The following is a 55,602-nucleotide window of genomic DNA, read 5'->3' on the forward strand; positions in this document are numbered from 1 at the left end:
GTCAACCTCTAATTTCACATTTCTGTCATATCGGTCAAAACAGCCCGAAAACACAAAGGCCGACCTCAAGAGGTCGGCCTTCTGCCCTTCTACTTACAAGCTAGGGAATGCGAATTGCGAAGCTTCATGGCTTGCCCGTTGTGGCCAGCGCTGGGTAATAGCCTTGCGACGCGTATAGAACCGCACGCCATCCGGGCCATAAGCATGCAGATCGCCGAACAGCGAACGCTTCCAGCCGCCAAAGCTGTGATACGCCACTGGCACCGGCAACGGTACGTTGACGCCGACCATACCCACTTCGATCTCATCGCAGAACAACCGCGCCGCTTCCCCATCACGGGTAAAGATGCAGGTGCCATTGCCATACTCGTGATCATTGATCAGTTGCATCGCCTCTTCCAGGCTGTTGACCCGGACGACGCACAGCACCGGCCCGAAGATCTCTTCTTTATAGATGCGCATCTCTGGCGTGACGTTATCGAACAAGCAGCCACCCAGGAAGAAGCCGTCCTCATGACCGGCCACGCTCAGACCACGACCGTCCACCACCAGCTTCGCACCGGCGGTTACGCCGTCTTCAACATAACCGCTGACCTTGTCCCGCGCCTGACCGGTGACCAGAGGCCCCATGTCCAGGCCACAAGTTGTACCAGCGCCGATTTTCAGTGCCTTGATCTGCGGTGTCAGTTTGGCCACCAACGCATCCGCCACCTGGTCACCGACACACACGGCCACCGAAATCGCCATGCAGCGCTCACCGCACGAACCGTAAGCGGCGCCCATCAACGCGCTGACCGCGTTATCCAGATCCGCATCCGGCATCAATACCGCATGGTTCTTCGCCCCGCCCAGCGCCTGGACGCGTTTGCCGCGCTTGGTGCCTTCGGCGTAGATGTATTCGGCAATCGGCGTCGAACCGACGAAGCTCAACGCTTTGACTTCCGGCGCTTCAATCAGTGCGTCCACTGCGGCCTTGTCGCCATGCACCACACTCAGCACGCCTTTCGGCAGGCCGGCTTCCAGTAACAATTGAGCGATCAGCAGCGTGGAGCTTGGATCGCGCTCGGACGGCTTGAGGATAAAGCAGTTGCCACAGACGATCGCCAACGGATACATCCACAGCGGCACCATGGCCGGGAAGTTGAACGGGGTAATGCCGGCCACTACGCCCAATGGCTGGAATTCCGACCAGGCATCGATGTTCGGCCCGACATTACGGCTGTACTCACCCTTGAGGATTTCTGGTGCCGCGCACGCGAACTCGACGTTCTCGATCCCGCGCTTCAATTCACCGGCAGCATCTTCCAGGGTCTTGCCGTGTTCTTCGCTGATCAGTTGTGCGATGCGGGATTCGTTCTGTTCCAGCAGTTGCTTGAAACGGAACATCACCTGAGCGCGCTTGGCCGCTGGCGTATTGCGCCAGGCCGGGAACGCAGCCTTGGCCGAGTCGATGGCTTTCTGAATGGTTTCGCGGCTGGCCAACGGCAGCTTGTGGATAACCTGGCCGGTGGACGGGTTGAACACATCGGCCGTGCGACCGTCTTCGGTCACCAGTTCGCCATTGATCAAATGCGGGATGAGGCTCATGCGGGGCTCCTGAAATTGTCCACAGGCGTCCTTTGAAAGGACGCCTTTATATAGAAGAGGGAATCAGTCGATCTTGTTCAGCACTTCGCCGACTGCATCGAACAGACGATCAAGGTCCTGCGGCTTGCTGTTGAAGGTTGGGCCGAACTGCAGGGTGTCGCCGCCGAAGCGCACGTAGAACCCGGCTTTCCACAGCGCCATGCCAGCTTCGAACGGACGCACGATGGCATCGCCGTCGCGAGGTGCAATCTGGATCGCACCGGCTAACCCGTAGTTGCGAATGTCGATGACGTTCTTGCTGCCCTTCACACCGTGCAGTGCGTTTTCGAAATGCGGTGCGACTTCGGCCACGCTCTGCACCAGGTTTTCCTTTTGCAGCAGGTCGAGTGCCGCCAGGCCTGCGGCGCAAGCCACCGGGTGCGCGGAATAGGTGTAGCCGTGCGGGAATTCCACCGCGTACTCAGGCGTCGCCTGGTTCATGAAGGTCTGGTAGATCTCGGAGCTGGCAATCACCGCGCCCATCGGGATCGCGCCGTTGGTGACTTGCTTGGCAATACACATCAGGTCCGGAGTGACACCAAAGCTGTCGGCACCGAACATCGAACCGGTACGACCGAAACCGGTGATCACTTCGTCGAACACCAGCAGGATGTTGTGCTGATCGCAGATCTCGCGCAGACGTTTGAGGTAACCCTGCGGCGGAACCAGCACGCCAGCGGAGCCGGCCAATGGCTCGACGAATACCGCTGCGATGTTCGAGGCATCGTGCAGTTCGATCAACTTGAGCAATTCATCCGCCAGCGCGATACCACCCTGCTCCGGCATGCCACGAGTGAAAGCATTGCTCGCCAACAAGGTGTGCGGCAGATGATCGACATCCATCATCGCCTGACCGAACAGTTTGCGGTTGCCGTTCACGCCGCCGAGGCTGGTGCCGGCGATGTTCACGCCGTGATAACCACGAGCGCGGCCGATCATCTTGGTCTTGGTCGCCTGGCCTTTCAGGCGCCAGTAGGCACGCACCATTTTCACCGCGGTATCTGCACATTCGGAACCCGAATCGGTGAAGAACACGTGATTCAGATTGCCCGGGGTCAGGTCGGTGATTTTCTCGGCCAACTGGAACGACAGCGGGTGACCGTACTGGAAGCCCGGCGAGTAATCGAGAGTGCCCAATTGCTTGGCCACCGCCTCCTGGATTTCCTTGCGGGTGTGCCCGGCGCCGCAGGTCCACAGACCCGAGAGCGAATCGTAGACCTTGCGGCCCTTGTCGTCTGTCAGCCAACTGCCCTCGGCCGCCACGATCAGGCGCGGGTCGCGCTGGAAATTGCGGTTCGCGGTGTAGGGCATCCAGTGAGCGTCAAGCTTGAGCTGGCTGGCCAGGGAAGTCGGGGCGTTTTCAGGCACGTTCATGGGCAAAACCTCGCAGGGCAAAATAAGCGGCGTGGAGATCAAAAGCGTTCTTGCAGCTAAATTGCCACGGGGATAAAGTCGGTGAAATCCAACTTTTCTAACCTTCAGTCAGGCCCTGACTAAACTATGAGTACCCGTCGCCCCGATCCGCTGGCGCAAGTCAGCGACTTTGATATCCGCCTGCTGCGGATTTTTCGCAGCGTGGTGGAGTGCGGCGGTTTCTCCGCGGCGGAATCGGTGCTGGGTATCGGTCGCTCGGCCATCAGCCAGCAAATGAGCGATCTGGAGCAACGCCTGGGGCTGCGCCTGTGCCAGCGAGGTCGCGCGGGGTTTTCCCTGACCGAAGAAGGCCGTGAGGTCTACCAATCTGCGTTGCAGCTATTAAGTGCGCTGGAAAGTTTCCGCACCGAGGTCAACGGCCTGCACCAACACTTGCGCGGCGAATTAACCATCGGCCTGACCGACAACCTGGTCACCCTGCCCCACATGCGCATCACCCACGCCCTGGCCCAATTGAAGGAACGCGGCCCCGACGTGCAGATCCAGATCCGCATGATTGCGCCCAATGAAGTCGAACAAGGCGTGCTCGACGGTCGCTTGCATGTCGGCGTGGTGCCGCAAGCCAGCGCGTTGTCGGGGCTGGAGTATCAGCCGCTCTACAGCGAACGCTCGCTGCTGTATTGCGCGGTCGGCCATCCGCTGTTCTATGTCGACGACAAACAACTGGATGATGAGCGCCTCAACAGCCAGGACGCCATCGCCCCGACCTTCCGTTTGCCCGCCGAGATTCAGGCCCATTACCAGGCGCTCAATTGCACCGCCAGTGCGTCGGATCGCGAGGGCATGGCCTTTCTGATCCTGACCGGGCGCTACATTGGTTACCTGCCGGATCACTACGCCAGCCTCTGGGTGCAGCAAGGCCGTTTGCGTGCACTGAAACCCAAGGCACGTTTTTATGACCTGAGCCTGGCATCGGTTACACGCAAGGGCCGTCGCCCGCATCTGGTTCTGGAGAGTTTTTTGGAGAGTCTGGCGGCGACTCGCTGAAAGCTTGTGGGAGCGGTACCCAAGGTTTTATCGCCATAGGACTTGTCTGAGGCCCGTGGGTGCGCTATCAACGCATCTGGTTGCACCCATCTACCTGTTCGGAAGTGCCTATGACCTTTGAAGTCCCAGCCCACGGCGGCAAACCCGCCGGCCGCATTCGTCAGAAGAACGAAGAGACCATCATCAAAGCCGCCGAAGACGAGTTCGCCCGTCACGGGTTCAAAGGCACCAGCATGAACACCATCGCGCAAAAAGCCGGGTTGCCCAAAGCGAATCTGCATTACTACTTCACCAACAAACTCGGTTTGTACGTGGCGGTGCTGAGTAACATTCTTGAGTTGTGGGACAGCACTTTCAATACCCTGACCGTCGAGGACGATCCGGCAGAAGCATTGACCCGATACATTCGCGCAAAAATGGAGTTCTCCCGGCGCCAGCCACAAGCTTCGCGGGTCTTCGCCATGGAGGTCATCAGCGGCGGTGATTGCCTGACTGAGCATTTCAACCAGGACTACCGCACCTGGTTTCAAGGTCGGGCCGCGGTGTTCCAGGCGTGGATCGACGCCGGCAAAATGGACCCGATCGACCCGGTGCACCTGATTTTCCTGCTGTGGGGCAGCACCCAGCATTACGCCGACTTTGCCACGCAGATCTGCCGTGTCACCGGGCGCACCAAGTTGACCAAGCAAGACATGGAAGACGCCGGCAGCAACCTGATTCGCATCATTCTCAAAGGCTGCGGCCTGACGCCGGCTATTTAAGACACCCATGCCTTTTACCCTCAGCGGTTTTTGCGAATACCGCGAAGAGATTCGCAAAAGCCGCTTCATCGCCCTCGCCGCGCCAATCACCAGCGCAGCCGATGCCCAGGCGTTCATCGAGCAACACAGTGATTTGAACGCCTCGCACAATTGCTGGGCCTGGAAGCTCGGCGATCAATACCGCAGCACTGACGATGGCGAACCCGGTGGCACCGCTGGCCGGCCGATCCTTGCTGCGATTGAAGCGCAGGATTGCGATCAGGTCGCGGTCGTGGTGATCCGCTGGTATGGCGGCATCCAGTTGGGCACCGGCGGCCTCGCCCGAGCGTATGGCGGCAGTGCCAACAAATGCCTGCAAGGGGCTCCGAAAGTCGAGTTGATCAGTCGGGTGCCGGTCAGTTGTGCCTGTGCATTTGGCGAGTTGGCGTTGGTGAAGCTTCGGGTCGCGGAGCTGGGTGGTTTGGTGGTGGAGGAAACCTTCACGGCCAATGGTGTGGAACTGCAATTGGCGATTGGCGACGGGCAGATAAGTACGCTGCAAACGCAGCTGGCGGACTTAAGTCGCGGGCGTATTTTGTTGCAGCGTTAAGATCAAAAGATCGCAACCTTCGGCAGCTCTACGCGCCTATGGGCGCTGCGATCTTTTGGGGCACCCCGATTTTCTTTGCTCTCGACACTTGCCCACATCTGCTGTGCACCCGGCTGTGGATAACCTGAGCACATTCTGCTGTAACCCTTCTGTCATGCGGCTTTGCGGGCTTTGCTCATTTTTCGTCCAACTCGCCATCCGCGACGTTTATTCCACGTAAAAACAATCAGTTAGAGTGGTTTATCGCCATTAGAAGAAAGCCCCTCGGTGCTTATGCCCACACGGTCGGCTTGCGCACAGATACTGTGGAACAAGCTGTGGATAACCCGTTCATGGCTGGCGCAGCCCCATGCCTGACAATGCCTGCAGCTTATTGCTCGTTTTTTGACCAATTGATCGCGCGCAAAACCGGAGCCTGATCCAAAACCTTGCCCTCAAGTGGTGCCTCTCCAGGAGTTGGTAGAGGTCGAGGCAGCGTCCGCAACGGCTGCGCCAACAGGCTTTTGCCGATTTCCTGACTCAATGGCCAGGAAATTGCTTTATCCACAGGCATATCCTTTTGCGACCCGAGCCTGTCATGTCCAACCCTGCGCCTCCCCCCGATCAAACACCCCGCCTGCAATTGCGCAGAATCAGCAAACGTTACCCCGGTTGCCTGGCCAACGATGCCATCGACTTGAGCATTGCGCCCGGTGAAATCCACGCCCTGCTCGGCGAAAACGGTGCGGGCAAAAGTACCCTGATGAAGATCATCTACGGCGTCACACACGCCGACTCAGGGGAGATGATCTGGCAGGGCCAGCGCGTGACCATGCGCAATCCGGCCCAGGCCCGCAGCCTCGGGATCGGCATGGTGTTCCAGCATTTCTCGCTGTTCGAAACCCTGAGCGTGGCGCAGAACATCGCCTTGGCGATGGGCGCTGCGGCGGGTACGCCGAAGCAGCTTGAACCGAAAATCCGCGAGGTGTCCCAACGCTATGGCATGGCGCTGGAACCGGAGCGACTGGTCCACAGCCTGTCCATCGGCGAGCGTCAGCGGGTGGAAATCATTCGCTGCCTGATGCAGGACATCCGCCTGCTGATTCTCGATGAACCGACGTCGGTACTGACCCCGCAAGAGGCCGACGAATTGTTCATCACGTTGCGCCGACTGGCCGCCGAGGGCTGCAGCATTCTGTTCATCAGCCACAAGCTCGGCGAAGTGCGCGCGCTGTGCCACAGCGCCACGGTGTTGCGCGGCGGACGAGTGGCCGGGCATTGCGTGCCGGCCGAGTGTTCGGACCGGCAACTGGCGCAGTTGATGGTCGGTGAAGCCGCTGAGCTGATTACTGACTATCCGAAGGTCAGGGGGGCTGACGCGTTTCTGAACGTGACTGGATTGTCCTGGCACAACCCGGACCCGTTCGGCTGCTCGCTCAAGGACATTGATCTCGAGGTGCGCAGCGGTGAAATCGTCGGTATCGCCGGGGTGGCCGGCAATGGCCAGGATGAGTTGCTGGCCTTGCTCAGCGGTGAAGAACAGCTACCGAGGAATGACGGCGCTACGATCTGTTTCGCCGGGCAACCGGTGGCGCACCTGCGGCCGGATGCACGACGCAAACTCGGCCTGGCCTTCGTCCCCGCCGAGCGTCTGGGGCATGGCGCGGTACCGGAACTGAGCCTGGCGGATAACGCCCTGCTCACCGCATTTCAACAAGGGCTGGTCAGCAATGGATTGATCCAGCGCAGCAAAGTCGAGGCACTGGCCGAAGACATCATCCGCCGCTTCGGGGTCAAGACACCCGATGCCCAGGCACCGGCTCGCAGCCTGTCTGGTGGCAACTTGCAGAAATTCATCCTCGGCCGGGAAATCCTGCAGCAGCCAAGACTGTTGGTGGCCGCGCACCCGACCTGGGGCGTGGACGTCGGCGCCGCCGCGACCATTCACCGAGCGCTGATCGCCTTGCGCGACGCTGGCGCGGCGATCCTGGTGATCTCCGAAGACCTCGACGAACTGTTCCAGATCAGCGATCGCCTCGGCGCCCTGTGCGGCGGCCGGTTGTCGGCACTGCAAGCCACCGTCGACACCCGTCTGATCGATGTCGGCGGCTGGATGGCCGGCCAGTTCGATGCCCCCCAATCACCTGCACCCGTAACGCTTTAACGGAGTTTCACATGCTGCTTTCTCTCGAACCCCGTGGCCAGCAATCGCGCCTGATGTTGTGGTGCTCGCCGTTGCTGGCGGCTGTGTTGACCCTGGGCTGTGGCTCATTGTTGTTTATCGCGCTGGGCCACGACCCGTTGCTGACCTTGCACACCTTGCTGATTGCACCGATCAGCGACCTGTACGGGGTCTCTGAGTTGTTGGTCAAAGCATTGCCGATTCTGCTCTGTGCATTGGGCCTGGCAGTGGCGTATCAGGCACGGATCTGGAACATCGGCGCCGAAGGTCAGTTGCTGCTCGGCGCCTTGGCCGGCAGTGCATTGGCGGTGAACATCATCGACCTGCAAAGCCGTTGGGCGCTGGTGTTGATCCTGCTCACCGGCACCCTGGCCGGTGCCGCATGGGCTGGGCTGACGGCATGGTTGCGCACACGCTTCAACGCCAATGAAATCCTCACCAGCATCATGCTCAATTACATCGCGTTGAACCTGCTGCTGTTCTGCGTTCACGGGCCGCTGAAGGACCCCGCCGGGTTCAACTTTCCGGAGTCGGCGATGTTTGGCGATGCCAGTCGTTTGCCGTTGTTGATGGAGGACGGTCGGGTCCATGCGGGCGTGTATTTCGCCTTGCTCGCGCTGGTTGCGGTGTGGGTGTTGTTGCAGAAGAGCTTTGTCGGTTTCCAGATCAAAGTGCTCGGGCTGGACAAGCGCGCGGCGGGTTTTGTCGGCTTTCGCGAGAAGCGGCTGATCTGGCTGGCGCTGTTGATCAGCGGTGGCCTGGCGGGGCTGGCCGGGGTTTGCGAAGTCACCGGGCCCATCGGCCAACTGGTGCCGCAGGTTTCGCCGGGTTATGGCTATGCGGCGATCACCGTGGCGTTTCTCGGGCGGCTGAATCCCATCGGCATTCTGTTTTCCAGCCTGTTGATGGCGCTGCTGTACATCGGTGGCGAAAGCGCGCAGATGAGCATGAACCTGCCGCAAGCCATCACTCAATTGTTCCAGGGGATGATGTTGTTTTTCCTGCTGGCCAGTGACGTGCTGATTCTCTACCGACCACGTTTGAACCTGCGCTGGGTACGGCGCACCTCGACCACCGCCGTACAAGCAGGAGCCTTGTGATGGATATCGATCTGCTGAGCAATATTTTCTATGCCATGGTTCGCTGTGGCACACCGCTGTTGTTGGTGGCGTTGGGCGAGTTGATCTGCGAGAAGAGCGGCGTCCTCAATCTTGGGCAGGAAGGCATGATGCTGTTTGGGGCGGTGGTCGGTTTTATCGTCGCCCTGAACAGCGGCAACCTCTGGCTCGGCGTGTTGCTGGCGATGTTCGCCGGGATGTTGCTGTCGTCGCTGTTCGCCCTGGTAGCGCTGGTGTTCAACGCCAACCAGGTGGCGACAGGGTTGGCATTGACGATCTTCGGCGTGGGCCTGTCGACCTTCGTTGGCGCTGCGTGGGTCGGCAAACCGTTGGCGGGTTTCGAGCCGCTGGCGATTCCTTATCTGAGTGAAATTCCGCTGATCGGGCGGATGCTGTTTGCCCAGGACCTGCTGGTGTATCTGTCGTTTGCCCTGTTTGCGCTGGTGGCCTGGGTGATTGTGAGAAGTCGCGTCGGGTTGATTATTCAGGCGGTCGGCGAAAGCCCGGACGCCGCCAGTGCAATGGGCTTGCCGGTGTTGCGCGTGCGTACGCTGGCGGTGCTGTTTGGCGGGGCGATGGCGGGGTTGGCTGGGGCATATTTGTCCCTGGCCTATACGCCGATGTGGGCGGAGAACATGAGCGCCGGTCGCGGCTGGATTGCCCTGGCGCTGGTGGTGTTTGCCAGTTGGCGAGTGTGGCGGTTGCTGCTTGGAGCTTATCTGTTCGGTCTCGCCAGCATCCTGCATTTGGTGGCGCAGGGCTTGGGGCTGGCGATTGCGTCGAGTCTGCTGGCAATGCTGCCGTATGTCGCGACCATAGTGGTGTTAGTGCTGCTGTCCCGGGATGCCGTGCGCACACGATTGTATGCGCCGGTGTCGTTGGGGCAGCCGTGGCGGGCGGGGCATTAAATGGTGGCCCGTGAAGGCGTCCGAACAGGCAACGCTTGGGCCACACCCCACATCAGTTCAAAGAACAGGAAAATCACCAATAGCGAACTCGCCCCATGGGCCAGCGCATAAGCCTGCCAGGCCGAAAACAGAAACCTCCCCACCGCGTCATATCGCCCAAACACCGGCTGCGGATCGCGAATCCGCAGCACGGCCCATACGCACACAATCGAGCCCAACAGATTCGCCATCAACATGTGCACCGGCTCGAACGGCGGTAGCTCGCCGGGCAGATTGAAAGTCTGACTCAGGTTTAACAGCACGCCATGCAACGCCGCAAAACTCCACGGCGTGGCAAATGCCGCCGTGACGATCAGGTCGTACCACCCGCTGCCACGCACCAGTTGACGATATTGCGTTGAAGTCCACATTGGCATTGCTCCATACATTCAGGGAGCAACAAGGCTAAAGCCTGGAGTATGCTCCAGGGTCAAGCCCTCTCAAGACATCAAGGAAGCCATTCATGTCCACGGCAAAAACCGCACTCATCATCGGCGCCTCCCGGGGACTGGGCCTCGGTCTGGTGAAAACCCTGCTGGCCGACGGCTGGCAAGTCACCGCCACCGTGCGCAACCCACAGGGTGCCGAAGCCTTGCAGGCGTTGGGCAAGGTACGGATCGAAAAACTCGACATGGACGACCAGCAAGCGGTCATCGCCCTCAGCCAACAGCTCAAGGGCGAGGTGTTTGACCTGTTGTTCGTGAATGCCGGGGTCAAGGGGCCGGAGGTCCAGACGCCGGGTGGCGCGACCCTGGCCGAGGTCGGTCAACTGTTCTTCACCAACGCCGTGGCGCCGATCAACCTGGCCCAGCGTTTCGTCGCGCAAATTCGTGAAGGCAGCGGCGTGCTGGCGTTCATGAGTTCGGTGCTGGGCAGCGTGACCATGCCCGACGCGCCGGAGCTGGCGCTGTACAAGGCCAGCAAAGCGGCGCTGAACTCGATGACCAACAGCTTCGTCACGCAATTGGGCGAACAGAAACTCACCGTGCTGTCGCTGCACCCGGGCTGGGTGAAGACCGACATGGGTGGCGAAGGTGCCGACATCGATGTGGAAACCAGCACCCGCGGGCTGATCGATCAGGTGAATGTGTATGCCGGCAAGGGCGGGCATCATTTTGTGAACTACCGGGGTGAAACCATTCCCTGGTAATCGGGTGTTGGATTTGACGCCTTCGCGGGCAAGCCTCGCTCCTACAGGTCCGACGCATGACTCTGTAGGAGCGAGGCTTGCCCGCGAAGCTTTTTTGAGTGAAACTCCGCACCTCGCCCCCCGCGGCGACCCTGGATCAGCAGACAGGGCAACACTGAGCTGGCAACCCTGAACCCCACTTTCAGAGGAGCCGGCCACTATGCCTGCGACCCGTACCTGGTTAAAAAATCCCCTCGCCATTTTCACGGCCAACGCGCTCGATGCCCGTGGCGGTCTGGTGCTGCAAGACGGTTTGATCGTCGAAGTGCTCGGCGTCGGCCAGCAACCGTCAGCACCCTGTGGACAAGTCTTTGATGCCCGCGAACATGTGATCTTGCCGGGGCTGATCAACACCCATCACCACTTCTATCAAACCCTGACCCGCGCCTGGGCGCCGGTGGTCAATCAGCCGTTGTTCCCGTGGTTGAAAACCCTCTATCCGGTCTGGGCCCGGCTCACGCCGGAAAAACTCGCCCTCGCCACCAAAGTCGCCTTGGCCGAGTTGCTGCTGTCTGGCTGCACCACTGCGGCCGATCACCATTACCTGTTTCCGGAAGGCCTGGAAAATGCGATCGATGTGCAGGTCGAGAGTGTCCGCGAACTGGGCATGCGCGCCATGCTCACTCGCGGTTCAATGAGCCTTGGTGAAAAAGACGGGGGGCTGCCGCCGCAGCAAACTGTCCAGGAAGGCGAAGTGATTCTCGCCGACAGCCAACGCTTGATTGCCGAGTACCACGAACGGGGTGACGGCGCGCAAATCCAGATCGCTTTGGCGCCCTGCTCGCCATTTTCAGTAACCCCGCAAATCATGTCTGCCAGCGCCGAACTGGCAAACACCCTCGACGTGCGCCTGCACACTCACCTGGCCGAAACCCTGGATGAAGAAGACTTCTGTCTGCAACGCTTCGGCCTGCGTACCGTGGATTATCTGGACAGCGTCGGCTGGCTCGGCCCACGCACCTGGCTGGCCCACGGCATTCATTTCAACCCCGACGAAATCGCCCGCCTCGGCGCGGCCGGCACCGGTATTTGCCATTGCCCGAGTTCGAACATGCGCCTGGCTTCAGGGATTTGCCCAACCATCGAGTTGACCGACGCTGGCGCGTTGCTGGGCCTGGGCGTGGACGGTTCGGCGTCCAACGACGCCTCGAACATGATGCTCGAAACCCGACAGGCGCTGTACATCCAGCGCCTGCGTTATGGCGCGCAGAAGATCACCCCGGAACGCGTATTGGGCTGGGCCACCAAGGGTTCGGCGCAGTTGCTCGGGCGCAGCGACATCGGCGAACTGGCGGTGGGCAAGCAAGCGGATCTGGCGCTGTTCAAACTGGATGAACTGCGCTTCTCTGGCAGCCATGATCCGGTGTCGGCGCTGCTGCTGTGCGGCGCGGACCGGGCAGACCGGGTGATGATCGGCGGCAAGTGGCGGGTGATCGATGGGCAAGTCGAGGGGCTGGATCTGAAAGGGTTGATCGCCGATCACAGCCAGGCGGCTCGGCAGTTGATCGCCGGCACCTGACACACTCCCCCGCTCCCACAGCTTTGTGTGAGCTGTCCGCACCAGCGGATGGCATGAGTTGGAGCCTCTGCACCGGGTTGGCTCCGGTGATGTATTGAACATCAAAAGATCGCAGTCTTCGGCAGCGCCTACAGAGGCGTGAGGTATCGAAGGCTGCGATCTTTTTATTTTGTTGTCCTGTTGGTCAGCAATTTGCATTGACCCGGTACACCTCACAACAAAATGGAGTTCCAGTTCATGCACAAACGTCCGTTGAAGCAGCTGCTTTGCGCTGTCGCCGCAGCCATCGGTCTGAGCGCCAGCCTGACCGCCAGTGCTGCCGCCCCGCTGAAAGTCGGCTTCGTCTATATCGGCCCGATCGGTGATCACGGCTGGACGTATCAGCATGAACAGGGACGCAAGGCACTGGCGGAGAAGTTCGGTGACCAGATCACCACCAACTACGTGGAGAACGTCGCCGAAGGCGCCGATGCCGAGCGGGTGATCCGCAACATGGCCAAGGACCAGTACGACCTGATCTTCACCACGTCTTTCGGCTATATGAACCCGACCCTGAAAGTTGCCAAGCAATTTCCCAAGGTGACCTTCGAACACGCCACCGGCTACAAGCAGGACAAGAACCTCGGCACTTACCTGGCACGCACTTACGAGGGCCGCTACGTCGGCGGTTTCCTTGCGGCGAAGATGACCAAGACCAAGAAAATCGGCTACGTCGCTTCCTTCCCGATTCCAGAAGTGATCCGCGACATCAACGCCATCCAGCTGGCCCTGAACAAGTACAACCCGGGCACCGAGATCAAAGTGGTGTGGGTCAATTCCTGGTTCGATCCGGGCAAGGAAGCCGACGCCGCCAATGCGCTGATCGATCAGGGCGTGGACGTGGTGTTCCAGCACACCGACAGCCCGGCACCGATCCAGGCGGCAGAACGGCGTGGCGTGTATGCAGTCGGTTATGCATCGGACATGGCGCACTTCGGGCCGAAAGCGGTGTTGACGTCTATCGTCAACGACTGGGGGCCGCACTACATTCAGGCGACCCAAAGTGTGCTCGACCATGCATGGAAATCCCAGGATTACTGGGGCGGTTTGCAGGAAGGCACGGTTGAGCTGCCAATCAGCGACCTGGTGCCGGCCGCAGTGAAAACCGAAGCCGAGCAGATCATTGCCGACATCAAGAGCGGCGCGTTGCATCCGTTCACCGGGCCGATCAAGGATCAGGCCGGCGTGGAGAAAATCCCGGCGGGCGTGAGCGCGACCAATGCACAACTGGCGTCGATGAACTACTACGTGGAAGGCATGAAGGCCGAGATGCCGAAGTGATTTTTTACCCGTGACACCGCCAAGATCGCAGCCTGCGGCAGCGCCTACATGGATTGACTTACACCTGTAGGAGCTGTCGAGCGAAGCGAGGCTGCGATCTTTTGGCCCCAGCATAAAACCTCGCCTGGAACACTTCATGAACCAACTCCCGATCATCGACATCGCCCCGCTCTACAGCGATGACGCTCAAGCCTGGCAATCGGTCGCCACAGACATCGACCGCGCCTGCCGCGAATGGGGCTTTTTCTATATCAAGGGCCACCCGATCGCCCCGTCGCGCATCGAGGCCGTGCTCGAACATGCCCAACGCTTCTTCGCCCTGCCCGCCGCCGAAAAACTCAAGATCGACATCACCCGGACCCGCCACCACCGCGGCTATGGCGCCATCGCCACCGAACAACTCGACCCGAGCAAACCCAGCGATCTGAAAGAAACCTTCGACATGGGCCTGCACCTGCCAGCCGATCATCCGGAGGTGCTGGCGGACAAACCCTTGCGCGGACCCAACCGTCATCCGTCGATGCCCGGTTGGGAATCGCTGATGGAGCAGCACTACGTCGACATGCAAGCACTCGCACAAACCCTGCTGCGAGCCATGACCCTGGCATTGGGCATCGAGCGTGACTTCTTCGATAGCCGTTTCAAAGAACCGGTCAGCGTGCTGCGGATGATCCATTACCCGCCGCGCCACACTGCCAGCTCCATCGATCAGCAAGGTGCCGGCGCTCACACCGATTACGGTTGCATCACCCTGCTCTATCAGGATGCCGCTGGCGGACTGCAAGTGCGCAACGTGCGGGGCGAATGGATCGATGCGCCGCCGATCGAAGGCACATTCGTGGTCAACCTCGGCGACATGATGGCGCGCTGGAGCAACGACCGTTACCTGTCGACGCCGCATCGGGTGATCAGCCCGATGGGAGTGGACCGGTACTCGATGCCGTTCTTTGCCGAGCCACACCCCGACACCCCCATCGAATGCCTGCCCGGTTGCCAGAACGAACAGCATCCGGCGAAGTATCCAGCCACCACTTGCGCCGAATTCCTGCTCTCGCGCTTTGCCGACACCTACGCTTATCGACGGGAACAGGAAGCCGTGTAATGAACCGGCTGGTCAGGTTTTACTCATTGTTTCGGCGGGCATCTGTAGAATGCCCTCATTGCACCTGATGAGATTTCAAAAATGTACGACTGGCTGAACGCTCTGCCCAAGGCAGAATTGCACTTGCACCTGGAAGGTTCGCTGGAGCCTGAGCTGCTGTTCGCCCTGGCCGAACGCAACAAGATCGCCCTGCCGTGGAACGACGTCGACACCCTGCGCAAGGCCTACGCCTTCAACAACCTGCAAGAGTTTCTCGACCTGTATTACCAGGGCGCCGATGTGCTGCGCACCTCCCAGGATTTCTACGACCTGACCTGGGCCTACCTGTTGCGCTGCAAGGAACAGAACGTGATTCACACCGAACCGTTCTTCGACCCGCAAACCCACACCGACCGTGGCATCCCGTTCGAAGTGGTGCTCAACGGCATCGCCGCCGCATTGAAAGATGGCGAGCAGCAACTGGGGATCACCAGCGGTTTGATCCTCAGCTTCCTGCGCCACTTGAGCGAAGACGAAGCGCAGAAAACCCTCGACCAAGCGCTGCCGTTCCGTGATGCGTTCGTAGCCGTGGGCCTGGACAGTTCGGAGATGGGCCACCCGCCGAGCAAGTTCCAGCGCGTATTTGACCGTGCCCGCCACGAAGGCTTCCTGACCGTGGCCCACGCCGGTGAAGAAGGCCCGCCCGAGTACATCTGGGAAGCCCTCGACCTGCTGAAAATCCAGCGCATCGACCACGGCGTGCGCGCCATCGAAGACGAGCGCTTGATGCAGCGGATCATCGACGAGCAGATCCCGCTGACGGTGTGCCCGTTGTCGAACACCAAGCTTTGCGTGTTTGATCACATGTCCCAGCACAACATCCTCGACATGCTCGAACGCGGCGTGAAGGTCACGGTGAACTCCGATGATCCGGCGTACTTCGGTGGCTATGTCACCGAGAACTTCCACGCGCTGTACACCGATCTGGGCATGACCCAGGATCAGGCCAAGCGTCTGGCGCAGAACAGCCTGGATGCGCGGTTGGTGAAACCTTAAAGGTCACCCGATAAACCTGTGGGAGCGGGCCAGCCCGCTCCCACAGGTTCGGTGATTAATTGATGATCACCGGCTCGCTCAATTCTTCCAATGTCTTGCCCCGGGTTTCCATCCCGAAGATCCACACCACTGCCGCCGCAATCGCAAAGCACATCGCCCCCAGCGCAAACACCCCGCCCTGCCCCGTCATCGGGAATACCAGCCCGGTCACCATTGGCCCGAGCAGCGAACCCACGCGGCCGATGGCCGAAGCGAACCCCGAGCCCGTGGCCCGTGCCGACGTCGGGTACAACTCCGGGGTGTAGGTGTAGAGCACCGCCCACATGCCGAACAGGAAGAACTGCATCAGCAGCCCCGAGGTGATCAACAGGCTGACGTTGCCGCCGAACACCGCGCTCTGACCATAAAGAAACGCCATCACCCCGCCGCCGAGCAAGGTCACGACGCACACCGGTTTGCGCCCCCAACGCTCCACCAGCCAGGCGGCCATGAGGAACCCGGGAATCCCGCCGAGGGAAATCAGCACCGTGTAATACACCGACTGGGTCACGGCGAAACCCGACTGTTGCAGCAGCGCACTGAGCCAGGACGTCAAGCCATAGAAACCCAGCAAGGCGAAGAACCACACGCTCCAGATCATCATCGTGCGCCGGCGATATTGCACCGACCAGATTTCCCGCAGCGCGGAGAAGAAGTTGCCCGGTTGACTCGCCACCCGTGGCAGGCGAATCGGCTCAGGCAGATCCGAACGACCCAATGAAGCCCGAACCCGTTCTTCGATGCGGTGTAAAACCGTGTCCGCTGCATCATGATGCCCGGCCTGTTCCAGCCATCGCGGCGACTCGGGAATGAAAAAACGAATCGCCAGGACGAACACCGCCGGCACCGCCAACACCAGGAAGATGTCGCGCCAGCCAATCACCGGCAACAGGAAGTACGACAGCACCCCGGCCGCGACGAAACCGAGCGGCCAAAAGCCGTCCATCAATGCGATGTAACGCCCACGACGCTTGGCCGGAATCAGCTCCGACAGCATCGACTGCGCAATTGGAAACTCCATGCCCATGCCGATCCCCAAGAGGATTCGGAACAACGTCAGCATTTCGACGTTCTGCGCCGTGGAACACAGGTAGCTGGCGATGCCCCACAACACAATGCTCCACTGGAACACCGGTTTGCGCCCGAAGCGGTCGGCCAGCATGCCGGACAGCGAGGCACCCACCACCATGCCGAAGAAACTCGAACTGGCCAGCAACCCGGCCTGCGCCGTGCTCAGGCCGAACTCGGTTTTGATCGAGCCTAGCAGGAAGGTCATCATCGCCAGGTCCATGGAGTCGAAGAAAAACGCCAAGGCAATGATGATGAAAATGATGCGGTGATAACCACTGATGGGCAGCCGTTCCAGTCGTTCCGCCGCGCTGAAGCTTCGTGTTTCCATGCCACCTTCCCCCAATCTGAAAGTCCCCGGATCGAGTGTGCGCGATAGTGACTGGGGGTTATTGCTGGATACGACCTGCCCACAGCTCTGAACGACGCCTGAAGCCCAGAATCCCGAACATCGCCCCCCAATGGCTCTAAAGCGCCATTTCCAGCTCGGTTTCCTTGGCGAAATGATGGATTTCACGTTGCCCCGTGGCCGTGATTTGCAAGGCTCGCGAATCGCTGGGCAGGCTCAACCAGCCGGACTGCATGAACAGTTGCAACAAGGCAGCCCCCAAGGAACCACCCATGTGCGGGCGTCTTTCGCTCCAGTCCGGGCACGCGCAGGCGACTCTGCCGTTGCGGTGGGCCAGCGCCTGGATGAACACACCGCGTGCTGCCAATTGCGTGGAACCCTTGTGAGTGATCATGACCCGCTGATCGAGCTGCTCGATCCAGCCAGCATCCAGCAGTCGCTGGTAAAGATCGGCGGCCAGGGTACCGCCCAGATGGTCGTCACAAAGCCTGGCCCGTAGCAGTGACGAAGGCGCCGCCTGAGGTTTGGCGATAGGACTCGTACGTTTGAACACCTCTGGAATATCCCGAGGCGCGCTGGCCAGGGTAGCACTGGCCAGGGCTTCTATCGCGGCGCCGACTTCGGGCGCGGCAAGCCGGAAAAACCGTTTGCGCCCACGGGTTTCGACTTTCAACAGACCGCCGGTGGACAAGCGCCCCAGATGCGCACTGGCCGAAGACGGCGACAGGCCCGCCAGCAACGCCAGCTCCTCAGTGTGCCGTGCCGTGCCGTCCATCAAGGCCCACATCATTGCGCTGCGCTTTGGGTCAGCCAGCAACGTGGCGATCTGGCTGATGCAAGGTGCATGTTCCATGTATTCACTCCCTGTTGAATCGTTTCGTCTACTGCTCAGAGACATCTTGACCAGTAATGTGTCCTCGGCCAAGACGCGAAAACCGCCATAAGCCGGGCAAAGCCACCCGCTCACCCAGGCCATTGCTTCGCGGGTGCAGCGAAGGTCCGGTGATGACCGTAGGGTCTGACCGACTCGAACGTGGACTCGCCATTGCGAGATCGACGGCGCGTACATGAGGCGGGCGCTAGTATAAGCGGGTTAACCGCCGGTTCCTGCCCTCGGGAATCCATTGGTGGTGATAGTTCCTGACAGAAATTTCGCTATTTGCCTGCGACTAATGATCGACACCCGATATCGTCGGAAATTGACTGCTTATCCGAGCGCATCGGCTGGCAAGCATTTCCCGCAAAAGGTTCACCGGCTTACTCAATTGCGCGCGATGGGCGCACAGTAAATTCAGCGGTGCGCGCTCACAGAGCAATTCAGGCATCAGCACTTTCAAGCGACCGGCGAGCACATCGGTGGCGACATCGAGCCAGGACTTATACGCAATCCCCGCTCCCGCCACGGCCCACAGCCGCACCACATCGGCATCGTCACTGAAGCGATCGCCGCTGACGGTCAGGCTCACCTCACGTTTGCCGTCGTGAAAACTCCAGTGATCGTGGACCCGGCTACCGAGCATAAACAGCAGGCAATTGTGCTGCGCCAATTGCTCCAGCTGCCGTGGTTCGCCATGTCGGGCCAGATAACTCGGCGCAGCACACAGCACGCGGCGGTTCTGCGGTGCGATGGGTAAGGCCACCAGGCTCGAGTCTTCCGGCTCGCCGTAACGCAGGGCGATGTCCACCGGTTGGCGGAACAGGTCGGCGATGCGGTCGCCCAGCAGCAACCGTACGGTGAGTTTCGGATGCTCGCGCTGAAACTCGTCGAGCCATGGCAGCAGCAGGTTGCGCCCGAAATCCGAAGGCGCCGACAGCTGCAAAATCCCACTGACCTGATCCTGCCCACTGGCCAGCAAACGGCGGCCCTCATCGAGATTGCTCAAGGCGGCCCGGGCGTACTCCAGAAAGCCCTCGCCTTCGGCCGTCAGGCGCAGGCTACGGGTAGAGCGGGTGAGCAAGCGTGCGCCAAGTTGTTGTTCGATGCGCTTCAACGCCGCGCTGGCCACCGCCGCCGACATATCCATCCCCCGTGCCGCCGCCGACAGACTGCCCAGGTCCGCCGCCCGAACGAACAACTGCAAGTCATCGAAACGCAACATCTTCAGCCCCAATTATCAAAAAAATGTTGAAAGAGACTGCTCTTTTAGCGGGTTTTATCTTGCAGAGAAATAACCAATCATCTGTGCCATCGAAATCATCTCTCTCCCAGGATCCCACTATGAAAGCCATTGCCTACTTCGCCTCCCTGCCGATCAGCGACGAAAAATCCCTGCAAGATATCGAACTGCCAGAACCGGTCGCCGGCCCGCGCGACCTGTTGGTGGAGGTCAAAGCCATTTCGGTCAACCCGGTGGACACCAAGATTCGCCAGAACGTACAGCCTGAAGGTGGCGCGGCCAAAGTGCTGGGCTGGGACGTGGCGGGAGTGGTCAAGGCTGTTGGCAGCGAAGTGACCTTGTTCAAGGCCGGCGACAAGGTGTTCTACGCCGGCTCCATCGTCCGTGCCGGCGGCAACAGCGAGCTTCATGTGGTGGATGAGCGCATCGTCGGCCAGATGCCCAAGACCCTTGGTTTCGCCGAAGCCGCCGCCCTGCCGCTGACCGCCATCACCGCGTGGGAACTGTTGTTCGAACGCCTGCAAATACGCGAAGGCAAAACCGATGAGGGCCAGAGCCTGCTGATCGTCGGTGCCGCCGGGGGCGTTGGTTCAATCCTCACGCAATTGGCCAGCCAGCTCACCGGGTTGAAAGTCATCGGCACCGCGTCCCGTGCCCAAACCCAGAGTTGGGTGCGTGACATGGGCGCCGATCAGGTGATCGATCACAGTCAGCCGCTGAGTGAAGCACTCAAACGTGCAGGGTTCGAGCATGTGACCCACGTTGCCAGCCTGACCCAGACTGACCAACACCTGGATCAATTGGTGGAGGCATTGGCGCCGCAAGGCAAACTGGCGCTGATCGATGATCCGAAGGCGCTGGACGTGACCAAGCTCAAACGCAAGAGCCTGTCGCTGCACTGGGAGTTCATGTACACCCGCTCGCTGTTCGAAACCGCCGACATGATCGAGCAACACAAACTGCTCAACCGCGTCGCCGGGCTGATCGATGCCGGCACACTGAAAACCACGGTCGGTGAGCACTTCGGAACCATCAACGCCGCCAACCTGCGTCGCGCCCATGAACGGCTGGAAAGCGGCAAGTCCAAGGGCAAGATTGTGCTTGAGGGGTTCTGACCCGAAGATCAAAAGATCGCTGCGCCAGCGATCTTTTGCCGTCAGTCAGAGAGTTGATCGTTGTCACAATTGCGATCGTATTCAGGTCTACAATCGAAAACTCTGCGAACAATCTTTTACGTGATGTCTTTTGCGAGACGTCTTTCACAAGAGGAACTCAGCAATGAAGATCCTGATAAAAGAATTGGCAACATCCCGCTGGCAGGTTCGCCTGGATCAACACGCTGTGACGTTCCGCAGTGAAGCCGAAGCCCTGGCCTTCACTAAAACCCTTGAAGCGCGCTTGCTCGCGCCCCATCAGATTCCCGGCCGTCAGCAGCGCACTGCTGGCTGAGTCCGTCCTCAGGCCTGGGCTTGTTCCAACGCCCGGGCATTCTGCAAACGCCGGGTGAGCATCGCCACGCTCACCACCACAATTGCGCACAGGCTGATGACCATGGCCATCGGCATGGCACTGCCATCGTGCAAAACACCCACCAGCGCCGCGGCCCCGGCGGCGACGCTGAATTGCAGGCAACCGAGCATCGCCGAGGCACTGCCCGCCCGTGCGCCCTGGCCGCTCATCGCGCAGGCCGAGGCGTTGGGCACGATACAACCCAGGCTGGCGATGCAGACAAAAAGCGGAATCAGCAACGGCCACAAGTGCGCAGGGTGCAGCGAGCTGACCGCCAACAGGGCCAGGCCGCCCGCCAGGTAGAGCCAGACAGTGCGCGCCAGCAAGAAGGCCGGACCGCGTCTCGCCAGCAACCGGGCATTGACCTGGGCCACCAGGATGAACCCCGCCGCGTTTATCCCGAACAGCCAGCCGAAATGCTCGGCCGGCACACCATAGAGTTTGATGAAGACGAACGGCGAGCCCGCGATGTAGGCAAACATCCCGGCGATGGCGACACCACCGGTCAGGGCATGACCGAGGAATATCGGGTCCGCCAGCAACCGACCGTACTGGCGTAGTGCGCCCGACAACGGTTGGCGCGGCACATGGGCCGGTAGACTTTCCGGTAGCCCGAGAGCCACCGCCAACCCGGCCAGCGCACTGAAACCGGTCAGCACAAGAAAGATCGACTGCCAACCCGTCGTGTTGACCAACAACCCGCCCAGCATCGGCGCAAGAATCGGCGCCAGGCCCATCACCAGCATCAACTGCGAAAAGACCTTCGCCGACCCCACCGCATCGCATTTATCGCTGACCACTGCCCGGGCGATCACCATGCCCGCGCAACCACCCAGCGCCTGGACAAAACGGGCACCGATCAGCCACTCAAGACTCGGCGCGTAAGCACAGGCCAATGAGGCCACGGTGAATAAACCGACACCGGTCAGCAAGGGAAGCCGTCGCCCAAAGCGATCCGCCACCGGGCCGTACGCCAGTTGGCCGATGGACAGCCCTAGGAAATAGGCTGCCAGGGTCAGTTGAACGTGTTTTTCGTCGGTGCCGAAAGCGAGCGCCATCGCCGGGAAGGCCGGCAGGTAGAAATCGATCGCCAGGGGACCGAAAGCGCTCAAGGCGCCGAGAATCAGGATTGTGCGCAGGTTCATCAGGCGTCCAGGTTGGGCAGACAGGTTAGCCATGGATCGGCAGGCTGACAGTCTAGCCGGGCGTGGACGCCTTGAACATTCCGATAGGTCGCTAACTATTAAAAATAGCTCAGGCCTGTTTTACCCCGTAACCCTCTTCAGTGATGGCGGCGATTACCTGATCGGCTGTCAGCACACTTTCTACGCCGACTTCTTTTGCCGCCAGATCGATGCGTACGCTGGCTGCCGGATCCTTGGCTTGCAGCGCCTCAGTGATAGCCTTGACGCAGTGACCGCAGGACATGCCTTCAACGTTGAACACTTGCATGGGACGTCTCCTTTAATGAAGCCCTTACATGAGGGTTGCGCGCAGTCTCGAGCTTGCCACCATGGCAAGGTCAAGTTCTGAAGCAAGCTGCCGGGCTGGCAATCGGCGTCGCGCTCGGCCAAGCTGCGTCCATCTATGACTCGACATCAGGAGATTCAGCCATGCGCTGGTCAGCTCTCAGCCTGTTTGGCTTCCTCAGCCTCTTTGCCGCGACACCTTCGGTTCAAGCCGCCGGGGAGGACTACGGCGTGCTGATCATTTCCCGCGAGCGCCTGGAAGTGTCGACTTCCTGCGAGATCGGCGTGTACATCCAGGATCAGTTGGCCGGGCGGCTGTTCCAGGAACAGAGCACCTCGTTCAACCTGCCGCCGGGCAATGTGTCCCTGCGCCTCAAACTGCTGCCGGGTCAGGCGCCGGGCTGCAACCCGGGCATGCTCGCGCCGGGGTCGCAGGACATCAAACTCAAGGCTGGGGATGTGTTGAAGTTCCGGATTGCGATGACGCAGGAAGGGATGTACCTCAAGCCTGCAGCTTTGGAATACTGAGTCGGCTGCGATCTTTTGATCTGAGACATGGCACTTGACCTTGCCAGCATGGCAAGGTTGATCCTGTAGGCAATTTCTACAGGGAGCGTGACCGATGTCCGAATCCACCACTTTCGATCTGCCGATTGCCGGCATGACCTGCGCCAGTTGCGCCGGGCGTGTCGAGCGTGCCTTGAGCAAAGTCATCGGCGCCACGGCCGTCAGCGTCAACCTGGCCACCGAACAGGCCCGAGTGCAAGCGCCCAGTGACAGCCTGCCGGCCTTGATGGACGCCGTGCAGCGGGCTGGTTACAGCGTGCCGCAGCAGACCCTTGAATTGAGTATCGACGGCATGACCTGTGCGTCTTGCGTCGGCCGCGTCGAACGGGCACTGACCAAGGTGCCGGGAGTGAAAAGTGTCAGCGTCAACCTGGCCAACGAACGGGCGCACCTTGAGCTGCTCGGCCAGGTCGATCCGCAAACCTTGATCGGCGCCGTGACCAAGGCCGGTTATTCCGCCCGCGTCTGGGAAGTCGAACACCCGCAAACCGATAATCAGCAACAACGCCTGCAGCGCGAACGCTGGGCCTTGCTGGCGGCCATCGCCCTCGCCTTGCCGCTGGTGCTGCCGATGCTGCTGCAACCTTTCGGTGTGCACTGGATGCTCCCGGCGTGGGTGCAGTTCGCGCTGGCAACGCCCGTGCAATTCGTCTTCGGCGCCCGCTTCTATGTCGCTGCGTGGAAAGCCGTGCGCGCCGGTGCCGGCAACATGGATTTGCTGGTGGCTCTGGGCACCAGCGCCGGCTACGGCTTGAGCGTTTACGAGTGGGCCACCGCTGCCGGTCGCATGCCGCACCTGTATTTCGAAGCCTCGGCGGTGGTGATTGCCTTGGTGTTGCTGGGCAAATACCTGGAAAGCCGCGCCAAGCGCCAGACTGCCAGCGCCATCCGCGCCCTCGAAGCCTTGCGTCCGGAGCGAGCCATTCAAGTGATCGACGGCCGCGAGCAGGAGGTTGCGATCAGCGCTTTGCGCCTCAACGATCTGGTTCTGGTAAAACCCGGCGAGCGCTTCCCGGTGGATGGCGAAGTGGTGGAAGGCCAGAGCCACGCCGATGAAGCATTGATCAGCGGCGAAAGCCTGCCGGTGCCCAAAGCTCCGGGCGACAAGGTCACCGGCGGTGCGATCAACGGTGAAGGTCGGCTGCTGGTGCGGACCATGGCGCTCGGCGCAGAAACCGTGCTGGCGCGGATCATCCGCCTGGTCGAAGACGCGCAGGCGGCGAAAGCGCCGATCCAGAAACTGGTGGATAAAGTCAGCCAGGTGTTCGTGCCCGTGGTGCTGCTGATTACACTGGCGACCCTGGTTGGTTGGTGGCTGTATGGCGCGCCGCTGGAAACTGCATTGATCAACGCCGTCGCGGTGTTGGTGATCGCCTGTCCTTGTGCGCTCGGGTTGGCCACTCCGACCGCAATCATGGCAGGCACCGGTGTGGCGGCGCACCACGGAATTCTGATCAAGGATGCCGAAGCCCTGGAGCGCGCCCACGAAGTCAGCGCCGTGGTGTTCGACAAGACCGGCACACTGACCTCGGGCACGCCGCGCATCGCGCATTTGAGTGCCATCGAGGGTGACGAAGCCGCCTTGCTGCAAATGGCCGGAGCGCTGCAACGGGGCAGTGAGCACCCGCTGGCCAAGGCGGTGCTGGATGCCTGCACCGAACGCGGCTTGACCGTGGCCGATGTCAGCGACAGTCAATCGCTGACCGGGCGCGGCATTGCCGGCAGCCTCGATGGTCGGCGATTGGCCCTGGGCAATCGGCGTTTGCTGGAAGAAAGTGGCTTGAATGCCGGACCATTGGCTGACTCCGCAAGCGCTTGGGAAACCGAAGGCCGGACGCTGTCCTGGTTGATCGAACAAAGCCCCGAACCTCGGGTGCTGGGCCTGTTCGCCTTCGGTGACACGCTCAAGCCCGGTGCCCTGCAAGCGGTGCAACGCCTAAGCGCCCGCAATATCAGCAGCCACCTGCTGACCGGCGATAACCGCGGCAGCGCCAAAGTCGTCGCCCAAGCGCTGGGCATCAAGGATGTTCACGCCGAAGTACTGCCGGCGGACAAAGCCGCCACCGTCGCCGCGCTGAAAAAAACCGGCGTGGTGGCGATGGTCGGCGACGGCATCAACGACGCCCCGGCCCTGGCTGCTGCTGATATCGGCATTGCCATGGGCGGCGGCACCGATGTCGCCATGCACGCTGCCGGTATCACTCTGATGCGCGGTGACCCACGGCTGGTGCCGGCGGCGCTGGAGATCAGCCGCAAGACCTACGCGAAAATTCGCCAGAACCTGTTCTGGGCCTTCGTCTATAACCTGATCGGCCTGCCACTGGCGGCATTCGGCTTCCTCAACCCGGTGCTGGCCGGCGCCGCCATGGCGCTGTCGAGCGTCAGCGTGGTGAGCAATGCGTTACTGTTGAAAACCTGGAAACCCAAAGACCCGGAGGACAACCGATGAACATTGGCCAAGCGGCCCGCCAGAGCGGTCTGAGCGCGAAGATGATCCGTTATTACGAATCCATCGGCCTGCTCAAGGCGGCCCATCGCACCGACAGTGGCTACCGGGTCTATGGCGACGACGACCTGCACACCCTGGCGTTCATCAAGCGCTCTCGGGACTTGGGTTTTTCACTGGAAGAAGTCGGCAAACTACTGACCCTCTGGCAGGATCGCCAGCGCGCCAGTGCCGATGTGAAGGCCTTGGCCCGTCAGCACATCGATGAGCTGAACCAGAAAATTCGCGAACTTGGTCAGTTGCGCGACACCCTGCAAGACCTCGTAGAACACTGCCACGGCGACCACCGCCCGGACTGCCCGATTCTCAAGGAGCTGGCCTCGGGTTGCTGCGTCGAACCCGCTCATTCTTGAGCGCCAACCCCTTCACCACCAGCAACAGGGTGAGGGGAATGCCGTGGAACAACAACACCACCGCGCCGGGTGTCCACCAGGAATAGAACGGCGCGGCGATCAACATGCCGACGCCGAACCCGGTCATTTGCAGCAGCGTCAGAAAACTGAAAATCGGCAGGCGCAGGCTGTCCGGTTCACGTTGCAGGCGCGACATCAGGCCGACCTCCGAAAAACCGTCGCCTATCCCGGCGGGCAACGAAAACAGCAGCAAACCGTACAGGGTCTGCTGCTGAAACGTCAGGATGAAACCGCAGGACATCAGCAACACGCCAAAGAAAAATCGCCGCTCAAGGTGCGCGTTGTCCGTGCCTTTCAGGCGACTGGCGATTCGCGCACCGATGAACTTGCCGCAGGCCCACACCGCCAGCATCAGGCCCAGGGTGGTGCTGGCCGACTCGGGTGTGAGCAGTTTTGAAATGATTGGAAGACCGACGTTGTGCGCGGCGCTGCCCAAGGTGTCGGCCATGGCGACGGCCAACATCGCCGCCAGTACCGGCGCCGTGCGCAAACCCTGGCGCAAGGCCTGCCATTCGCCCTGTTTGTGAAGAGGTTCATCACAGCTGGGGGCCGGTCCGCAAAACCGCAGTGGCACAATCAGCAGCGCTGCCAGCAGGTACGTGACCACGTTCAATGCAAATACTGTTTCAAAGCCAAATCCCGCCACCAACAACCCAGCCACCAGACTCCCGCTGACCATCGCCGCAGACGACGCTGAGGTTATCCAGGCGTTGGTCTTGAGTAATTGCGCCTCTTCGATCAGGTGCGGCAACTGGCTGTTGAGGCCGATGGCGAACATCGAATTACCAAACCCCAGGCCAAACGCGATCAGCGGTAATAGCAACGCTTGTTGGCTGACCGGCAGCACCAGCAGCAGACCCAGCAAACCGGCACGCAGCAGATCGAAGGCAATCAGCGGCAGGCGCCCGGCCCAGCGGCGATAGAACCGGGTACCGATCAGGCTGGCCAGGATCCCCCCGGCGACACGGCTGGCGAGGAAGATGCCGACGCTCATGGCGCTATTGCTGAGCAGGTAGACGTAGGTAGCCAGGGCGACCATGTTGAGGAAAGCGCCGAAGTCCGAAATCAGCCGGGCGGCGATGATCAACTGAGCATTGCGGATGGAGTTCACATTCAGTCCTTGAGTGTGCGGGGTATTGCTGGTGTAAAAAACCCGGCCAAAGCCGGGTTTTGGGTCAACCGATCACTGCATCCACGGCGGAGGCGGTTCTTCGGCTTTGCTCGGTGGCGCATCGTCCGCCGCCCGAATCGCTTGGCGACGCTCTTCGTCGAGACGGGCCGCCTCGATCTCGCGCATGATCCCGCCGACGTCCGCCAGTTCTTCCGGCTCGTCGAACTCGCCGGTCAACACGCTGGCCGGGTGCAAGGTACCGGCTTCGTACAATGCCCACATCTCCTTGGCGTACTTGGTGCGTTTCAACTCCGGCGCAAAGCGACCGAAGTACGACGCCATGTTGCCCACGTCCCGCTCCAGCATACTGAACGCGTGGTTGTTGCCCGCCGCATCCACTGCTTGCGGGAGGTCGATGATGACCGGGCCGGTCGGCGTCAGCAGCACGTTGAACTCGGACAGGTCACCGTGCACCAGACCGGTACACAACATCAGCACGATTTGCGAAATCAGATAGGCGTGATATTCGCGTGCCTGATCCGGCTCCAGCACCACATCGTTCAGGCGTGGCGCGGCATCGCCGTACTCGTCGGCCACCAGCTCCATCAGCAGCACGCCTTCGAGGAAGTCGTACGGCTTGGGTACCCGCACCCCGGCACTGGCCAGGCGGAACAGCGCCGCCACTTCGGCGTTCTGCCAGGCGTCTTCGGTTTCCTTGCGGCCAAACTTGGAGCCCTTGGCCATTGCGCGAGCCTGCCGGCTGTTGCGCACCTTGCGACCTTCCTGATACTCGGCCGCCTGACGAAAACTGCGTTTGTTCGCCTCCTTGTAGACCTTGGCACAACGCAGCTCGTTGCCGCAGCGCACCACATAAACAGCTGCTTCTTTACCACTCATGAGTGGGCGCAGCACCTCGTCGACCAGACCGTCCTCGATCAGGGGTTCAATGCGTTTTGGAGTCTTCATCAGCTTTTATTGTGGGTCCTTTATTACCAAACACGCGAAAGTCATTCGTTATACGGCAATCCTCTCATTCGGGGGAGGGGTTGCCGACCTATGAACGTTCCCATGAACATCAAGAAGCACACAATGTGCCGGATTAATCAGGCAAAACTCATCGACCGCCCCGGATCATAGCTGAGCGAGAACCACTTGTTGACGACGGAGTGCCAAGGTATTTGCGACAGAATCTAACCTCGATCCCTGGCGTTCGCAGGATTTTTCTCAAAAGACCTCAATTTCCCCGCGCTTCAGCCGAAGTCATTAGAGAGAAAAGGAATTGTCTGACAATCGCCTCAACAACAATCAAGAAGGCGCGCTCAAGGATCGGGGCGTATCAAACGTTTTCGGCTGCCAATAATCCGCGAGTCATCAGTACTGCGTGGGCCTACAAGAAAAACTGGAGCGCGGATGAACATCAAACAGAAGTTGACCTGGGCGTTTGCAATCATCGCCTGCTTGCCCGTGGTGCTGGTCGCCACCCTCGTCGTGCTGAACTTGCGCAGTGATGCCAAGGACAATTTTGTCGACGGCAGTGGCCGCGAGATTCGTCAGGTCAGCAATGCCATGCAGCTGTTCTTTGATGGCATCAGCCAGAACGTTGACTACCTGGCGACCCAACCGCTGATCAAGAACTCCGACGACAGCCTCAAGACCTACATGAGTGCCAACGCCGAGAGCATTCCCCAAGGCGAAATGGACAAGAAGGTCTTCGCCCTCCTCCAGGACCTTGGCAACAGCCACCCGGCCTACGCCTACGCGATTCTCGGGACGGCGGCGGGCGGTTACGTGTCCTGGCCGGACGATGCGAAGCTGAGCAATTACGACCCGCGCCAGCGCCCGTGGTACAAGGCGGCCCAGGCCAAGCCGGGCAAACCGCTTCGCACCGAGGCCTATTACTGGGCTCAGGATGACGCGACCTACGTCAGCACCGTGCGCACCATCGATAACAAACTGGGCAGCAATGGCGGCGTGGTCAGCATCGACGTGACGCTCAAGCAGCTCACCGAAATCGTCAAACAGATCAAACTCGGCGAAACCGGCTACCTGATGCTGGTGGAAAACACCGGCACCATACTGGTCGATCCCAAGCAGCCGGAACACAACTTCAAAGCACTGAGCAGCCTCGGCGACGGTTACGCGCAACTCGGCAAGGCCGGCAAAGGGCTGGTGGAGGTTGAGCTCAATGGCGAGCGCTACATGGCCAACGTCTGGCCGTCGGAGCAACTGGGCTGGACCTTTATCGGCCTGATCAAGCAGACCGACGTGATGAGCTCGGCCACTCAACTGACCTGGCTGATCGCGATCATCGCGGCGGTACTGGCGGTGTTCTTCGCCATCGTCGGCGCCAGTTTCGCCAGCCTGATCGTGCGGCCGATCCGCAGCGTGGCCAGCGGTCTGGAAGGCATCGCCCAGGGCGAAGGCGACCTGACCAAGAACCTGCACATCCGTGGCAGCGATGAAACCGCGCAACTGGCCAACTGGTTCAACCAGTTTCTGGCGGCGATCCGCAACCTGATTCAGAGCATCGGCGGCGCCGCGACCAAGATCCTCGCCACCTCCAAGAGTTCGACCCAAGTGTCCAGCGACATGGCCGAAGCCGCCGGGCGTCAGCGTGAAGCGGTGGACATGGTGTCCACGGCGTTCCACGAAATGGTCGCCACCGCCAACGAAGTCGCGCGCTCTTGCAGCCAGGCCGCCGAGTCGGCCGACAGCGGTCAGCGCCAGGCCCGTGAAGGCCAGCAGCAGATCGATGCCGCGGTGAGCAGTGTCGATCGCTTGAGCCAGGAAATCGAACAGTCGGCGCAATCGATGCAACAGCTTGAGCGCGACAGCAACGACATTCAGTCGATCCTCGGGACCATCCGTTCCATCGCCGAACAGACCAACCTGCTGGCGCTGAACGCCGCCATCGAAGCGGCCCGGGCCGGTGAACAGGGTCGTGGCTTTGCGGTGGTGGCGGATGAAGTTCGCGCCCTGGCCAAACGAACTGCCGATTCCACGGCGGAAATCGACGGCCTGCTGGGCAACCTGGCCAAGCGCACCAGTCAGGTAACACAGCAGATGCATGCGAGCCTGGAGGTGTCTCAGCAATCGGTGACCCGCATCGGTGAAGCGCGCAGCAGCTTTGGGCAGATCCGTGAGTCGGTGGATGTGATTCGCGACATGAATACTCAAATCGCCACGGCGGCTGAGGAACAGCATCAGGTGGCCGAGGACATCAATCGGCATATCAGCCAGATTCATGGCGATGCGCAGTTGGTGGCGGAATTGGCAAACTCGGCGCGGCTGGATTCTCAGAGCCTGGCAGGGTTGTCGAATGAGCTGGACGGGTTGGTTCGCCGCTTCAGAACCTGAAGTCACTGATCCAACTGGTCGAAACCGATACCTGTGGCGAGGGAGCTTGTCGGATCGCCGCACCGTCCCGCTCGGCTGCGAAGCAGTCGTAAACCGGCAAACGCGGAATATCTAATGCACCGCGTTGGCTGAATTGGGACCGCTTCGCGCTCCAGCGGGAGCAAGCTCCCTCGCCACAATTACTGTTTGAACAACTCCCCGGGGGTAAACCCGAACAACCCCTTGAACGCCGCAATAAACGCCGACGTCGAGTCATACCCGCAAGACAGCGCGGCATTGGTCACGCTGTCCCCCTCCTCCAGCAAACTCAACGACGACAGCAGCCGCATGCGCTGCCGCCAACTGCGGAAGCTCAACCCGGTCTCGCGCTGAAACAGCCGCATCAGGGTTTTCTCCGACATGCCCAAACGCTCGGCCCATTCCTGCAAGGTCACCGTGCACTCGGGACTTTCGATCAGTTCGTTGCACAAACCCAGCAGTCGCTCATGCCGGGGCAGCGGCAAGGAAAACCCCACCTCCGGCAGACTCGCCAACTGATCGAGCAGCACGCCCACCAATCGCGCCTCCTGACTGTCGCCCTGTGGATACTCCACCGGCAACTGGCAAAAGCGCTTGATCAGCTCCCGCGCCAAAGGCGTGACTTCCAGCACCCGGCAACGCCCGTCCGCCCATTGGCAGTCCTCGCGGCGCACATACAGGCTGCGCATTTCGGCACGCATCGAGGTCACGACCTGATGTTCGAGATCCGCCGGAATCCAGATGCCCCACTGCGGCGGCGCAAAGAAACTGCCCTCGGCGGTGTGCACGCCGAGAACGCCGCTGATGGCGTAGGAAAACTGCACCCAATCATGACGATGAGGCGGCGTCCACGAACCGGCGTTCAGGCTTTCCGCCCGCGCATACAACGGACGCGGCAACACCGTCAGCGCCGGGATGGTCCGCTCGAGGGTAAGTTGTCCGTTAGTCGGCATTGATTGGCCTTATGTCGCAAGACGGCTGACAGGGCCGACGTTAGGCTAAGTCATCAATTCTTACAAATGGATTCGGTGCCGGTTATGCATGCCTTCAAACACCTTAAACGCGTGGTCACCGACTGGTTCTTGTGCGGCATGCTGATCGCCACGCTGCTGGCGTATTTCTTCCCGACCTTCGGCGCTACCGGCGGCGGGATGCACGCTGAGTATGTAATCAACATCGGTGTGTTCCTGGTGTTCTTCCTGCACGGGGTCAACCTCTCCAGCGAGCAGATCCGCCACGGGCTGAAAAACTGGAAGCTGCACGTGATGGTTCAAGCCTTCACCTTTGCGGTGTTTCCGTTGATCTGGCTGCTGAGCGACACACTGCTGGGCTCACACATTCCATCGTTGCTGATGCTCGGTTTCCTCTACCTCTGCGCCCTGCCCTCGACCATCTCTTCGTCCGTGGCCCTGACCGGCAGCGCGGGCGGCAACGTACCGGCGGCGATTCTCAACGCGAGCCTGTCCAGCGTCTTGGGGATTTTCCTGACACCGTTGCTGGTGAGTTTCGTGGTCGGCAGCGGCGCTGGCGGCATCGACCTGGGTTCAACCCTGCTCGACTTGTGCGCGATGCTGTTGTTGCCGCTGGTACTCGGGCAATTGCTGCGGCCATGGCTGGGCAGGTTTTTCGCTCGGCACAAGCGCTACACCAACATCGCCGACAAGCTGGTGATCCTGCTGCTGGTGTACTCGGCGTTCTGTAACTCGATGGTCTCGGGGATGTGGCAGCAACAGGGCAACAGCGTGATTCTCACGGCGTTGATTGGCAGCGCGATTCTGCTGGCGATCATCCTGTGGATGACCACCCGCACCGCCCACGCGCTGAAGTTCAGCCCCGCCGACGAGATCGCCGCAGTGTTCTGCGCCAGCAAGAAGTCCCTGGCGGCCGGGGCACCGATGGCGGCGCTGATCTTCGGCGCCAACCCCGGCCTTGGGTTGATCCTGCTGCCGATCATGATCTACCACCCGTTGCAGCTGATCGTGTGCTCGGTGATGGCCGAGGGTTACGCCAACCGCAACCGGCAACTGGCCGCGCAGCAAAACGCGGCAGTGCTCAGCCCTCAATAATCAGCGCTCGATAATCGCCGTCACGCCCTGACCGCCGGCGGCGCAGATCGAAATCAACCCTCGGCCCTTGCCCGCCGCGTCCAGCAGCTTCGCCAAGTTGGCGACGATGCGCGCACCGGTGGCGGCAAACGGATGCCCGACGGCCAGTGAACTGCCTTTGACGTTGAGGCGACTGCGGTCGATGGAACCCAGCGCCGCGTCGAGGCCGAGACGGGTTTTGCAGTACTCCGGATCTTCCCAGGCCTTCAACGTACACAGCACCTGCGCGGCAAACGCTTCGTGGATTTCGTAGTAATCGAAATCCTGCAAGGTCAGGCCGTTGCGCGCCAGCAATCGCGGCACCGCATACACCGGCGCCATCAGCAGCCCTTCGGCACCGTTGACGAAATCCACCGCCGCCGCCTCGCCATCGCGCCAATAGGCAAGCACCGGCAAACCGCGCTCCTTCGCCCATTCCTCGCTGCCCAACAGCACCACCGACGCACCATCGGTGAGTGGCGTGGAGTTGCCCGCGGTCAGGGTGCCCTTGGCACTTTTCTCGAAGGCCGGTTTCAGTGAGGCGAGTTTTTCCAGGGTCAGCTCCGGGCGCAGGTTGTTGTCCCGAGTCAGGCCGAGGAACGGCGTCATCAGATCGTTGTGCCAGCCTTCGGCGTAGGACGCCGCCAGTTTCTGATGGCTTTCGAGGGTCAGCCGATCCTGCTCGTCACGCGGGATGCCCCAGGTCTGGGCCATCAATTCACAGTGTTCGCCCATCGACCGGCCGGTGCGCGGCTCGCCGATACTTGGAAAGTCCGGGATCAGGTGTCGGGGACGCAATTGCAGGAAGGTTTTCAGTTTGTCAGCGGTGCTTTTGGCGCGGTTGGCTTGCAAGAGAATCTTGCGCAAGTCTTCGTTGACACCGATCGGCACGTCCGAGGCCGTGTCGACGCCGCCGGCAATGCCACATTCGATTTGCCCCAGGGCGATTTTGTTCGCCACCAGCAATGTTGCCTCCAGCCCCGTACCGCAGGCTTGCTGGATGTCGTAGGCCGGCGTTGTCGGCGACAACCGCGAGCCCAATACGCATTCACGGGTCAGGCCGTAGTCGCGCAAATACTTGAGCAAGGCCCCGGCGGCCACTTCGCCCATGCGCACACCGTGCAGGTTATAGCGCTCGATCAGGCCTTCCAGCGCTGCGGTGAACATCGCCTGGTTACTGGCAGTGGCGTACGGCCCGTTGGACCGGGCAAAAGGAATACGGTTACCACCGATAATCGCGACGCGACGCAGCTGAGTCATGAAAAAAGCTCCTTCTGATAGTCAATGGTGAACACACATCCCTGTGGGAGCGGGCTGCAATTCCTGAAAGACCTGCTAAACCCAAGCTCAAACCAACCTGCAATGTTCAAGCGTAGGCCTTATCTCGTGGATCGAACGACTAATTGCCATTCCTGGTCCACACTTTTAACCCCGGCTTCTGGAGCGTGATTCATGTCTGACCGCTATATCGACTTCGCCAATTCGTCCATCGGCCATCGTGTGGTCGGTGCCCTGGGTCTGCCGTCGCCGGTACGGCTGGAACGCTGGCAAGCAGGCCGATTGCGGCCTGTCGAGGGGGCGCTGTTGATTGGCGGTGGCCCGCTGACGGAAAAAGTCAGCACCCTCGCCAACCGCTTGACCGACACGATTTACAGCTACGGCACCGACCCGACCCTGGCCACCGCGTGGATTCCCGGCCACGGCCAGAAACTCAAAGCCGTGGTGTTCGACGCCAGTGACCTGGTGCAGGTCGATCAGCTGAAACAGCTGCGCGAGTTCTTCCAGCCACTGATGAAAAACCTCGATCACCATGCGCACCTGGTGATTCTTGGTCGCGCGCCAGAGACCTTGAGCGACCCGTTCGCCGCCAGCACCCAACGGGCGCTGGAAGGGTTCAGCCGTTCGCTGGCCAAGGAACTGCGCAACGGCGGCACCTTGCAGCTGATCTATGTCGGCGAAGGGGCCGAAGATCAACTCGAAGGCCCGTTGCGATTTTTCCTCTCGCCCAAAAGTGCGTTCATTTCCGGACAAGTCATACGTTTGAAGGCGTGTGCGACGCAGGTGATGGACTGGACACGCCCCTTGTCAGGGCGCAAGGCACTGGTAACCGGGGCAGCCCGGGGCATCGGCGCCTCGATCGCCGAAACCCTGGCCCGGGACGGCGCCGAGGTGATCCTGCTCGACGTGGCGCCGGCCAAAACCGATCTCGACGCCCTGGCCGCTCGCCTCGGCGGACGCAGCATCACCCTGGACATCTGCGCCGAAAACGCCGCCACGCAACTGATCGAACACTTGCCGGACGGCGTCGACATCGTGGTGCACAACGCGGGCATCACCCGGGATAAAACCCTGGCCAACATGACCCCGGAATTCTGGGACGCGGTGCTGGCGGTCAACCTCAACGCACCGCAAGTGCTGACCAAGGCGCTGCTCGACAGCGGCACCCTGCGCGACGACGGCCGAGTGATCCTGCTGGCGTCCATCAGCGGCATCGCCGGCAATCGCGGGCAAACCAATTACGCCGCGAGCAAGGCCGGGCTGATTGGCCTGGCCCAGGCCTGGGCGCCACTGCTGGCAGGGCGCGGCATCAGCATCAACGCGGTGGCGCCAGGGTTTATCGAAACCCAGATGACCGCGCACCTGCCCTTCGGCGTACGCGAAGCCGGGCGGCGCTTGAGTTCGTTGGGCCAGGGCGGCCTGCCGCAAGACGTCGCCGAAGCCGTGGCCTGGATGGCACAACCGGGCACCGGAGCGTTTACCGGGCAAGCACTGCGCGTGTGCGGGCAAAGCGTGTTGGGAGCCTGACCATGACCACCGACTGGCACACACTCAATAGCGAACCGGGCTTGCAGACGCTGTATTTAAGAGCGGCAACGCGACGCAAAATCACCGGCACCGCACTGCCTGAGCTGGGTTATCACTGTTGGGTCAACGTCGATCCGAAACGCCTGGAGGCTTATCGCAAAGTGTGTGGTTTCGCCGACAACGGGCTGCTGCCACCGACGTATCCGCACATCCTGGCGTTTGCCTTGCAGATGCAGCTGCTCACCGCCAAGGCGTTTCCCTTCCCGCTGCTGGGGCTGATTCACTTGAGCAATCGCATCCGAGTCATGCGCCCCATGGGTGGCGTGAGCCGCGTGCGGGTCAGCGTGAAGGTGCAGAACCTGCAACCCCATGCCAAGGGCGCGACCTTCGAGTTAGTGACGACGCTCGACGACCAATTGGGGCTGCTGTGGGAAGCCGAAAGCCAGATGCTCTGTCGCGGGGTCAAACTGGCAGGCGAGCCTGTCGAGCAAGCGTTTGCAACGACCTTGTCGCTGACCGAAGTGGCCCACTGGAAAGCACCGGCGGACATTGGTCGCCGGTACGCCAAAGTGTCTGGAGACTACAACCCGATTCACCTGAGCGCGATCAGCGCCAGACTCTTCGGCTTTCCCAGCGCCATCGCCCATGGCCTGTGGAACAAGGCGCGCACCCTGGCTGCCCTGAGCGATCATCTACCGACGGCCAACGTCGAGATTGCGGTGCAGTTCAGAAAACCGGTGCGTTTGCCCAGCGAAGTGACGCTGATGTCCAGCGCGGAGGGGTCCAGTGGGGACTTCCAGTTGATGGGGAGCGGGGAGATCGAGCATATGGTGGGGCAGTGGCGGCCGGTTGCCTGATGGATTGTGGTGAGGGGGCTTTCCCCCTCGCCACAGTACGCTCAGGAACTCAGCAAACCCCGAGGCTGCGGAAACAAATTATTCAACGTATCCAACAAACGCACGTGATAGATCGGCTTGCGAAACAGATCCAGCACCTGCAAGCGCAACATGTCACTCACATCCTCCATATCCGCATGCCCCGACGTCACAATCACCGGCAAATGCTGACGAGCCGTGTGCTCACGCAGACGCTTGATCAACGATATGCCGCTTTCCTCCGGCATCCGCAAATCAGTAATCACCAGCGCAATATCAGGATGACGAGTCAAATGATGCAGGGCGAGCTTGACCGACGTTGCCGTAAAACACGTAAAACCCTCGCCCTCCAGCAACTCCGCCAGTTCCAGTAACGCATCCTCCTCATCATCGACCAGAAGAAGCTGTTGCCGAGGGAGGGTTGGAGCGTTCATGGGGCAACACCTGCAATGGACTAAGCCATGACGTTAGAAGCCCTTTGCAGGATTGGCAAATGACTGCCTGTGCCAGTCTTCAAATCAAAGCGCAGCTGAAATCGTGTTGAACATTGCGGTGACCGCCGTGGAGATGGGTGCCACAAACGTTGCCAGCACCACGGCCACCATGCCTGCAATGATTGCGTACTCGATGCCCGAAGCGCCTTCGGTGTCTTTGGCAAGGTCTTTGTAAAAAGCGATGTGGGATTTGATCTTCTGAACCGTTTTAGAGAAGGACATGACGCGTCTCCTGAATGACAGCGGTTGTTGCACTGCCGCAACATGATTCCCATATGCCAGCATCAGCATTGTCGGCAAACCCATGCCCAACAACTGTAAGAACGCATTAATACTTAAGCAGTAACCGGTTGATTAACGTCACAAAACAGTACTTTGGGCATCAGCCCGTTACTTTTGTCAGATATTTACCGCTCAGTGATGGCATTTTGCTTTACCTGCGCTACCGTCAAATAGCGAAACAGTCCCACGCTCATAACTGCCTGATTGCGAAGTCATCTCGTTAGAGCTCTTGGGGGCGTTACGCGCAGGAAAGGGGGAAAGCCTTCATGAACAGCCGCGTCACCCTGGGCCTGGCCGGGCTGTTTCTGGCAGGCGCCATCATTGCCGGTTACTGGGGGCTGGCGCTGAGTCGTCAACCGGCTCCCGAGCCTGTCGCACAAACCGGCACATCAACGCCCTCGATACTGGCCTCGGTGGACGACCCGACCCGCCAACCGGTGGTGGTGCTGCTGCGTGATATCGCACCGTTCGAGCAGATCACCGCCGCCGACGTGACCCTGGAAAAACTGCGTACCGCCCCGGTTGGCTGCCTGACCCGTCTCGATCAAGCCATTGGCCGTACACCCTGGCGCGCGCTCACCGCCGGCAGTTGGCTCAATGATCAGAGTTTCGAAGCCGGCGGTACGCTGGCGCGGATGATCCGCGCCGATGAACGTGCCCTCGCCGTGGCGGCGGATGATGTAATCAATGTCGGCGGCCAATTGAGCCCCGGCGATTATGTCGATGTGCTGCTGTTTCTGCGCATGGACACCAACAACCTCCAGCAGTCGGCCCAGGTCGTGGTCCCAGCGTTGCGCGTACTCGGGGTCGGCGAGCAGTTGGGGCTGACGAATGATGGCAAGCCTGCCAACCCGGCACTCAGCCATGAAGAGAAACTCAAGCAGGAACAACTGCGCACCAGCGCCCGCACCGTGTTGCTCGCCGTCCCTGAATCCCTCTTGAGCCGCCTGATGCTCGCGGCACAGGTCGGGGTTTTGCGTCTGGCTGTGCGCAGCGCCGAAGAACAACGCCTGAGCCAATACTGGGCCGGCCGTGGTGACTCATCGGCGAGCCTGGCCAACGCCAACCGCGAGCTGGTGCAGTTCAGTCAACTCGCCCTGGCCGGCACTCCACAATCCCCCGCCCCCAGAGGCGCAGCACCTCGCAAGCCGAGCGTGGAAGTCATTCGCGGCAATGCCGTCACCCAACAAACGCCCTGAATCGAGCGAGGACTCTCCATGCGCAGATGTTTCACGCCGCACTTCCTCGAAAACGGCCACGTCGATAAACACGGCGGATTATCGCAATGAGCCAAAGCCAGAACCTGAGCCAGACCTTCCTCGCGATCACACGCAACAACACCGACTTCGAGTGGCTGCAAGGGGCGCTCGCCCCTTTGGGCCGAGTGATCAGCGCCGGGGGCGGCAACCTCGACGAGCTCCTGACACTGGTGGACGTGACCTTCGCCAGCCTGGTGTTCGTGGGCCTGGACCATGAGCATGTGGTGGCCCAGAGCGCGTTGATCGAGGGAGCCCTGGAAGCCAAACCGATGCTGGCGATCGTGGCCCTGGGCGATGGCATGGACAACCAACTGGTGCTCAATGCCATGCGCGCCGGAGCACGGGATTTTGTCTCTTACGGCTCGCGGTCCAGCGAAGTCGCCGGCCTGGTGCGACGCCTGAGTAAACGCCTGCCGACCGTGGCGCCGAACACCCAACAGATTCCACAAGGTGGCCTGACCGTACTTTACGGCGCGCAGGGCAATGGCGACGGCGCGTTGCTCGCCAACCACCTGGCGCACGTGGTGCAAAAAAGCGGCCAGCAAACGTTGTTGCTGGATCTGGGGCTGCCCCGTGGCGACAGCCTGGCCTTGCTGGGGTTGGAGAGTTCGTTTCATTTCGGCGATGCATTGCGTCACCTCAGGCGCCTCGACGCAACGCTGATCGACAGCGCCTTCACCACCTGCGACGCCGGGCTGCGAATCCTCGCCTACGCCAGCAACGATGAACCGCTCGAACAGACCAGCGCCGCCGAGCTGTACATGCTGCTCAGTGCCTTGCGCCAACATTTCCAGCACATCGTGGTGAACCTCACCGGCCAGTCGGACAGTGAAGCATTGCGCACCTTCGTCAGCCATTGCGACAAGTTGCTGTGGTACACCGATCAAAACGTGCTCGACTGCCGACGCAACCTTGAGGTGCTCAGCCGCTGGCGCGAAAAAGGCCTGAAGCTCGACCACGCCAGATTGCTGGTGGACCGCTACCTGCGCAGCGTCCCGCCGGACTCCGACACTTTGGGCAAAACTTTCGGCATGGAGGTGATCGCGGTGTTTGCCTACAGCCCGGAAGTGCGGCTCAACGCCAAGAATCAAGGGCTGAGCCTGTTCGAGCTGGCCCCGCGCGAGGGCCTGACGCAAAGCCTGCGTGCCCTCGGCGAATGGCTGGCCAAACGCTCCGAAAGCCTGGATAAACCCAAGGCCGGCTGGTTCAACCGGTTGAGGGGCGTGCAATGAGCGGGGAAAAACTCTTCGGCGCGCCTTCGCACGGGCCGACCGGCAATACCGACCACGAAGGCCTGAAACTGGTGCTGCACCGCTACATCATCGACGCCATCGAAGAGTCCGGAAAAAACCTGCTGGAAGGGTCGCGGCCCATGCTGTCGCAGTTCGTCACCGACAAAGTCGCCGAATACATCGCCCGTCTGCACCTGGCGATTTCCCGCTACGAGATGGAACGGCTGGCGGAAGAAATCGTCGACGAACTCACCGGTTTCGGTCCGCTGGAAGTGCTGCTGCGCGACTCGGCGGTGACCGAAATATTGGTCAACGGCCCGCACCGGGTGTTCGTCGAACGTGAGGGAGTGTTGCACCTCAGTGACCTGCGGTTCATCGACGACCACCACGTCGAGCGGGTCATGCAACGGATTCTCGCGCCCCTGGGCCGACGGCTCGATGAGTCTTCGCCGATGGTCGATGCACGCCTGCCCGATGGCAGTCGGGTCAACGCGATCATTCCACCGATTGCCCTCGACGGCCCATGCCTGTCGATTCGGAAGTTCCGCAAGGACATGCTCAAAAGCACCGACCTGATGGCGATGCAAACCATCGACCAGGCGATCTTCGAGTTCATTCAGGAGGCTGTGGGCAAGCGTTGCAACATCCTGGTCAGCGGCGGTACCGGCACCGGCAAGACCACACTGCTGAACATTCTCAGCCAATTGATCGCCCCTCACGAACGGCTGGTCACCATCGAAGACGTCGCCGAACTGCAACTCGGCCATCCTCACGTGGTGCGCCTGGAAACCCGGCCGCCAAATGCCGAAGGCCACGGCGAAGTGAAGGCCAGCGACCTGATTCGCAACGCGCTGCGGATGCGCCCGGACCGGATCATCCTCGGCGAGATTCGCGGCGTCGAAGTGGTCGACGTGCTCACCGCCATGAACACCGGGCACGACGGCTCCATGAGCACCGTGCACGCCAACAACGCCCAGGATGCACTGTTGCGCCTGGAGACACTGGTGGGCCTGACCGGGCGGCTCATCGCCGAACGCACCCTGCGGCAAATGATTTGCGCGGCGCTGGACGTAGTGATCCAACTCACGCGCCTGCCCGATGGCCGCCGCTGCGTCAGCGAAGTGGTGGAGGTCGTCGGTATTCGTGACGACGTCTACGTGACCAACACCCTGTTCCGCTTCGACCGACACACCGGCCGCGGTTTTCTGCGCGAGGCGGCCAACCCCGCCGGCGACAAACTGCGTCGCGAGTCGGCACTCTCTCCCTTGGCGTATTGAGGGTCACGGCATGCTCAAACCGGCGCTGCTCATCCTGCTTTGCCTGACGCTGTTGGGGGTGTCGATCCGTTTGTTCTACAACAGTCTGCGCCAGGCCGGCATCGACCGAACCCTCGGCCGCCTGCCCCAAGGGCAACCGCAACTGACCGTGGCGAAATCATCCTGGTCTGGCCTGGAACGGACCTTTCTACGCGCCGGCCTCGGGCGCCCCACCGAGCGCATCGGGTCGTGGCTGCTGCTCTGGGCCTTGGGCGCCCTGCTGGGGTTTGCCCTCGCGGGCTGGATCGGTTTGTTGATGTTGCTACTGGTGCCGCCCCTGGCTCTGCGGCTGTACATCAGCTGGCGATATCAGCGCCGACTCAAGCGCATGATCGAACAACTGCCGACGTTGCTCGATCACACCGTGCGCAGCCTGAAGTCCGGACGCACCCTGGCCGATGCAGTGCTGGGCGCCATCAACGCCGCCGAAGCGCCACTGAAAGACGCCATGGCTCGGGTTCAACGCAACGTGCACTTGGGCGTCAGCCTGCCGGACGCCATCTCGGACCTCGCCGAGCTGTATGAGAAAGACGAGTTTCGCCTGTTCGCCCTGGGCCTGAAGGTCAATCACCGCTACGGCGGCAATGCCAGTGAGCTGTTTGAAAACCTGATCAAAATGATCCGCGAACGAGACCAGGCGGCGCGCCAACTGCGCGCCATGACCGGCGAAACCCGCGTCACGGCCGTGGTGCTGGGGCTGATGCCTGTGGGGCTTGCCGGTTACTTTTTGGTGTCCAATCCGAAATACCTGTTGGCCATGTGGAACAGCGGCTCGGGACAAATGATGCTGGCGACCGCGTTCGGCTTGCAGGTCGTGGGCTGCCTGGCGCTGTGGCGCATGTTGCGAAGCGTATGAAAATCGCCCTGCTGCTGAGCGCACTGCTGTTTCTGGCGGCCACGCTGTTGCTGCTCAGTGGCCTGCTGGACCAGCACCGGCGTGCACGCCAGGTAGCCCAACGGCTGGACGGCAAACCGCTGAGCGACCATCGCGTCAGTCACTGGCTACAACTGCTGGGCGACAGCCGCATCGGTCAGCGTTCGATCCAACTGGACAACGAAACCCAGACCCTGCTCAACCGCCTCGGCTGGCGCAGCGCCCGACAACGCTCGCTGTTCGCCGCCTGCCAGATCGGCACACCGGTGCTGGCGTTGGCCCTGTGCCTGTTGATCCAGGGCCTGTTCTTCCCGCAGGTGAACAACCACTGGATCACTCCAACCCTCGCCACAGCCCTCGGTTACCTGCTGCCCAAACGCTTGCTGGCCGCCGCCGCGCAGCAGCGGCAAAAACAACTGGCGATCGAGGTATCAACCTTCATTCCACTGCTGCGCATCCTGTTCGAATCCGGCATGGCGGTGGAACAGTCACTGCGAGTGTTGAGCGTTGAAGGCAAACAACTGCTACCGACCCTGACCCACGAATTGCGCCTGATACTGGCGCGGGTCGATTCCGGTCTGGAACTGGGCGAAGAACTGAACAAGGCCACCCAATTGCTCGCGGTGGACGAATTCACCGACACCTGCGTGATCCTTCAACAACTGATTCACCAAGGCGGCGGCGCGATGAAATCACTGCTGGCGCTCAAGCTGCTGCTCGATGACCGACGCCTGACACGCTTGCAGGAATACATCTCCAAAATGTCCGCAAAAATGTCCGTGGTGATGATGTTGTTTCTCTTCCCGGCGTTGCTGATCGTGCTGGCCGGACCGAGCTTCACCGCGCTGGCGCGGGCGTTTGGTTCTTGAAAGACCGCTGATCCTGCAGGAGCGAGCCTGTGGTGAGGGGCCCGCTCCTGCAAGGGGTCAGCTGTGTGGCGCGGCTTTTGGTACGTCGACGTTATCCAGCACCCGATTCACCGCCAGCTCGGCCAGCATGATGACCTGCTGAATCGCCAGGAGCGTATGCCGCTGCGGGGCGTCGACATAGGCGGCGATATCGCTGGTCATGACGCTGGCTGAGGCTAGTGATTCGCAGACATGGGCGAGCAGGCTTTCGTTGTCCATGTCCGGGGCGACCAGAAACATCCTGCTTGGCTTGCGGCCTTCGGGTTGTTTGGGTGGTGGCTTGAGGTAGTGGTCGAGCGCGCGTTCGGCGGCTTCGTTGAGTTTTTTCGAATCGAGGGATTCGTAGGGCGAAACGTCGTCAGTTTCAGGGGGATTTGGTGTGGCTTTGAACATGATTACACCTCCGGGATGAAATGGAGCCACTTCCAAATTGCCGCGACGCAATTTGGGGTGGCAGCTGTACGCGGGTTCGCGGACCGACCCCTGAGGCTTGCTCGGCATACCCGAAGGTATCCCGCGCACAGTCGCCATGACACGAAACGACAGACACCAAAAAGTGTTGTTGTTCGGTGGAGCGATTATGCCTCAAGAATCGAGCCGCGACGCCCGGTCGCTGAATTGTCAGCGACGGACAAAGGCTAGAGACGCCGCTTCCGACGGGCAACCTGAAAAACATGTGGGAAGGTTCTGACGTTTTTACCGACCAATAAACATCGTTGCCTGTAAGGCCGTCTTCGCGGGCAAGTCGGATCGCCGCACCGCTCGCTCCTACAAGTGGGTCGGTGTATGTCTGGGAGAGATTGGTCGGCTGTCAGGCCGCCAGGATCAAAAGATCGCAGCCTTCGGCAGCTCACAGGGGAGCGGCATACACCCGCCAAACTACAGGCCGAGCGTTAGCTCGCCTGCCGCTTTTGATCTTGATCCACCCGCCCCTTCGGGAGGCTGAGTGGAGGTGTTCATCTGGGGATTGGCGCGCAGCGCCGTTCGACGCAGTCGAACACATCGCATGTAGGTTGAAGCGAAGCCAACCGTAGGGCGATGCCCCCAGATGAATACCGGAGCGAAGGAACCCCGAGCCTCAGCGAGGGGCCGTACGTTCGGGGCGAGACCTTTTGGTTACTTTTGGGGCGTTTGCCAAAAGTGACCCGCTGTAAGAGCGGAACCCTAAGCAGCCGTTACCGCAGAAATGGATATGTACCCGGTCAACAAGAACATGGTCGGCCCAAAGGCCGCCAAGATCAATGCGCAGAAACCCGCCGCCCCCCGGCATTCCCGGGCGACAACGCCAACGCCACCTGCGTACGATTATGCATATGCGTCAACCGCAACACCTGCGACACATAAAGCTTCACCGTGTTCTCGGTAATCCCCAACTCACAGGCAATCTGATAATTGGTCTGCCCCTTGCCCACCAACTGCGCCACCTCCAACTGACGCGGCGACAACTGATTGAACACCGCCGGCATCCCCACCACCCGCTCCGGTTCACCGACCACACCATCAACTGAACCTGACACAGGTTCCGGAGACGCCCCCCGACGAACCTTGTCCAGATCCTGATAAAGCTCATCGATCGATTCACAAAGATACTGCAGCTTCTGACTCAAATGCCCCAACTGCAGATTTCTCTGCCGCTCCTGCAAGGCCACCTCCTGACGCTGCAAACCTTCGAGCAACTCAGCCAGATCAATCGGCTTCTGATAGTAATCGGCGAACCCGATACGCAAAGCCTTGATCACATCCTGCTTGTTCGCATGCCCGGTGAGCATGATCGCCTCGAATGCCCGATGCTTGCCGGACAACCGCTGCAGCGCCTGGACAAGCTGGATGCCATCCATGTCAGGCATCTGCAAATCACACAGCACCAAGCCGATATTCACGTCTTCGCTGAAACGCTCGATCGCCTGATGGCCGGAGACACAAGGCACACAGCGATAACCATTGAGCTCGATGAACTCGCAAAGCTCTTCGACAATCAACGGCTCATCATCAACCACAAGAACTTTTACTGCCGAGGTAAGCTTGTTCACGTGCCACTCCATGCCAAGTCTGGCTTGGCTGCTCCTGCACCGACACCACAGGCTGTACAACAACAATTTTGAAAGTAGACGCACTTTCCAACTATGTACATAGAACAGGGGACGCCTGCGATTAATGCATCCAGGCCAGTGTGAGCAGCACACCCACCAACACGAACGGCGCAAAGGGCTGCTTTTTTGACGCGCCAGGCTCCAGGTAACGAAGACGCGCTCTAAGCCTCTGCCCCATATGCAGCCAGAGTCTTGGCGCCAGCAGCAGCCAGAGCACACTGGCCACCCCGGCGCCGATGAAACCGCCGAGCAGGTGCGTACCGTCCGTCGCAAGGCCCAGCGTCGCCATCAGCTTCACGTCGCCTGCCCCCATGCGTCGCACTGCATAACCGGGCAAGGTGAAGGCCAATGCCAACAACAAAGCCCAGCCGCCCTGCACCGCCTCGGCCCCCAGCCACGTAGTCCCTGTCCACAACAGATAGATAAGCGCCAGCACACCTGCACCGACGGTCAGGCCATTGGCGATGTGGCGCTCTCGGGCATCCTGTGCTGCGCAAAGCGTCAGCCAGATGAGTAGGACAAGGCTCTGCATCCGGTAAAAAACGTCCGTTTTGGCTGAATGATTCTATGCTGACACTACGCAGTAATTGTCAGGGTAGACGCACTCATGAAAACAGGCCTCCCCCGCAAGCAAAAAGGTGCCGTGGCGATTGAGTTCGCCTTGGTATTCGTGATTTTTTTCGCCGTGTTTTATGGGTTGGTCAGTTACAGCCTGCCGCTGTTGCTGATGCAATCGTTCAATAAATCCACGGCCGAAGCGGTGCGTCGCAGTGTGGCGCTGGACCCGAGCACCGCCAATTACGACACGGCGGTCAGAAACATCGCGACCACCGAACTGACCCGGCAGCTGGCCTGGATTCCCGCCGCGCTGAATTTCAACGTGGCCACCGACGCCAGCGCCACCTACACCGGCGGCGTGCTGACGGTCAGCATCAACTACCCCACCAGTAAACTGAATCAAGTGCTGCCGTTTCTGGTACTGCCGGGAATCGGTTCGGTGCCCAATCTGCCGCCGACCCTCACGGCCCAATCGAGCCTGCAGTTTTGAGCTCCGGGGACAAACTCTTCGGGCGTCTGCTCAATCGTCACCCGCCACAGACCCCGAACACGCCAGAGCCTGCGAGCGTGCAGCGTGTCGGCTTGCAGCTGCATCTGAATGATGAAGGTCGAGTGATTCAGCTGAGCGGTCCGTTGCGGCATCTGCTGGCGCAACAGATACCCGACGCGCAGTCACCGCACCTGCTCGATTACCTCATGCCCCATAGCGCCCTGTCGGTCGAAGGCACACCGGCCGAGTGGCAAGGACAAAAACCTGGACCTGGATTTTTTCAGCCTCGCCGGACAACCGCTGCACTTGCGCGGCTGGGTGCAGCCGTTGGGCGAAGGATGGTTATTGCAGTTGATCGACATCGGCGATCTGTTGCTCGAACGTCGACAAGCGCGCAGTCGTGAACAGTGCCAGTTGCTCGCGGCGCAGGTCAGCGAGCAGTTGCGCCTGTGCAGCCTGACGCGCCTGCCCGAGGTACTGGCCGAACAACTGCAAGGCCTGGCCCAGCGTTTTCAGATCCCGTGCATGGCCATGGCCTTGCTCGATGAACAGGCCGAGGGTTGGTTGATTCACCAGCAGTACGCGGCCTTCGATGCACCAAGGTTGTGGGAAACCCATCAACGCCTGGGCACCGGCCTCGACAGTTTGAATGGCTCAGTCCCCCAACAGCTGACACCCAGCGAGCACCCACGCCTGCAAAGCATCTTCGGCAATGCCGAAGGGTTCGCGGTGCCCTATCGCAATGCCCTGGGCGTGGTCGCGTGGTTGCTCTGTGGTTTCTACCCGGTGCAAGAACGTGCCCCCGACTTGAGCGAGCGCGACTGGTTGCAACTCACCGCCGCCCTGGCCGGCCCGCTGCTTGAGCGCTTGCGCGAGCATCAGCACCACCTGCAACTGGAGCGGCTGGAATCTCTACAAGCCTTGCTCGGTACCGGTTGGTGGGAGGTCTTCAGCGACCATGCCGAAGTGCAATTGGCGCCGTCGCTCGCCAATACGCTGAACCTTGCGAGCACTCGTTTTCCGCTGCACGACTGGCTCGAACAGATTCATCCCGCCGACCGTGAAGAGCTGACGATTCGCCTGCAATCCTTGCAAGACGAAGGCGCGCCGTTGCTGTTGTGCGTACGGCTGCATCGCCCCGACACGACACAAACGCCGATCTGGTACCGACTGCAAGGCCAGGCGTTGGGCATCGGTAAAAACCGCCGGCTGGTGGGTTTCATGCTCGACATCAGCGACATCAAAAACCAACAGCAGAATGCCGCTGCCGCCCATGCCCGGCTGGACAACCTGATCGCCAGTTCACCGGCGGTGATCTACGTGCAGCGCTATGTCGAAGGGGCGCTGCAACCGACGTTTTTCAGTGACAGCCTGTTGCCGCTGCTCGGTTGGTCGCTCGCCGATTGCGCCGCAGGCTCGCTGGTGGAGCGGGTCCATCCTGAAGACCGCGACGGCTATTTCGAGCGTACCCGGCAACTGCTGCGCGAGGGTTCGGTGAGCGCCCGTTATCGACTGCGCGACAGTCACGGCGATTACCACTGGCTGCTCGACGAAGCCAAACTGCTGCGCGATGACCTCGGGTTGCCGGTGGAAGCCGTGGGCCTGTGGCTGGATGTCACCGAGGCGACCCTGGCCACCGAGAAAGTCAAACAGAGTGAAGAGCGCTACCGGATCCTGGTGGAAGACTCCCCGGCGATGATCTGCCGCTACCGCCCCGACCTGACGCTGACCTTCGGCAACCGGCCACTGGCGACCTATCTGGAATGCCAACCCGAGCAGCTGCCGGGGGTGAATCTGGGCAGCTGGATGTCGCCGGAGCAGCGCGAAGCGTTCCTCCAGCGCCTCAGTAGACTGAGCCCGGAGTTCCCGGTCAGCACTGCGGAGATCAACCTGCAACTGCCGGGACGGGAACATGCCTGGTGGGTCTGGTCGGATCGCGGCGTATTCGACGACCAGGGTCGTTTGCTGGAAATTCAGGCCGTGGGCCGCGACAACACTGAGGTCAGGCGCGCCCAGCAGCAGCTTACCCAGAGCGCGAAAATGGCCACCCTCGGCGAAATGGCCACCGGGCTTGCCCATGAAATCAATCAGCCGCTGAACGTGATGCGCATGGCCATCGTCAATGTGCTCAAGCGTCTGAGCAATGGCGATGCGCAAATCGATTACCTGACTGACAAGCTCAATCGCATCGACGCACAAGTCCAGCGCGCCGCGAAGGTGGTGGATCACATGCGGGTGTTCGGCCGGCGTTCGGAGGTCGAGCAGCAGCCGTTCAATCCGGTTCAAGCCATCGAGGGCACGCTGGCGCTGCTGTCCGAAGGCTTGCGCGGCAAAGGCATCGAGCTGCGGGTCAGCGAGAGCGGTTTTGATGTGCAGGTGCGCGGTTACGTCGACCAGCTGGAACAGGTGCTGATCAACCTGATGGTCAATGCACGGGATGCGCTGCTGAGCAAACGCGAGGCCGACCCGGCGTTCAAACCGTGGATTTCGCTGTACGCCGAACGTGATGAGCATTCAGTGCGGCTGTGGGTCGAGGACAACGGCGGCGGCATCGACCCACGGTTGCTGGAGCGGATTTTCGAGCCATTCTTCACCACCAAACCGGTAGGCGTCGGCACCGGGCTCGGGTTGTCGGTGAGTTACGGCATCGTCGAGAACATGGGCGGACGGTTGAGCGTAAGAAACTCGGCCGAAGGCGCGCGTTTCTGCATTGAGTTGCCGATTGTCACGGGCGATCAGATCACCAGCGACGCGCGCCCTGAGTGACAACTGAGGTTGGCGCCGACGTCGACCTTGTTCAAGTCGACCCCAAGGCTTATCAGCAATGTGTTGATCAGACTGTCGAGCAACGGGTTGAGCACGCCGTTGATTGCGCTGACCAGCAAACTGGTCACGCTGCTCAGGATCGCCCCCAGACCGCCGACGAGACTGCCTGACGGGCCATACATATCGACGTGAAGGTTGACCGGGGTGTTGAGCAAGTTGCTGACAATGCTGCTGGTGGAAAATGAGTAGTAAAACGGCGGCTGGCTGATGTCCGGCAGGCTGTTGGCCGGTGGTGCGGAGTAGACATGGGGCATGTTGGTGTTCGCCGCCACACTGGTGTCGGCAACGACATCGATGCCACCACCGACGCCTGGCACACGCGGATCGCAGGTTATGGGCACGAACAAAAACCTGCGGCAGGTTTTAATCCCGATATCGATCAGCTTCAACGGCTGCACCGTGACCGTCGGTGGTACGGTGTTGCTGCCGAACATACTGGCGGCATCGATCCGGCCGATTTTCAGGTTCACCAGCGATGCGCTGGTGTTGGTGGTCAGGGTTTTGTTGGTGTTGCTGATGCAGCTGTAAGCCGTGACGTAACTATCGGCACTGGCGACGTCCAGCGCCACGTCGAGCCGTATCGGCCCCGGTAGCACGATGACGTCGGGCGTCTGACAGGGCACGCCGATGGCACAGGTCAGTGAGTTGAGCACCGCCACCAGGTCGAGATTGAGCAAGGCGTTGAGGGTGTTGGTCAGCGGTCCTGCCAGATCCGCCGCGGCATTGACCAGCGCCGCGATGGCGTCCAGCGCCGGCAAGTCGATCGACAACAACGTGCGAAGCTGTGCGGTTCTCACGTAGATCCGATTGGGCCCCAGCGGATCCAGCGCGGCGTTTTTCGGATTGCCGATCGCGGAGAGTTGCGGCGGCTCCAACACCTGCACCCGAGCGGTGATTTGCGCCAGCCCTGCCAGATTGATCGGCACTGTCGCCACCACACCGTTTTTCTTGTTGGCCAGTTGCACGACGCCTTCGATCAGGTTGAACACACTCACAGTCGTCGCGAACGTTGAGACGTCGCTGCCGTTCTCGACGTGCAGCAGATTGCCCAACACCACGGTCGTGGAGCCAGCGGCCACCTTGAGGGCTTGCAGACCGACAATGGTCGCCGTCGCGCCGAGGGTGCCGCCGGGGTCCAGCACATTGACGGCGGTCTGGATCAATTGGCTGACGGCCACCGAAGCGCCTAATACCTGGTTATACCCGGCGGCGTTGAGGCCGAGGTCGACCTTCAGTCGATCAAGGTAACCCAGCAGGCTGATGTTGGTGTTCACCAACCCATCCCACCCTGCCACGGACACGTTCAGACTGCCGCCGAGCAAACCGCCGAACAGCGCATTGAGGGTAGCCGACTTGCTGCTATCGATGCTCAGCGCCGTGGTGCGCAGGGTCAGCGATGCCAGTGGTGGCGGCAGCGCCGCGACGGCGGTCGCCGTCAGGTTGAGGGTGGCCCCGGCCGGTGCACCGCCGAACAGGGCGCCAACGCCACCGGCGAAACTCTGCGGCACTGAATGACTGACGATCACCCGAATGGCTTCGCTGCTGCTTGGGTTAGCCACAAAAACCCGAAGACTGTTGGCGTCCAGGCTCAAGGTGCCACAGGCTACCGCCAGGCTGCGCGTGGGGTCAGGAAGGGTGAAGCCGTTACGATTTACACTGGCGGTGGCATAGGCGGTAGCGCTGGCACCCACGGCGCAATCACCGTTGCGCGTGGCAGCCTCCAGTGCGGCCATGTCGGCTATCCGCTGCAAGCTGCGTTTCTCCAGGTACAAGCGGCCACTGTCGACCACGATCAGCAGGAACACCAGGGCCATGCCGAGGGTCAGCACTGCCATCAAACCGATCGCACCCCGTTGCCGGGCCGGGCTACGAAACTGCAAGCAGGGAGACATGGCGCACTCCTTTGCCGGCGCACCGCCGAGGGCTACCTCCATTGATGAACAGCAGTGTAGACAAGGGTTTGGCAGATTGCTGGCAACTAGCCATCCCGCCAACTTATTGTGGGCTTGTGTGACGACGAAGATCCTGTAGGAGCGAGGCTTGCCCGCGAAGAACGATAACGCGTAATGACTGAAAAACCGCGGTGTCTTCTTCGCGGGCAAGCCTCGCTCCTACAGGGGCTGTAGTGTTAGAGGGTTAAGCCATTTAGCGCGGTGGATAGTTAGCCAATATGCGCCCGACCGTCTGGCGTATCGTACTGCTGCGGTCCTCTGGCTTCGGTGTGCGGCTGAGGGTTTGCTCGTCGCTGCCACGCCACACCAGTTTGCCGTCCTTGCCATCGAGCAGGTCGATCTGGATGGTCGCCACCTTGTAGCTGACGTTGCGGGTTTCGTTGTACATCGGCCCGCCCCAATAACCGTTCCATGGGCCACCATAACCACCGCCATAGGAGGTGGTCACTTGTTGCTGGCGATCTTCAACGATCAGGTAGGTCTGCACCTTAAGGTCTGCCTTGGCGCCGGCGGCGGCCGGACGCAAGCCACGCTGATCCAGTTGATCGGCAACGGCCTGGCGGATGCGTTGCTCGGTCAGGTCACTCTTGATCCTTGGGTCGTCGGGACGGTATTGCACGGCGGGCTCTTTCCAGCTCCAACTGCGATAGGCGGCAAAGTCGCGACTGGCATCGAAGTCATGATTGACCTCGTTGGCGGCGCAGGCAGTGAGCAGCGCGGCGATGGCCAGTAAAACGAGACGGCGGAACATGATTTTTCTCCGATTGAAGACATGCACCTGCGGGAGGCTTCCTGAACAGGAAGCTAACTAGGAGGATACGCCGACATGGCCTTTTCGACAGCTTCGCGCAGGGCATCGGCACGTTCGCTCTGGTTGCCCTGACTGCTGGTTTCGGCACTGGCACTCCACACCGGTTGACCGGTGCTTGCGTCGAACAGATCGACCCGCACCACCACAACCTGTACCTGATAAGTACGGACGACCGGCACGCTGTTGTACATGCCGTAACCCGTGCCGTAGCGGTTGTAACCACCGCCGTAATACCCGCCGCCATAGCCGCCACCGTAACCAGAGCCGTCCTGCACCTGGCGCAAGCGGGTTTCCAGATGCAGGTCGGCGCTGACCAACAGGTCCGCCGGGCGGTTGTCGTGCAGTGGGCGCAAGCCGCGCTGGTCAAGGGCATTGCTGACGACTTCGGCCACCTGCTCCGAATCGGCCCAGGCCGTGCCCGCAGGCAGGCGCCCGTTGAGCCAGGCCCAGCTGCGGTAGCGACCGTAATCCCGTGGCGCCGCCGGGTAGGCGCTGCGGTCGAAAGTGCCGGCGGCCTGGGGCGGTGCCGGTGGCAAGGGATTGGACGTCGCGATGTAAGGGTTGTTGCCCTGACAGGCCGCCAACCCCAGACAGATCACCAGTAAACCTGAACGACTATTCATTGCGCACTCCGGTCAGATCGGCCGACAGATCCAGTGCAAGTAGCGCCCAAGCCCGGCGAAGCTTGGGTGACGGCGGTGAGCCAGTTCCATTTCCAGCAAGTCGAGCAGTTCGGCGCGGGCCTGGAATTCCACCGGCATGTAGTCATGAAAAACCCGCACTCCACTCTGGGTTTCGACCCGCCACAGCCCCTCAAGTTGCGCTGCCAGATCCCGTGGATCAAGCGGCTGTTGCGGCGTCAGGCTCTGCTTCTCGCCGGCCATGTCGTTCTTGCGCATCTTGCGGAAATGGCCCTTGAGCAGGTTGCGGTAGATCAGCGCATCGCGGTTATAGAACGCCAGGGACAACCAGCCGTCCGGCTTCGTCAGTTGATGCAACACCGGCAAAATCGCATGGGGTTCGGCCAGCCATTCCAGCACGGCGTGGCACAGCACCAGGTCGTAGGGTTCGGTGAGCTGACCAAGCAACTCCTGCCACGGCGCCTGAATGAATGTCGCGGTCTGCCCGGCTTCGGCAAAACGCTGGCGAGCGCCTTCAAGCATCGGCTCGGCGGGTTCGGCCAGGGTGACCTGGTGACCGCGCTGGGCCAGCCACAACGACATGTGGCCCAGGCCGGCACCGATGTCCAGTACGCGCAACGGGCGGTCCGGCAGGGTTTCGGCCAGGTCGGCCTGCAGCACCGCGAGGCGGATCGCCCCTTTTGCGCCACCGTAGATTTTTTCAGCGAAGCGGGTCGCCAACTGATCGAAATGACGGTCGCTCATCAGCTGAACCGCCGTTCGCTGTCCGCGAGCTTGTTACGTACCACTTCATTCATGTCCAGTCCCAACTCGCTGCACAGCAGCAGTAAATACAGCACGATGTCGCCGATTTCCTGCCCGGCATGGGCCAGTTTGTCCGCCGGCAACTGGCGCGACTGGTCTTCGGTCAGCCACTGGAAGATTTCCACCAGCTCGGACATTTCCACGCTCGCGGCCATGGCCAGGTTTTTCGGGCTGTGAAATTGCCGCCAGTCATTGCGGTCACGAATGGCGTGCAGGCGTTCGGTCAGTTCAACAAGGTTCATCGGGCTCTCCTGAAGGCGTATAGCTTCAGGGGGATGACGGGTGAAGGCAAGTGGCAGCGTTGTGCCTGCGTACTTGCGCCATACTCAAAAAAATCGCAGCCTTCGGCAGCTTCCACGGGAACCCGGGAGCACGATCAATAGCCCAAGGCTCGGATCCGGCAACCACGCCACCACTCCATCAGGACGTACACATGCAGGTAGACAGCTTTTTCGAATGGCTCGGCCAGGCAATCGGTTCGGTCATCCGTTTTATCATCGACACCCTCAGTGGCCTGTTCAACCTGTTGAGCAACGCCGGCAGCAATTTTGTCGAAGGGCTGGCCCAGGCATTGGGCATGGAAACCTCGATCATCAGCATCATCACCTTGATCCTCGGGCTGATGCTGCTGTGGTCGGCGATCCGCGCCTTCATGAACGCGTCGATCATCATGGGGATTATCTGGTTGCTGCTGGGGTTGTGGTTACTGAGCTGGATCATTCACTAAGGCAGCCACACAGGCTCGCTTCCACAATGGATCGATGCGGATTCCGAGTTCGTCGCTACAATGCAGGCGCCCCCAAGGAGCCTGCATGTCCAACCTGATTGCCGACTGGCGCGACCGTCCGACCCATCGCCGCGTCTGGGCGCTCGCCGCCCCGATGATTCTCTCGAACATTTCCGTACCGCTGGTGGCGCTGGTCGACAGTACCGTCATCGGTCACCTGCCCTATGCTCATCAGCTCGGCGCCGTCGCGGTGGGCGCCAGTCTGTATACCTTTCTTGCCTGGGCCATGGGCTTTCTGCGCATGGGCTCCACCGGATTTGCCGCCCAGGCGGCCGGGCGTGGGGATGGCGCTGCGTTGCGGCAGATTTTGCTGCAAGGTCTGTTGTTGGCCATGGGCCTGGCCATTCTGTTGGGAGCGTTGGGCGTGCCGTTGAGCGGGGTCGCGTTGCACTTCATGCAACCGTCGGCGGAGCTGGATCAACTGACCCGCGAGTTTTTCCACACACGGCTGTTCGGGCTGCCGGCGGCGCTGGCCAGTTATGCGCTGGTCGGCTGGTTTCTCGGCACCCAGAATGCCCGGGCTCCGCTGGCGATTCTGCTGAGCACCAACCTGGTCAACATCGCACTCAACCTGTGGTTTGTGCTTGGCCTGGAGTGGGGAGTGGTCGGCGCGGCACGGGCCTCGGTGATCGCCGAGTGGACCGGCGCATTGATCGGCCTGTTCATGACCCGCAAAGCCCTGCGCGCCTATCCCGGCCATATCGCCTGGGCCGCATTGGCGTTGTGGCAGAGCTGGCGCCCATTGTTGGCGGTCAACCGCGATATTTTCATCCGCAGCCTGGCGTTGCAGTCGGTGTTCTTCCTGATCACCGTGCAGGGTGCACGACTGGGCGATGCCACGGTCGCCGCCAATGCGCTGCTGCTCAACGGCCTGCTGCTGACCGCCCATGCGCTGGACGGTCTGGCCCACGCCGTGGAAGCCCTGTGCGGACACGCCATCGGCGCTCGCGACCGTGATGCCCTGCGCCGCTCACTGGTGGTGGCGTGCGGTTGGTCGCTGCTGGCAAGCCTGGGGTTCGCCTTGCTGTTTCTGTACGCCGGGCACCTGTTCATCCAGATGCAGACCAACATCCAGAGCGTGCGCGACACCGCCTTCATCTACCTGCCGTACCTCGCCGCGCTGCCGCTGATTGCGGTCTGGAGTTATCTGCTCGACGGCCTGTTCATCGGCGCCACCCGCGCCCGGGAAATGCGCAACGGCATGCTGTTGACCGTGATCCTGCTACTGCCCTTCGCCTGGATACTGCAAGGCTTGGGCAACCATGGACTGTGGATAACCTTCCTGCTGTTCATGGTGCTGCGCAGCCTGACCCTTGGCACATTCGCCTGGTACTTGCGCAAGAACGACGGCTGGTTAAAAGGATGACGAGCGACATACCTTCAACCCGTTCAGGGTTGATCGTTCTGCCACAGGTTGCGCAGGCTATCGAGACGCTCCTGCTGGGTGGTTCCCGATAACGACTGCCCTGGCACGGCGTCAGGGTGCTGCAAGCGCAGCCATAACCAGCCATCGAGCACCGAGCGCTCACTGAAACCCAGCGCCAGCCCTTCCTGCAGGTGAGCCCACAAGCTGTTGTAGTCGGTGCCGGTGGATCGGCTCCAGCGCCAGGCATGCTGCTCCAGCAGGCAGGTCTGCAAGCTGTCTCGCTGACGCGAGCTGAGGTTTTCTTCGATGGCCAGCGGCCTGACGGCAAGCCGTGGATTGAACAACTGTTGCCAGCCCAGACAGCCAATGGCCCGATCGGCCCAAGTGCCGCCGAACCAGCGTAACTGATCGATCGGACCGAGCCAGCGACTCAGCTCCTGCGCATCGCAGGCATCGAAAAAGTAACTCGCCGTTTGAGGGTTGTAGTAACTCAACAAGGCCCGGTGATGCAGGCTGAAGGTGACGGTGAGCATGCGGCGCAAATGCTCCAGCAGTTGTGATGAAGAGGCTTCACTGACCAGCAGCAACCCGCCCCATGTATGCGGCTCACTTGAGTACAGCTCGGCGAGTGCCGGGCATTCGCGAAGGTCGACCAACACTGGCCCCTGCTCACGCAACGGATGAAACTCGGTGCCTTCGAACAGCCAGAACCATCGGACATGAGCAAACTGTTGCCGCAACATCGCACCGGCCTGAAGCACGCCCGGCACATCGAGCAACAGCCATTGCGGGGTCGAGTCGGGCGCCTGAACGGCAATCATGCCGCACCGCTCTGGC

53 protein-coding genes and 2 pseudogenes (1 of these 55 only partly in view) are annotated in these 55,602 nt (G+C 60.9%); 30 read left to right on the plus strand and 25 right to left on the minus strand.

The annotated features are described in order from the left end of the window. Positions 1 to 93 precede the first annotated feature (93 nt). Together ACEN8R_RS20770 and aptA are read right to left on the minus strand one after the other, a co-directional pair. Complete coding sequence (locus ACEN8R_RS20770; RefSeq protein ID WP_018928365.1) at positions 94 to 1,587, minus strand: CoA-acylating methylmalonate-semialdehyde dehydrogenase; 1,494 nt, start codon at positions 1,585 to 1,587, stop codon at positions 94 to 96. Between the two features lie 63 nt (positions 1,588 to 1,650). Beyond that, positions 1,651 to 3,000, minus strand: a complete 1,350-nt coding sequence (aptA, locus tag ACEN8R_RS20775) for an omega-aminotransferase AptA (protein ID WP_018928366.1) — start codon at positions 2,998 to 3,000, stop codon at positions 1,651 to 1,653. A 126-nt stretch (positions 3,001 to 3,126) separates the two neighbouring features. Here aptA and ACEN8R_RS20780 point away from each other — a divergent pair, with 126 nt between their 5' ends. The 3 genes from ACEN8R_RS20780 to ACEN8R_RS20790 all read left to right on the plus strand — a co-directional run bounded on the left by ACEN8R_RS20780 (position 3,127) and on the right by ACEN8R_RS20790 (position 5,397). Then, entirely contained in the window at positions 3,127 to 4,047 is a 921-nt protein-coding gene (locus tag ACEN8R_RS20780) for a LysR family transcriptional regulator (RefSeq protein ID WP_007940170.1), read from the plus strand. Positions 4,048 to 4,157: 110 nt separating this feature from the next. After that, entirely contained in the window at positions 4,158 to 4,808 is a 651-nt protein-coding gene (locus ACEN8R_RS20785; protein WP_018928367.1) for a TetR/AcrR family transcriptional regulator, read from the plus strand. A 7-nt stretch (positions 4,809 to 4,815) separates the two neighbouring features. Beyond that, complete coding sequence (locus tag ACEN8R_RS20790) at positions 4,816 to 5,397, plus strand: IMPACT family protein (protein WP_018928368.1); 582 nt, start codon at positions 4,816 to 4,818, stop codon at positions 5,395 to 5,397. A 370-nt stretch (positions 5,398 to 5,767) separates the two neighbouring features. On the opposite strand, the gene ACEN8R_RS20795 is transcribed toward ACEN8R_RS20790, so the two are convergent. Next, positions 5,768 to 5,944 (minus strand): hypothetical protein, encoded by a 177-nt coding sequence (locus tag ACEN8R_RS20795; protein WP_155944815.1) that lies wholly within the window; start codon positions 5,942 to 5,944, stop codon positions 5,768 to 5,770. Positions 5,945 to 5,974: 30 nt separating this feature from the next. Between ACEN8R_RS20795 and ACEN8R_RS20800 the strand changes: the two genes are divergently transcribed. From ACEN8R_RS20800 to ACEN8R_RS20810, 3 genes are read left to right on the plus strand one after another with little or no spacing between them, the layout of a single operon-like run. Further along, positions 5,975 to 7,540, plus strand: a complete 1,566-nt coding sequence (locus ACEN8R_RS20800; protein ID WP_495624326.1) for an ABC transporter ATP-binding protein — start codon at positions 5,975 to 5,977, stop codon at positions 7,538 to 7,540. Positions 7,541 to 7,551: 11 nt separating this feature from the next. Further along, on the plus strand, positions 7,552 to 8,658 hold the full coding sequence (locus tag ACEN8R_RS20805; protein WP_018928370.1) for an ABC transporter permease: 1,107 nt from the start codon (positions 7,552 to 7,554) through the stop codon (positions 8,656 to 8,658). Further along, the gene (locus ACEN8R_RS20810; protein ID WP_495624327.1) at positions 8,658 to 9,584 is read left to right on the plus strand and encodes an ABC transporter permease; all 927 of its coding nucleotides are present in this window, start codon (positions 8,658 to 8,660) and stop codon (positions 9,582 to 9,584) included. Before ACEN8R_RS20805 ends, ACEN8R_RS20810 begins: the two co-directional genes overlap by 1 nt. Here ACEN8R_RS20810 and ACEN8R_RS20815 read toward each other — a convergent pair. Continuing rightward, positions 9,581 to 9,994 carry a hypothetical protein gene (locus ACEN8R_RS20815; RefSeq protein WP_495624328.1) on the minus strand — a complete coding sequence of 138 codons (414 nt, stop codon included), beginning with the start codon at positions 9,992 to 9,994 and terminating at the stop codon, positions 9,581 to 9,583. The two genes, ACEN8R_RS20810 and ACEN8R_RS20815, sit on opposite strands and share 4 nt — an antisense overlap. Positions 9,995 to 10,086: 92 nt before the next feature. On the opposite strand from ACEN8R_RS20815, the gene ACEN8R_RS20820 reads away from it, so the two are divergent. The 5 genes from ACEN8R_RS20820 to ACEN8R_RS20840 all read left to right on the plus strand — a co-directional run bounded on the left by ACEN8R_RS20820 (position 10,087) and on the right by ACEN8R_RS20840 (position 15,788). Next, the gene (locus ACEN8R_RS20820; RefSeq protein ID WP_495624329.1) at positions 10,087 to 10,773 is read left to right on the plus strand and encodes an SDR family oxidoreductase; all 687 of its coding nucleotides are present in this window, start codon (positions 10,087 to 10,089) and stop codon (positions 10,771 to 10,773) included. 199 nt (positions 10,774 to 10,972) lie between these two features. Further along, positions 10,973 to 12,331 (plus strand): 8-oxoguanine deaminase, encoded by a 1,359-nt coding sequence (locus tag ACEN8R_RS20825; RefSeq protein WP_495624330.1) that lies wholly within the window; start codon positions 10,973 to 10,975, stop codon positions 12,329 to 12,331. A gap of 237 nt (positions 12,332 to 12,568) precedes the next feature. Beyond that, entirely contained in the window at positions 12,569 to 13,651 is a 1,083-nt protein-coding gene (locus tag ACEN8R_RS20830; RefSeq protein WP_018928375.1) for a BMP family ABC transporter substrate-binding protein, read from the plus strand. 136 nt (positions 13,652 to 13,787) lie between these two features. Beyond that, positions 13,788 to 14,753: an isopenicillin N synthase family dioxygenase gene (locus ACEN8R_RS20835; protein WP_490133692.1), complete on the plus strand. Its 966-nt coding sequence runs from the start codon at positions 13,788 to 13,790 to the stop codon at positions 14,751 to 14,753. A gap of 81 nt (positions 14,754 to 14,834) precedes the next feature. After that, complete coding sequence (locus tag ACEN8R_RS20840) at positions 14,835 to 15,788, plus strand: adenosine deaminase (RefSeq protein WP_018928377.1); 954 nt, start codon at positions 14,835 to 14,837, stop codon at positions 15,786 to 15,788. A 55-nt stretch (positions 15,789 to 15,843) separates the two neighbouring features. Here the strand turns inward: ACEN8R_RS20840 and ACEN8R_RS20845 are convergent, their stop codons facing one another. From ACEN8R_RS20845 to vimR, 3 genes are all read right to left on the minus strand, one after another. Then, positions 15,844 to 17,226 carry an MFS transporter gene (locus ACEN8R_RS20845; protein ID WP_028940369.1) on the minus strand — a complete coding sequence of 461 codons (1,383 nt, stop codon included), beginning with the start codon at positions 17,224 to 17,226 and terminating at the stop codon, positions 15,844 to 15,846. A 136-nt stretch (positions 17,227 to 17,362) separates the two neighbouring features. After that, the gene (locus ACEN8R_RS20850) at positions 17,363 to 18,097 is read right to left on the minus strand and encodes an ArsR/SmtB family transcription factor (RefSeq protein WP_064616086.1); all 735 of its coding nucleotides are present in this window, start codon (positions 18,095 to 18,097) and stop codon (positions 17,363 to 17,365) included. Between the two features lie 316 nt (positions 18,098 to 18,413). After that, positions 18,414 to 19,343, minus strand: coding sequence for a transcription regulator VimR (gene vimR / locus ACEN8R_RS20855; RefSeq protein WP_019651868.1), 930 nt, complete (start codon positions 19,341 to 19,343; stop codon positions 18,414 to 18,416). Between the two features lie 119 nt (positions 19,344 to 19,462). Here vimR and ACEN8R_RS20860 point away from each other — a divergent pair, with 119 nt between their 5' ends. Further along, positions 19,463 to 20,476, plus strand: coding sequence for a zinc-binding alcohol dehydrogenase family protein (locus tag ACEN8R_RS20860; protein WP_258613056.1), 1,014 nt, complete (start codon positions 19,463 to 19,465; stop codon positions 20,474 to 20,476). 163 nt (positions 20,477 to 20,639) lie between these two features. Further along, positions 20,640 to 20,810, plus strand: coding sequence for a hypothetical protein (locus ACEN8R_RS20865; RefSeq protein ID WP_018928382.1), 171 nt, complete (start codon positions 20,640 to 20,642; stop codon positions 20,808 to 20,810). 8 nt (positions 20,811 to 20,818) lie between these two features. Here the strand turns inward: ACEN8R_RS20865 and ACEN8R_RS20870 are convergent, their stop codons facing one another. Then, the gene (locus tag ACEN8R_RS20870; protein ID WP_019582302.1) at positions 20,819 to 22,015 is read right to left on the minus strand and encodes a multidrug effflux MFS transporter; all 1,197 of its coding nucleotides are present in this window, start codon (positions 22,013 to 22,015) and stop codon (positions 20,819 to 20,821) included. A gap of 109 nt (positions 22,016 to 22,124) precedes the next feature. After that, the gene (locus ACEN8R_RS20875; protein WP_018928384.1) at positions 22,125 to 22,322 is read right to left on the minus strand and encodes a heavy-metal-associated domain-containing protein; all 198 of its coding nucleotides are present in this window, start codon (positions 22,320 to 22,322) and stop codon (positions 22,125 to 22,127) included. A gap of 161 nt (positions 22,323 to 22,483) precedes the next feature. Between ACEN8R_RS20875 and ACEN8R_RS20880 the strand changes: the two genes are divergently transcribed. From ACEN8R_RS20880 to cueR, 3 genes are all read left to right on the plus strand, one after another. Then, positions 22,484 to 22,867, plus strand: a complete 384-nt coding sequence (locus tag ACEN8R_RS20880; RefSeq protein WP_018928385.1) for a hypothetical protein — start codon at positions 22,484 to 22,486, stop codon at positions 22,865 to 22,867. Positions 22,868 to 22,961: 94 nt separating this feature from the next. Further along, a complete protein-coding gene (locus tag ACEN8R_RS20885) occupies positions 22,962 to 25,355 on the plus strand; it encodes a heavy metal translocating P-type ATPase (protein WP_495624331.1) in 2,394 nt (797 codons plus the stop codon). After that, a complete protein-coding gene (gene cueR / locus ACEN8R_RS20890) occupies positions 25,352 to 25,765 on the plus strand; it encodes a Cu(I)-responsive transcriptional regulator (RefSeq protein ID WP_007940146.1) in 414 nt (137 codons plus the stop codon). Before ACEN8R_RS20885 ends, cueR begins: the two co-directional genes overlap by 4 nt. Here the strand turns inward: cueR and ACEN8R_RS20895 are convergent. Both ACEN8R_RS20895 and ACEN8R_RS20900 read right to left on the minus strand, forming a co-directional pair. Further along, positions 25,719 to 26,936, minus strand: coding sequence for an MFS transporter (locus tag ACEN8R_RS20895; RefSeq protein WP_096481218.1), 1,218 nt, complete (start codon positions 26,934 to 26,936; stop codon positions 25,719 to 25,721). The genes cueR and ACEN8R_RS20895 overlap by 47 nt on opposite strands. A gap of 72 nt (positions 26,937 to 27,008) precedes the next feature. Next, positions 27,009 to 27,902 (minus strand): PA4780 family RIO1-like protein kinase, encoded by an 894-nt coding sequence (locus tag ACEN8R_RS20900; protein ID WP_018928388.1) that lies wholly within the window; start codon positions 27,900 to 27,902, stop codon positions 27,009 to 27,011. A 600-nt stretch (positions 27,903 to 28,502) separates the two neighbouring features. Between ACEN8R_RS20900 and ACEN8R_RS20905 the strand changes: the two are divergent. Continuing rightward, positions 28,503 to 29,435 (plus strand): annotated as a pseudogene (locus tag ACEN8R_RS20905) (cache domain-containing protein); the annotation flags it as partial. A 129-nt stretch (positions 29,436 to 29,564) separates the two neighbouring features. Further along, positions 29,565 to 30,293, plus strand: a complete 729-nt coding sequence (locus ACEN8R_RS20910) for a methyl-accepting chemotaxis protein (protein WP_370694720.1) — start codon at positions 29,565 to 29,567, stop codon at positions 30,291 to 30,293. 179 nt (positions 30,294 to 30,472) lie between these two features. On the opposite strand, the gene ACEN8R_RS20915 is transcribed toward ACEN8R_RS20910, so the two are convergent. After that, complete coding sequence (locus ACEN8R_RS20915; protein ID WP_018928390.1) at positions 30,473 to 31,264, minus strand: AraC family transcriptional regulator; 792 nt, start codon at positions 31,262 to 31,264, stop codon at positions 30,473 to 30,475. Between the two features lie 84 nt (positions 31,265 to 31,348). Between ACEN8R_RS20915 and ACEN8R_RS20920 the strand changes: the two genes are divergently transcribed. Then, positions 31,349 to 32,377 carry a bile acid:sodium symporter family protein gene (locus ACEN8R_RS20920; protein ID WP_258613053.1) on the plus strand — a complete coding sequence of 343 codons (1,029 nt, stop codon included), beginning with the start codon at positions 31,349 to 31,351 and terminating at the stop codon, positions 32,375 to 32,377. Here the strand turns inward: ACEN8R_RS20920 and ACEN8R_RS20925 are convergent, their stop codons facing one another. After that, positions 32,378 to 33,655 carry an acetyl-CoA C-acetyltransferase gene (locus ACEN8R_RS20925; RefSeq protein ID WP_064616081.1) on the minus strand — a complete coding sequence of 426 codons (1,278 nt, stop codon included), beginning with the start codon at positions 33,653 to 33,655 and terminating at the stop codon, positions 32,378 to 32,380. It abuts the gene before it with no gap. Between the two features lie 192 nt (positions 33,656 to 33,847). Here ACEN8R_RS20925 and ACEN8R_RS20930 point away from each other — a divergent pair, with 192 nt between their 5' ends. Continuing rightward, positions 33,848 to 35,200, plus strand: coding sequence for a 3-oxoacyl-ACP reductase (locus ACEN8R_RS20930; protein ID WP_258613052.1), 1,353 nt, complete (start codon positions 33,848 to 33,850; stop codon positions 35,198 to 35,200). A 2-nt stretch (positions 35,201 to 35,202) separates the two neighbouring features. Further along, positions 35,203 to 36,057 (plus strand): MaoC family dehydratase, encoded by an 855-nt coding sequence (locus ACEN8R_RS20935; protein ID WP_258613051.1) that lies wholly within the window; start codon positions 35,203 to 35,205, stop codon positions 36,055 to 36,057. 41 nt (positions 36,058 to 36,098) lie between these two features. On the opposite strand, the gene ACEN8R_RS20940 is transcribed toward ACEN8R_RS20935, so the two are convergent. Together ACEN8R_RS20940 and ACEN8R_RS20945 are read right to left on the minus strand one after the other, a co-directional pair. After that, on the minus strand, positions 36,099 to 36,509 hold the full coding sequence (locus tag ACEN8R_RS20940) for a response regulator (protein ID WP_064616078.1): 411 nt from the start codon (positions 36,507 to 36,509) through the stop codon (positions 36,099 to 36,101). Between the two features lie 84 nt (positions 36,510 to 36,593). Continuing rightward, positions 36,594 to 36,791 (minus strand): Flp family type IVb pilin, encoded by a 198-nt coding sequence (locus ACEN8R_RS20945; RefSeq protein WP_138866726.1) that lies wholly within the window; start codon positions 36,789 to 36,791, stop codon positions 36,594 to 36,596. A gap of 326 nt (positions 36,792 to 37,117) precedes the next feature. Here ACEN8R_RS20945 and cpaB point away from each other — a divergent pair, with 326 nt between their 5' ends. The 5 genes from cpaB (at position 37,118) to ACEN8R_RS20970 (ending at position 42,401) form a co-directional block, all read left to right on the plus strand. Further along, entirely contained in the window at positions 37,118 to 38,050 is a 933-nt protein-coding gene (cpaB, locus tag ACEN8R_RS20950; protein ID WP_495624332.1) for a Flp pilus assembly protein CpaB, read from the plus strand. An 86-nt stretch (positions 38,051 to 38,136) separates the two neighbouring features. After that, complete coding sequence (locus ACEN8R_RS20955; RefSeq protein WP_477744169.1) at positions 38,137 to 39,342, plus strand: CpaE/TadZ family protein; 1,206 nt, start codon at positions 38,137 to 38,139, stop codon at positions 39,340 to 39,342. After that, positions 39,339 to 40,619: a TadA family conjugal transfer-associated ATPase gene (locus ACEN8R_RS20960; protein WP_018928399.1), complete on the plus strand. Its 1,281-nt coding sequence runs from the start codon at positions 39,339 to 39,341 to the stop codon at positions 40,617 to 40,619. The genes ACEN8R_RS20955 and ACEN8R_RS20960 overlap by 4 nt, the downstream gene beginning before the upstream one ends. A gap of 10 nt (positions 40,620 to 40,629) precedes the next feature. After that, positions 40,630 to 41,514 (plus strand): type II secretion system F family protein, encoded by an 885-nt coding sequence (locus ACEN8R_RS20965; RefSeq protein ID WP_495624333.1) that lies wholly within the window; start codon positions 40,630 to 40,632, stop codon positions 41,512 to 41,514. After that, complete coding sequence (locus ACEN8R_RS20970; RefSeq protein ID WP_064616076.1) at positions 41,511 to 42,401, plus strand: type II secretion system F family protein; 891 nt, start codon at positions 41,511 to 41,513, stop codon at positions 42,399 to 42,401. Before ACEN8R_RS20965 ends, ACEN8R_RS20970 begins: the two co-directional genes overlap by 4 nt. Before the next feature lie 57 nt (positions 42,402 to 42,458). On the opposite strand, the gene ACEN8R_RS20975 is transcribed toward ACEN8R_RS20970, so the two are convergent. The 3 genes from ACEN8R_RS20975 to ACEN8R_RS20985 all read right to left on the minus strand — a co-directional run bounded on the left by ACEN8R_RS20975 (position 42,459) and on the right by ACEN8R_RS20985 (position 45,062). After that, positions 42,459 to 42,833: a DUF6124 family protein gene (locus ACEN8R_RS20975; RefSeq protein ID WP_019651888.1), complete on the minus strand. Its 375-nt coding sequence runs from the start codon at positions 42,831 to 42,833 to the stop codon at positions 42,459 to 42,461. 845 nt (positions 42,834 to 43,678) lie between these two features. Beyond that, positions 43,679 to 44,482 (minus strand): response regulator transcription factor, encoded by an 804-nt coding sequence (locus ACEN8R_RS20980; RefSeq protein ID WP_018928403.1) that lies wholly within the window; start codon positions 44,480 to 44,482, stop codon positions 43,679 to 43,681. Between the two features lie 109 nt (positions 44,483 to 44,591). Further along, positions 44,592 to 45,062 carry a prepilin peptidase gene (locus tag ACEN8R_RS20985; RefSeq protein ID WP_018928404.1) on the minus strand — a complete coding sequence of 157 codons (471 nt, stop codon included), beginning with the start codon at positions 45,060 to 45,062 and terminating at the stop codon, positions 44,592 to 44,594. Between the two features lie 75 nt (positions 45,063 to 45,137). Between ACEN8R_RS20985 and ACEN8R_RS20990 the strand changes: the two genes are divergently transcribed. Continuing rightward, positions 45,138 to 45,578: a TadE/TadG family type IV pilus assembly protein gene (locus ACEN8R_RS20990; protein WP_018928405.1), complete on the plus strand. Its 441-nt coding sequence runs from the start codon at positions 45,138 to 45,140 to the stop codon at positions 45,576 to 45,578. After that, positions 45,575 to 48,344: pseudogene (locus ACEN8R_RS20995) on the plus strand (PAS domain-containing sensor histidine kinase). The gene ACEN8R_RS20990 and the pseudogene ACEN8R_RS20995 overlap by 4 nt, the downstream one beginning before the upstream one ends. Here the strand turns inward: ACEN8R_RS20995 and ACEN8R_RS21000 are convergent. The 5 genes from ACEN8R_RS21000 to ACEN8R_RS21020 form a co-directional block, all read right to left on the minus strand. Further along, positions 48,314 to 50,296, minus strand: a complete 1,983-nt coding sequence (locus tag ACEN8R_RS21000; RefSeq protein ID WP_495624334.1) for a pilus assembly protein TadG-related protein — start codon at positions 50,294 to 50,296, stop codon at positions 48,314 to 48,316. The pseudogene ACEN8R_RS20995 and the gene ACEN8R_RS21000 overlap by 31 nt on opposite strands. Positions 50,297 to 50,549: 253 nt before the next feature. After that, positions 50,550 to 51,107, minus strand: a complete 558-nt coding sequence (locus tag ACEN8R_RS21005) for a DUF4136 domain-containing protein (RefSeq protein ID WP_018928408.1) — start codon at positions 51,105 to 51,107, stop codon at positions 50,550 to 50,552. Positions 51,108 to 51,160: 53 nt separating this feature from the next. Beyond that, complete coding sequence (locus ACEN8R_RS21010) at positions 51,161 to 51,790, minus strand: DUF4136 domain-containing protein (RefSeq protein ID WP_018928409.1); 630 nt, start codon at positions 51,788 to 51,790, stop codon at positions 51,161 to 51,163. Between the two features lie 12 nt (positions 51,791 to 51,802). Beyond that, entirely contained in the window at positions 51,803 to 52,552 is a 750-nt protein-coding gene (locus ACEN8R_RS21015; RefSeq protein WP_018928410.1) for a methyltransferase domain-containing protein, read from the minus strand. Next, positions 52,552 to 52,854, minus strand: a complete 303-nt coding sequence (locus ACEN8R_RS21020) for a MazG-like family protein (protein WP_007937232.1) — start codon at positions 52,852 to 52,854, stop codon at positions 52,552 to 52,554. Before ACEN8R_RS21020 ends, ACEN8R_RS21015 begins: the two co-directional genes overlap by 1 nt. Before the next feature lie 191 nt (positions 52,855 to 53,045). On the opposite strand from ACEN8R_RS21020, the gene ACEN8R_RS21025 reads away from it, so the two are divergent. Continuing rightward, complete coding sequence (locus tag ACEN8R_RS21025; RefSeq protein ID WP_018928411.1) at positions 53,046 to 53,339, plus strand: hypothetical protein; 294 nt, start codon at positions 53,046 to 53,048, stop codon at positions 53,337 to 53,339. Between the two features lie 85 nt (positions 53,340 to 53,424). Next, a complete protein-coding gene (locus ACEN8R_RS21030) occupies positions 53,425 to 54,765 on the plus strand; it encodes an MATE family efflux transporter (protein ID WP_018928412.1) in 1,341 nt (446 codons plus the stop codon). A 23-nt stretch (positions 54,766 to 54,788) separates the two neighbouring features. Here ACEN8R_RS21030 and ACEN8R_RS21035 read toward each other — a convergent pair whose 3' ends face one another. Together ACEN8R_RS21035 and ACEN8R_RS21040 are read right to left on the minus strand one after the other, a co-directional pair. Beyond that, complete coding sequence (locus tag ACEN8R_RS21035; RefSeq protein ID WP_495624335.1) at positions 54,789 to 55,586, minus strand: DUF4123 domain-containing protein; 798 nt, start codon at positions 55,584 to 55,586, stop codon at positions 54,789 to 54,791. After that, positions 55,583 to 55,602: the 3' end of a contractile injection system protein, VgrG/Pvc8 family gene (locus tag ACEN8R_RS21040; protein ID WP_086944040.1), read on the minus strand. Its footprint extends 1,303 nt past the window's final position; only the last 20 of its 1,323 coding nucleotides appear in the window; the start codon falls outside the window, past its right edge; it ends in the stop codon at positions 55,583 to 55,585. Before ACEN8R_RS21040 ends, ACEN8R_RS21035 begins: the two co-directional genes overlap by 4 nt.

It is taken from the genome of Pseudomonas sp. Pseusp15 (assembly GCF_059492165.1).

Bases quoted from the DNA above. Each gene is read 5' to 3' on its own strand.
- ACEN8R_RS20770 (WP_018928365.1), bottom strand. From the start codon at position 1,587: ATGAGCCTCATCCCGCATTTGATCAATGGCGAACTGGTGACCGAAGAC.
- aptA (WP_018928366.1), bottom strand. From the start codon at position 3,000: ATGAACGTGCCTGAAAACGCCCCGACTTCCCTGGCCAGCCAGCTCAAG.
- ACEN8R_RS20780 (WP_007940170.1), top strand. From the start codon at position 3,127: ATGAGTACCCGTCGCCCCGATCCGCTGGCGCAAGTCAGCGACTTTGAT.
- ACEN8R_RS20785 (WP_018928367.1), top strand. From the start codon at position 4,158: ATGACCTTTGAAGTCCCAGCCCACGGCGGCAAACCCGCCGGCCGCATT.
- ACEN8R_RS20790 (WP_018928368.1), top strand. From the start codon at position 4,816: ATGCCTTTTACCCTCAGCGGTTTTTGCGAATACCGCGAAGAGATTCGC.
- ACEN8R_RS20800 (WP_495624326.1), top strand. From the start codon at position 5,975: ATGTCCAACCCTGCGCCTCCCCCCGATCAAACACCCCGCCTGCAATTG.
- ACEN8R_RS20805 (WP_018928370.1), top strand. From the start codon at position 7,552: ATGCTGCTTTCTCTCGAACCCCGTGGCCAGCAATCGCGCCTGATGTTG.
- ACEN8R_RS20810 (WP_495624327.1), top strand. From the start codon at position 8,658: ATGGATATCGATCTGCTGAGCAATATTTTCTATGCCATGGTTCGCTGT.
- ACEN8R_RS20815 (WP_495624328.1), bottom strand. From the start codon at position 9,994: ATGTGGACTTCAACGCAATATCGTCAACTGGTGCGTGGCAGCGGGTGG.
- ACEN8R_RS20820 (WP_495624329.1), top strand. From the start codon at position 10,087: ATGTCCACGGCAAAAACCGCACTCATCATCGGCGCCTCCCGGGGACTG.
- ACEN8R_RS20825 (WP_495624330.1), top strand. From the start codon at position 10,973: ATGCCTGCGACCCGTACCTGGTTAAAAAATCCCCTCGCCATTTTCACG.
- ACEN8R_RS20830 (WP_018928375.1), top strand. From the start codon at position 12,569: ATGCACAAACGTCCGTTGAAGCAGCTGCTTTGCGCTGTCGCCGCAGCC.
- ACEN8R_RS20835 (WP_490133692.1), top strand. From the start codon at position 13,788: ATGAACCAACTCCCGATCATCGACATCGCCCCGCTCTACAGCGATGAC.
- ACEN8R_RS20840 (WP_018928377.1), top strand. From the start codon at position 14,835: ATGTACGACTGGCTGAACGCTCTGCCCAAGGCAGAATTGCACTTGCAC.
- ACEN8R_RS20845 (WP_028940369.1), bottom strand. From the start codon at position 17,226: ATGGAAACACGAAGCTTCAGCGCGGCGGAACGACTGGAACGGCTGCCC.
- ACEN8R_RS20850 (WP_064616086.1), bottom strand. From the start codon at position 18,097: ATGGAACATGCACCTTGCATCAGCCAGATCGCCACGTTGCTGGCTGAC.
- vimR (WP_019651868.1), bottom strand. From the start codon at position 19,343: ATGTTGCGTTTCGATGACTTGCAGTTGTTCGTTCGGGCGGCGGACCTG.
- ACEN8R_RS20860 (WP_258613056.1), top strand. From the start codon at position 19,463: ATGAAAGCCATTGCCTACTTCGCCTCCCTGCCGATCAGCGACGAAAAA.
- ACEN8R_RS20865 (WP_018928382.1), top strand. From the start codon at position 20,640: ATGAAGATCCTGATAAAAGAATTGGCAACATCCCGCTGGCAGGTTCGC.
- ACEN8R_RS20870 (WP_019582302.1), bottom strand. From the start codon at position 22,015: ATGAACCTGCGCACAATCCTGATTCTCGGCGCCTTGAGCGCTTTCGGT.
- ACEN8R_RS20875 (WP_018928384.1), bottom strand. From the start codon at position 22,322: ATGCAAGTGTTCAACGTTGAAGGCATGTCCTGCGGTCACTGCGTCAAG.
- ACEN8R_RS20880 (WP_018928385.1), top strand. From the start codon at position 22,484: ATGCGCTGGTCAGCTCTCAGCCTGTTTGGCTTCCTCAGCCTCTTTGCC.
- ACEN8R_RS20885 (WP_495624331.1), top strand. From the start codon at position 22,962: ATGTCCGAATCCACCACTTTCGATCTGCCGATTGCCGGCATGACCTGC.
- cueR (WP_007940146.1), top strand. From the start codon at position 25,352: ATGAACATTGGCCAAGCGGCCCGCCAGAGCGGTCTGAGCGCGAAGATG.
- ACEN8R_RS20900 (WP_018928388.1), bottom strand. From the start codon at position 27,902: ATGAAGACTCCAAAACGCATTGAACCCCTGATCGAGGACGGTCTGGTC.
- ACEN8R_RS20910 (WP_370694720.1), top strand. From the start codon at position 29,565: ATGGTGTCCACGGCGTTCCACGAAATGGTCGCCACCGCCAACGAAGTC.
- ACEN8R_RS20915 (WP_018928390.1), bottom strand. From the start codon at position 31,264: ATGCCGACTAACGGACAACTTACCCTCGAGCGGACCATCCCGGCGCTG.
- ACEN8R_RS20920 (WP_258613053.1), top strand. From the start codon at position 31,349: ATGCATGCCTTCAAACACCTTAAACGCGTGGTCACCGACTGGTTCTTG.
- ACEN8R_RS20925 (WP_064616081.1), bottom strand. From the start codon at position 33,655: ATGACTCAGCTGCGTCGCGTCGCGATTATCGGTGGTAACCGTATTCCT.
- ACEN8R_RS20930 (WP_258613052.1), top strand. From the start codon at position 33,848: ATGTCTGACCGCTATATCGACTTCGCCAATTCGTCCATCGGCCATCGT.
- ACEN8R_RS20935 (WP_258613051.1), top strand. From the start codon at position 35,203: ATGACCACCGACTGGCACACACTCAATAGCGAACCGGGCTTGCAGACG.
- ACEN8R_RS20940 (WP_064616078.1), bottom strand. From the start codon at position 36,509: ATGAACGCTCCAACCCTCCCTCGGCAACAGCTTCTTCTGGTCGATGAT.
- ACEN8R_RS20945 (WP_138866726.1), bottom strand. From the start codon at position 36,791: ATGTCCTTCTCTAAAACGGTTCAGAAGATCAAATCCCACATCGCTTTT.
- cpaB (WP_495624332.1), top strand. From the start codon at position 37,118: ATGAACAGCCGCGTCACCCTGGGCCTGGCCGGGCTGTTTCTGGCAGGC.
- ACEN8R_RS20955 (WP_477744169.1), top strand. From the start codon at position 38,137: ATGAGCCAAAGCCAGAACCTGAGCCAGACCTTCCTCGCGATCACACGC.
- ACEN8R_RS20960 (WP_018928399.1), top strand. From the start codon at position 39,339: ATGAGCGGGGAAAAACTCTTCGGCGCGCCTTCGCACGGGCCGACCGGC.
- ACEN8R_RS20965 (WP_495624333.1), top strand. From the start codon at position 40,630: ATGCTCAAACCGGCGCTGCTCATCCTGCTTTGCCTGACGCTGTTGGGG.
- ACEN8R_RS20970 (WP_064616076.1), top strand. From the start codon at position 41,511: ATGAAAATCGCCCTGCTGCTGAGCGCACTGCTGTTTCTGGCGGCCACG.
- ACEN8R_RS20975 (WP_019651888.1), bottom strand. From the start codon at position 42,833: ATGTTCAAAGCCACACCAAATCCCCCTGAAACTGACGACGTTTCGCCC.
- ACEN8R_RS20980 (WP_018928403.1), bottom strand. From the start codon at position 44,482: ATGGAGTGGCACGTGAACAAGCTTACCTCGGCAGTAAAAGTTCTTGTG.
- ACEN8R_RS20985 (WP_018928404.1), bottom strand. From the start codon at position 45,062: ATGCAGAGCCTTGTCCTACTCATCTGGCTGACGCTTTGCGCAGCACAG.
- ACEN8R_RS20990 (WP_018928405.1), top strand. From the start codon at position 45,138: ATGAAAACAGGCCTCCCCCGCAAGCAAAAAGGTGCCGTGGCGATTGAG.
- ACEN8R_RS21000 (WP_495624334.1), bottom strand. From the start codon at position 50,296: ATGTCTCCCTGCTTGCAGTTTCGTAGCCCGGCCCGGCAACGGGGTGCG.
- ACEN8R_RS21005 (WP_018928408.1), bottom strand. From the start codon at position 51,107: ATGTTCCGCCGTCTCGTTTTACTGGCCATCGCCGCGCTGCTCACTGCC.
- ACEN8R_RS21010 (WP_018928409.1), bottom strand. From the start codon at position 51,790: ATGAATAGTCGTTCAGGTTTACTGGTGATCTGTCTGGGGTTGGCGGCC.
- ACEN8R_RS21015 (WP_018928410.1), bottom strand. From the start codon at position 52,552: ATGAGCGACCGTCATTTCGATCAGTTGGCGACCCGCTTCGCTGAAAAA.
- ACEN8R_RS21020 (WP_007937232.1), bottom strand. From the start codon at position 52,854: ATGAACCTTGTTGAACTGACCGAACGCCTGCACGCCATTCGTGACCGC.
- ACEN8R_RS21025 (WP_018928411.1), top strand. From the start codon at position 53,046: ATGCAGGTAGACAGCTTTTTCGAATGGCTCGGCCAGGCAATCGGTTCG.
- ACEN8R_RS21030 (WP_018928412.1), top strand. From the start codon at position 53,425: ATGTCCAACCTGATTGCCGACTGGCGCGACCGTCCGACCCATCGCCGC.
- ACEN8R_RS21035 (WP_495624335.1), bottom strand. From the start codon at position 55,586: ATGATTGCCGTTCAGGCGCCCGACTCGACCCCGCAATGGCTGTTGCTC.